We start from the raw sequence: 54,083 nt of genomic DNA on the forward strand, positions 1-54,083 counted from the left end.
TCGGCCATGGCCGAATACAGCCCGGTGATCATGTCGGTGCCGGCCGGGCCGGAGGTACCGATGCAGATCCCGATGTTGCCTGGTGCGGCGCGGGTGAACCCCTCCGCCATGTGCGAGGCACCTTCGACGTGGCGGGCCAGCACGTGGCGGATCCCGCCGTGATTGCGCATCGCCGCATAGAACGGGTTGATCGCAGCACCGGGGAGACCGAATGCGGTTGTTGCACCTTCGAGTTCGAGGATCTTCACCGCGGCATCGGCCGCGCGCATCTTGGCCATGTCAGTTGTCCTTACCCGAGAGGCGAGCGACACCGCGGTACAGTGCCGAATGGTCCAGTCCACCATCGCCGTTGGCGCGGGCGGAAGCCATCAGCTGCGCCAGCACTGCGCCCATCGGAATCACGACCCCCGCCTCGCGTGCGGCCGAGGTGACGATTCCGAGATCCTTGTGGTGCAGGTCGATGCGGAATCCGGGCTCGAACGAGCGGTCGAGCATCTTCTGGGCCTTCTGGTTCAGCACCGCCGAACCGGCGAGGCCGCCGCCGAGCACCTCCACCGACGCGGCCAGATCGACACCGTAGGCCTCGAGGAATGCGATCGCCTCGGCGAGGACCTGAATGTTGCCGGCCACGATCAGCTGGTTGGCAGCCTTGACCGTCTGACCGGAGCCGCTCGGACCCACATGCACGACGGTCTTGCCGACGACATCGAGAATCGGCTTGGCCGTGGCGAAGTCGTCCGCACTGCCCCCGACCATGATCGACAGCGTCGCGTTCTCGGCACCGGCCTGGCCACCGGAGACCGGGGCATCGAGGATGCGGAAGCCGCGCGAAGTCGCGTCGGCAGCCAACGTGGCGGTGACGTCGGGACGGATGCTCGAGAAGTCGATGATCAGCGCGTCGCGTCGAGCATTGTCGAACACACCGCCCTCACCCACCAGGACGTCCTGCACATCCGGGGAGTCGGGGACCATGATCGCGACGATGTCGGCGTCGTGGACCGCCTTGGCGATCGAGTCGGCCGCAGTGCCGCCTGCCTCGACCAGAGGACCCGTGCGATCGGGGGTCAGGTTGTAGCCGACCACCTGGTGGCCCGCCTTCGCGAGATGCACGGACATGGGGCTGCCCATGATTCCGAGGCCGATGAATGCAATGGTGCTCATATCAATCCCTACTTGGTAGTGGTGCCGGTGGAAAGAGCCTGTTCGAGGCCGGGAGTGGAGCCTGCGGAACGACCCCTATCAATCCAGTCGAACGTGTCCTCGCGGGTGGCTTTGTATTCGAGTCCGACGTACCCGTCGTACCCCCGTGCCGCGAGGCCGGCGAGCTGTCCGCCGAGGTCGAGCGATCCGGTGCCCGGTTCTCCGCGGCCCGGGGAGTCCGCGATCTGTACGTGCCCGATCAGGTCGTGGTGGGCCTCGAGCGCTGCGGGAACGTCGTCTCCGTTGACGGCCAGGTGGTAGAGGTCCGCGAGCAGACGCAGATTGTGTACGTCCTGTTCACGGGCCACGCGGCGGATGGTGGCGACGGCTCCGGCAGCGGACTTCAGCGGGTAGGCGGGTGCGCCGCTCACGGGCTCGATCAGCACGACCGCACCTATTTTCGCCGCGGCCTTCCCGGCTGCGGCCAGGTTCTCGATCGCGACCTCGTCCTGGTCGAGCGGGTCGACGCCGCCGATGCGGTTTCCGTACAGGGCATTGAAGGCCCGGGTGCCCAGCTGCTCGCCGATTCCGACGGTGACGTCGATGTTGTCGCGGAACGTCTGCACCTGCGCTGGATCGGAGAGGATCCCACGATCACCGGCGGGCATGTCGCCTGCGGCGAAGTTCAGTCCGGTGAGCTGTACGCCCGCATCGCGGATGGACGACACGAACGCGGAGACGTCGGCATCGGATGGGACCGGGTTCGAGAACGGCCACCAGAATTCGACGGCGTCGAAGCCGGCGTCTCGGGCGCGCTGTGGACGATCGAGAAGGGGAATATCAGTGAAGAGGATGGAGCAGTTGACGGTGTACTGGAGTCGAGAATCAGCAAAGAGATTCATGCACAGTGCCTTTCAGTTCTGAGGTTGCGGCAGTCCGCGGTATCGACGCCAGCTGCCTGCGTAGGTGATGTCGGTCAGCTCGTCCGGTTGCGCCTCGAGTACTCCGGGTCGCAGGCCGACGCCGAGTACGGAACGCCCGTCGTCGAGCGCGACCACGGTCAGCTCGAGCTCCGGCGGTTCGTCCGGCAGGAATGCCGTTCGGATGTCGTCGAGAGGAATGTCGTACAGCTCGCCTTCGATGGCCGCCCCGGCGGTGTGGTCGAGCAACAGTGCCGGAAACTCGTCACGCACCGAGAAGAAGCGGTAGTTCGGGGTGGTGCGCACTGTTCCCACGAACGGGTGGGACGAGACGTTGTGGTGCAGGCTGCCGCCGCGCATCGCACCACCGTTGCAGAAAAGCTCCGTCATGAAGTCGTTCCTCTCGGGCTCGAACGGACCGTACTCAAAGTCCGCATTATGGAATAACGATTCCGTTTTGTGTTTCGAGTGTGGCGTGCGCCACGTGGATCTGTCAAGACCCGGGCGCATGGACCGCATGGGTGACGTGCCCAATGCCGCAGTGCAGCAACGCTCGACGGCTCGACGCGGACAGGTCGAAATCAGCCCTTGACACTGGATGTGATCGGTGTCACGCTCGTTTGGTGGAATCATCATTTCGTATTGCGGAATTCGATACTTCGGGTGTCGTCGCCGATCTGAACACGGCCTTCGAGACCGATGCGGCACGTACGCTCTCGCTCTGCCTCGACGTGCCTCGTTGGGTCGAGGACGTTCTGAGCGCCCGACCGTTCACCGACGTGCAGGCCCTACGTCACGCCATCCATCGCGCTGCCGCACCACTGACAGCCGATGAGGTGCGTCGAGCACTCGCCGTGCATCCGCGCATCGGCGAGAGACCCGGCAATCACGATGCGAGTGCGGAGTACGCGAACGCCGAACAATCCGGCGTCGACATCTCCGACGCGAGCGTCGAACAGCGGCTACGAGCGGGAAATCTGGCCTACGAGAACCGGTTCGGGCAGGTATTTCTGATCAGGGCCGCAGGGCGAGATGCCCACGCGGTTCTCGACGCTCTGCAAAGCAGGCTCGGCAACGACCCCGAGACCGAGTCCGCCGTCGTCGAACACGAACTGCGGGAGATCGCCGAGATTCGTGCAACAGGAAGTCTCGGCGATGTCTGACCCGAGGAGCCAGGTGACCGCTCACGTGCTCGATGCGGCCAGAGGTGTTCCTGCGCAGGGTGTCTCGATCGCACTGGCCGATCACCACGGCACCCCGGTTGCCGACGCCGTCACCGATGAGCAGGGCCGGGTCGGAGCCCTCGGTCCGACCGAACTCGAACCGGGCATCTACCGCCTCACCTTCGCAACCGGCGCGTACTTCGCGGCCCAGCACACCGAATGTTTCCATCCCGAGGTCGTCGTCACCTTCGAGATCACCTCACCCGATCAGCACTATCACATCCCACTTCTTTTGAGCCCGTTCGCTTTCACCACCTATCGAGGGAGCTAGAACCCATGACCATAGTGCTCGGAGCAAACCAGTACGGCAAAGCCGAATGCAGACTCGTCCGCATCGACCGCGAGACGCCCCGCCACCGGATCACCGACGTCAGCGTCACCTCGCAGCTGCGTGGCGATCTCGAGGCCGTCCACATCGAGGGCGACAACGCTCATGTCGTCGCCACCGATACCCAGAAGAACACCGTGTACGCATTCGCCCGCGACGGCATCGGCGCGATCGAGAACTTCGCCCTCCGTCTCGGAGCCCACTTCACCGACAGCTTCGACTGGATCAGCGGCGGCCGCTGGGAGATCGAGCAGTACTCCTGGTCGCGAATCGCGAACGGGAGTGATGGTTACGACCACTCGTTCGTCAAGGCCGGCGACGAGAAGCGGAACACGATCGTCACCATCGACGGTGCCGACATTTCCATCGTCTCCGGAATCAGCGACCTCGTCGTGCTGAACTCGACGGCATCCGAGTTCTGGGGTTACCCGAAGGACCGGTACACCACGCTGAAGGAGACCACGGACCGAATCCTGGCGACGTCGGTCAGCGCCCGTTGGCGATACCTCACCACCGAACTGGACTTCGACAAGACCTTCGACGACGTCCGTTCCATCATGCTCGACGCCTTCGCGTCCACGCACTCTCTTGCGTTGCAGCAGAGCCTGTTCCAGATGGGCAAGCAGGTTCTCGAAGCACACCCGGAGATCGGCGAGATCAAATTCTCGATGCCCAACATCCACCACTTCCTCGTCGACCTGGAGCCGTTCGGACTCGACAACCCCGGTGAGGTCTTCTACGTCGCAGATCGCCCTTACGGTCTGATCGAGGCCACGGTGCAGCGCGACGACGCCCCGGACGCGGGCCGCGCCTGGGATACCGTTCCCGGATTCTGCTAGGAGCGCCGCCGTGAAACTGACGACCCCGAAGCTGACGAAACGCACTCATGCGCCACATGACCCCGCCCGTCCCGAGGACGAGCGGTTGTCTATAGGCCGGTCGTATCTCTATGGATTGCAGCACATCCTGACGATGTACGGCGGCGTCATCGCACCACCCCTCATCGTCGGCGGCGCGGCCGGGCTGACCGGCACCGAGATTGCATTGCTGGTCTCGGCCGCGTTGTTCGTCAGCGGAGCGGCCACCCTGCTGCAGACCCTTGGCCTGCCGTACTTCGGGGCCAAGCTCCCTCTGGTGCAGGGTATTTCGTTCGCGTCGGTCTCGACGATGGTGGCGATCGCAAGCGGTCCGGGTGGACTGAACTCGGTGTTCGGGGCCATCATCGCCGCCGGTGCCATCGGCATCCTCATCACCCCGTTCTTCAGCAAGATCGTGCGCTTCTTCCCACCCGTGGTGACCGGCACGATCATCACCGTCATCGGTATCTCGCTACTGCCCGTCGCGGTTCGATGGGCGATGGGCGGTGATCAGCAGGCCACCGACTGGGGCTCGATGTCCAATATCGGGCTCGCGGCGTTCAGCCTCGTGGTGGTTCTGCTCGTCAGCCGACTCGTGCAGGGGACACTCTCGCGCCTGTCGATTCTGATCGGCATCGTGGTCGGCACCGTCTTCGCCGTCCTCGTCGGCAAGGCCGACTTCTCCGGTGTGAGCGACGGTGCCATCTTCAGCTTCCCCGAGCCGTTCGCATTCGGAGCGCCGACATTCCAGGTGGCGGCGATCATGTCGATGGTCGTCGTCATCCTGGTGATCATGACCGAGACCACCGCCGACATTCTGGCCGTCGGCGAGATCGTCGGCACCGACGTCGATGCCCGACGCGTCGGCGACGGGCTGCGCGCGGACATGGTGGCCACCACCATCGCTCCCGTGTTCGGCACCTTCCCGGCCAGTGCGTTCGCCCAGAACGTCGGACTGGTGGCGGTCACCGGAATCAAGAGCCGCTACGTCGTCGCAGCCGGCGGCTCGGTGCTGTTGTTCCTCGGACTCTTTCCCATCCTCGGGCTCGTGGTGGCATCGGTGCCGCTGCCGGTGCTCGGCGGTGCGGGCATCGTGCTGTTCGGCTCGGTCGCCGCCAGCGGCATCAGGACGCTGTCCAAGGTGGAGTTCGACGGCAACCTCAACCTCGTCATCGTGGCGGTGGCCATCGGCTTCGGTGTCATCCCCATCGCGGTGCCGGGCTTCTACGCAGCGTTCCCCGACTGGGTGCACGTGGTGCTCGACTCGGGTATCAGTGCCGCGAGCATCGTCGCCGTCGTGCTGAACATTCTGTTCAACGTCGTCACGATCGGCCAGAAACCCTCGCCCTCGGTGGTCACCGCTGCACCACCGGTGGCGACGCGGCATCACCAGTAGTGTTCTATCGAGATCGGTAGAAGCTACGAGCATGCGAGGTGGGACTGTGGCGGCAGGTGGCGGGGTGCAGTCCGTGGAGCGCGCGTTCGAGCTGCTCGACATCATGGCCGCCTCGGGCGGATCCATCGGAATCAGCGAATTGGCCGAAGGTACCGATCTGCCGATGCCGACCGTGCACCGACTGATCGGGACCCTGGTGTCCCTCGGCTACGTCAGGCGCCTGCCGTCCCGTCGATATGCATTGGGTACCAAACTCATTCGCCTGGGTGACAGCGCATCCAAGCTGATCGGGGGATGGGCGAAGCCGTACCTCGCCGAACTGGTCCGGATCACGCACGAGACCTCGAACATGGCCTTCCTCGAGGACGATATGGCGGTCTACGTCGCGCAGGTGCCGTCCGAACACGCGATGCGGATGTTCAACGAGGTGGGACAGCGAGTGCTGCCGCATTCCACCGGCGTCGGCAAGGCATTGCTGTCGCAGTTGGACGACGACTCCGTCCGCGCGATAGTCGGCCGGCTCGGCATGGCCCCTCGCACCGTCAACACCATCACCACCCTCGACGCGCTGCTCGCGGACCTCGCTGTGATCCGCGAACGCGGGTACGCCATCGACGACGGTGAGCAGGAAGTGGGAGTGCGCTGCTTCGCCGTACCGGTGATCGGTGCACCGACGCTCACGGCGATGTCCATCGCCGGGCCCACCGCTCGGGTCACGCTGGAGTCGGCCGAGCAGTTCGTGCCCCTGCTGATCTCGGCCGCCGAGCGACTGGCGAAAGATCTCGCGAGCAACGTTCCCGCTCCCTAATCCTTCAATACTCTCGCGTCGCGGGCGAAGGAGTGCACTTCCTCGGTCAACCACACGTGCGCCGGAACCGCGCCGCCGAGTAGTTCACGAGCCAGTGACGGCGAATTTCCGATCGGCACGTCGCTGCCGGCGATGATGATGTTGCCGTAGCGCCTGCCCTTGAGCATCGCCGGATCGGCGACGATCGCCGTGTGCGGGAAGATACTCCGAATGGTCGACGCCTCCTGCTTCGCGAGCGAGAGATCGCGACGATCACCGCAGTTGACGACGTACATACCGCCGGGCGAGAGGACGCGTCGGACATGGGTGGTGAACTCGGCTGTGAGTAGCGGGGCCGGAGTTGTGGCTCCGGCGAACACATCTCGCACGATCAGGTCGCGACTGTTCTCGCTCAGCGTTTCGGTGACTGCTCTGGCTTCGCCGACGCGGATGCGCAGCAGCGGTGCTCGCGGCAGGTCGAACCACTCGCGTACCAGTTCCGAGAGCTTGCCGTCGAGTTCCACGACCACCTGACGCGCCCCCGGATACTCCGCGGTGAACGAGCGAGCCAGCGTGCACGCCCCGCCGCCGAGGTGCAACGCCCGCAACGGAAAGCTCGAATCCCACTGCGCCCGAACCAGTCCCGAGATCCACCGCATGTACTCGAACTCGAGCACCGTCGGATCGTTCATGTCGATGTGCGAACTGGGGACGTCGTTGACGTTGACGACCCAGCCGTCGTCGGAGAACGTGTCGCGGACCAGTTCGCAGGTGCCCGAGTCGATTTCGAAGAGACCGGGCGTCAGCCCTCCAGCGGACTCACGCTTCCTACCCATTCGAGTCCTCCAGCCGGAAGTCCTCGAAATCGAATCCCGGGGTGACGGTGCAGCTGACCAGACTCGGCTCCTCGCCCATCGGCCGCGCCCGCTGCCACACCGACGGCGGCACAATCTGCTGGGGCGAGTCCGGTCCGACCAGCAGCGAGGTCACGGTTCCCGGCTCGTCCCCGGAGCCGCCGAGGTCGAGCTGCACCGGACTACCGCGGTGATACAGCCACATCTCGGTGCCGCGGACGGTGTGCCATGCCGACTGTTGACCGGGCATGAGCAGGAACAGAATGGCCGTGCCTGCCGCGCGGGGACCGGGATAGCCGTCGGGCAGGAACTCCTGTGGGATCGTGACCTCGCTGCGCCAGGTCTCCTTGAACCAACCACCCTCCGGGTGGGGTGCCAGGTCGAGGCTCAGAGCCCAGTCGGGCAGCGACGTCATGCACCCAACCCTAGTCAGTCCGTGGAGACCTGAACCCGGAACCTGTCCCGTTCGGTGTGCAGGCTCCACAGCTGCTCGGCGAGAGCCTCGGGGCTCTTCTTCGGATCGCTGCCATCGATGGCACCACCGATGATCAACTGCGACACCTGAATTCCCTCCTCGGCCAACTCCTCGTTGAGCAGCTGTGCATAGGCTGCCTGGCCTGCGAACGCGATGGACGTGCCGGTGACGGTACGACCGGGCTTCACGGCCGAGCCGCCGTTCACGAACAGGATCGTGCCCTTGTTCTTGCCGAGGAATCGCATTCCCGGCAGGACCTGGTGGACGGCGGCGATGGGACCGTAGATGGAGAACTCGACCGGACCGACCATGTCGGCCGGGGTGGTCTCGAGTACGGGCCGCATGAAGTCCTTCTGCGGAAGCGGGCTGTACTGCAGCACCTCGATGGGGCCGAGCGTTTCGGTGACCTGCTCGAGCGCTGCGGCGATCGACGCCGGGTCACGCACGTCGGCGACGAAGCCCTTGGCCGACACTCCATCGGCGACGAGCTGATCGGCCAACGCGTCGACACGGGACCGGTTACGAGAGATCAGGCCCACCGAGTGACCCTGCGCGCCGAACTTGCGCGCCACTGCTGCTCCGAGACCTGCACCTGCTCCGACAATTGCTATGGACGTCATGTCAGATGCAAGGACCGACGATCCTCGACTATTCCGACCACCGTCTCGAGCAGGGTCTCAGCGCTCTGGTGCAGCGCACTGACATCTCCGGCCCAACCGAGCACGCGCACTGCGGCTGCGGCGATCCCGGCTGCATCGGCTGTGGGGTCGCCGCGCCCGTTCTCTCGATCGGCACGTGCATTCACCACGGTCTCCACCAGGCGAAACGGCAGGTCCTCGGTGCCCTTTCGGCACTCGGAGCCGAGCTGAACCAACGTGTCCGACGCGATAGCCGCGTACAGACTCATCAGCGTGTACCGATGGTCACGAAAAGTCTCGAAGCGCTCACTGCGCAGTTCGGGCAGTAGGTACAGCGCGCCGAGATTCCAGGTGGACGCGGCGAGCTGCTCGGCGTCGAAGTAGGCGAGCGCGTACATCTGGGTTGCGGCATCGGCCGCCGAGCCGCGGATGCGCTGCGCGACGGCCAGCGGTGCATCGACGGTGCCGCTGAGCAGCGCGTCGAGGATGTCGTCCTTGGTGGCGAAGTGGTGATACAGCGAGGCTTGACGCAGTCCGACGGCCTCGGCGATGACGCGAGTCGACGTACTGGTGAATCCGCGAGTGGTGAAGAGCTCGGCCGAGGCGTCGAGAATTTCCTCGCGAGCGGTGTCGCCCGCCCGCTTCTTCGTGCTCAGCCTGGGTCTGCCTGCGCCGGTCATGACTGCATCTTGTCAGGCCCACGTGACGGTGAGATTTCTGTCATCTGATCGAAATAGACGAAACGAGCTTGTTGCACGACGGACACCGCGCGGGAACGACGGTGCCGAAAACTATCAACTGACAGAAACCCGCCTCGGCGATGCAGCGGGCGGTCACTCACCACCCACCTCGCCCGTAGGAGACATGATGAGCTCGACAACATTGCCGGCCCCCGGCGCGGGTTCGGAACCGGTCCGCAGCTCGGACCACTCGGATCTCGCTGCCCTCGGTTACGACCAGCAGCTGCACCGGAGCCTCGGTAAGTACGCGTCCTTCGCGGCCGGCTTCTCGTTCGTCTCGATTCTGACGACCATCTTCCAACTCTTCGGACTCGGCTTCAGCTTCGGTGGCCCGGCCTTCTTCCTCACCTGGCCCCTGGTGTTTCTCGGGCAGTTCATGGTGGCGCTGAACTTCGCCGAACTCGCTGCCCGCTATCCCATCTCGGGTGCCATCTACCACTGGTCCCGGCGCATGGGTGGTGAATTGGTCGGCTGGTTCGCCGGGTGGTTCATGATCATCGCGCAGATCGTCACCGCCTCCGCCGCCGCGATCGCGTTGCAGGTGGTGTTGCCCAGCATCTGGGGCGGATTCCAGCTGATCGGCGAGGACACCGCACTCACCTCACCGAGCGGTGCCGCCAATGCCGTTGTGCTGGGCTCGATTCTGCTGGTCCTCACCACCACCATCAACTGCATCGGCGTGAACTGGATGTCGCGGATCAACAGCATCGGCGTCACCTGCGAGATCGTCGGCGTCATCGCCCTCGTACTGGTGTTCTTCACCCACGCCGAGCGTGGACCGCAGGTGGTCTTCGATACCGGAAGTGCCGGAGCCGATCCCGGCTACATCGGTGCCTGGATCGTCTCCGGCCTGATGGCCGCCTACGTCATGGTCGGATTCGGCTCGGCGGGCGAGCTCGCCGAGGAGACCCGCAATCCCCGACGCGTCGCGCCACGCACCATCCGGCTCGCTCTGTCCGCGTCGGCCCTCGGCGGCGGCCTGATGATCGTCGGCGCACTGATGGCCGCTCCCAGCCTCACCGACGGTGAGCTTGCGACGCAGGGCCTTCCGTATGTCATCGACTCCATCCTCACCTCGCCGTGGGGCAAGGTTCTGCTCGTCGACGTCGCGATTGCCGTGTTCATCTGCACCCTCGCCATCCAGACCGCGGCATCGCGCCTGATGTTCTCCATGGCCCGCGACGGACGACTGCCCGCCTCGACAGCTCTCGCGAAGGTCAACTCGCGCACCGGAACCCCGATCGCACCATCGGTTCTGATCGGTCTGGCCTGCGTGGCGATCCTGGCCGTCAACGTCGGCAACTCCGCGATCTTCACCACGCTGTCCAGTGTCTGCATCGTGCTGATCTACCTCGCGTACATGATGGTCACCGTCCCGCTGCTGATCCAGCGGCTCAAAGGCTGGCCGCACGGCGGAGTACAGAAGGACAGCGACGGCGAGAAGCTCTTCACGCTCGGACGCCTCGGCCTGCCCGTCAACATCGCCGCGGTTCTCTACGGCGGACTGATGGTGGTCAACCTGTCGTGGCCGCGCGCCGAGATCTTCGACCCCACCGGCGAATTCCCACTCCTGCGGTGGGCCGCACCACTGACCGTCCTCGCAGTGATCGTCGTGGGCATCGCCTGCCTACCCCGCGGCAAAGCCCACCCCAAGCCCGTCACGATCGGAGCCTGAACCACCATGACCACGGCAACCACCCACTCCGCCAAGGAACATGCACGATCCCAGGCGACCGTCGCGCCTGCACCCACTGCACCGGAGGGCATCTCGGAGCTCACGTGGGCAGAGTCGGTCCCCGGCGGCAGCTACACCACCAAGGTCCTCGCTCGCGGAACCCGGCTACGCCTCGTCGACGTCGACGGTGACGCCTGCGCCAATCTGCTGCTCTACCGCGCCGACGCCCCGTGGGAACGACTCAACACCGCCGACACCGTCAAGGTGCCGTGGCAGGCGTACCTGAGCTCGGGCCATCCCCTGCTCTCGGACCAGGGCCGCGTTCTGGCCACCATCGTCGACGACACCTCCGGCCGCCATGACGCCCTCTGCGGCACTACGTCCTCGGCAACCAACATCGCCAAATACGGCGTCAGCGGACCACATTCGTCGGCTCCGGCCGGGCGAGAACTGTTCACCCTGGCCGCAGCCAAGCACGGCCTCGAACCACGCGACGTCGCGCCGTCCCTGTCGTTCTTTCACGGCGTCACCGTCGCGGCCGACGGGGCCCTGATCAGCACCGGCTCGGCCGGGCCGGGACGCTCGGTGGATCTGCTGATCCATCTGCCGGTGATCGTGTTGCTCGCCAACACCGCTCACCCACTGGACCCGAGGTCCGAGTACCCCACGACAGCTCTCGACGTGCTGGCGTGGCGGGCCCCGGAGGAACTACTCGCTCTCGGCAACACGGAACCGGAATACCAGCGCGCAGTGCAGAACACCGAGGACGCATGGAAGGCAGCACAGTGAGCACAGGAACACTCGAGACCACGATCGTTCGAGACGAGATCGCCCCCGCATTCGGCCCCTGGTCCGCCGTCGTCGAGGCGGGTGACGTACTGACCATCGTCGATCTGTACGGAAATCAGGCCGTCGACACCCTGATGTACGGCGCGCACGATCACTCCATCCGGTACTCCGCCCCCGCCACCGTCACCGCGCAGCGGAACCTGTTCCTCACCACCGGAACCCTGCTGCGAAGCGATGATTCGACGCCGATCATGACGATCGTCGACGACGAGGTCGGCAACCACGACACCGTCGGCGGTGCCTGCTCCAAGGAGTCGAACACCCTCCGCTACGGCCACCACACACAGCATCAGCACGCGTGCGTCGAGAACTTCCTCATCGAAGGTTCCAAGTGGGGACTCGGCAAACGAGACCTGGTGCCCAACATCAACTTCTTCATGAACGTCCCCGTCGACGCCGACGGCACCCTCGGCATCGTCGACGGCCTCTCTGCTCCCGGCAAGAAGCTGTCGTTGCGTGCCGAGATCGACACGCTGGTGCTGGTATCCAACTGCCCGCAGATCAACAACCCCTGCAACGGATTCGACCCCACCGCGGTGCGGATGATCGTGACGCGAGAGTCGGCGGGGGCATGAACGCGACCAAGATGACCATCCAGCGGCCAGGGATGCTCACCACGGTGCAGGACTGGCCGGGCCGCATCGGGTACTGGAAGGTGGGCGTACCGCCGTCCGGACCGATGGACGACCTGTCGTTCCGGCTCGGCAATACCGCGCTCGGCAATCCCGAGGGTGCTCCGGGACTCGAATCCACCATGGCCGGGCCGGCATTGACCTTCGATGCCGACACCTACGTCTGCGTCACCGGTGCTGCGGTACCGGTGCGCGTCGACGGCCGACCGGCCCCGCAGTGGAAACCGGTCCTGGTCCCCGCCGGTGCCACCCTCGATGTCGGCACCACCACCGGGCACGGGCTACGGGTCTACGTGCTGATCCAGGGCAGCCTCGATGTCGACGACTATCTGGGCAGCGCGGCGACTTTCACGCTCGGCAAGTTCGGCGGGCATCGCGGCGGCACCCTCGGCGAGGGCAACGTCATCGGTCTGGCCGGGCGCTCGGACAACCCGGACATTCTCGGGCCGATTCCCATGGAACACCTGCCGGTGCTGACGTCGAGCTGGGACATCGCCGTCACCGAGGGCCCACACGGCGCACCGGAGTTCTTCACCCGCGCGGACATCGACACCCTCTACGCCACTCGCTACGAGGTGCACTTCAACTCCGATCGCACCGGGGTCCGGTTGATCGGGCCGAAGCCGCAATGGGCCAGAGCCGACGGCGGAGAAGCCGGGCTACACCCGTCGAACATTCACGACAACGCCTACAGCGTCGGGGCGTTGGACTTCACCGGCGACACCCCGATCCTGCTCGGACCCGACGGCCCGAGCCTCGGCGGATTCGTCTGTCCCGTCACCGTGGTCGCAGCAGAGCGGTGGAAGCTCGGCCAGCTGCGACCCGGTGACACCATCCGCTTCGTTCCCGTGAAGGCCGCGTCCACCGCGCCGCTGGGATCACTCGGTCTCGCTCGCCGCGCGTCTCTGCCCGCGGTGTTCTCCGCAGGCGGCGACGGTGACGACGGCGTCATCGCCCGACGCGACGCCGACACGTGCGTCACCTACCGCCGCTCGGGCGATGACAACGTGCTCGTCGAGTACGGCGACATGAAACTCGACCTGGCACTGCGGGCCCGGGTGCACGCCCTGCATCAGCGGGTCGAGGCTCTCGCACCCCGCGGCCTGGTGGACCTGACTCCCGGCATCCGCTCGTTGCAGGTGAAGGTGAATCCCGATGTGCTGTCGATCGATTCGTTGATGGGTCTGCTGTCCGAGGTCGAGGACGATCTTCCCGCAGCCTCGGAGCTCGTGGTTCCCAGCCGCCAGGTTCGGCTCCCGCTCTCATGGGACGACCCCTCGACCCGCGAGGCGATTCAGCGGTACATGCACGGTGTGCGCGCCGATGCCCCGTGGTGCCCCTGGAACATCGAGTTCATCCGGCGAATGAACGGACTCGATTCGGTGGCAGAAGTGTTCGACACCGTCTTCGCCGCCGACTACATGGTCCTCGGTCTCGGTGACGTGTACCTGGGCGCACCGGTGGCGACCCCGTTGGATCCGCGGCACCGACTGGTGACGACCAAGTACAACCCGGCGCGAACGTGGACGCCGGAGAACGCCGTCGGCATCGGTGGGGCGTACCTGTGCATCTACGGCATGGAGGGTCCTGGCGGATACCAGTTCGTGGGTCGAACCACGCAGGTGTGGAACCACAGTGCCGCCTACAGCGGCGGCCCGTTCGAGGAGGGCACCCCGTGGTTGCTCCGGTTCTTCGACCGAATCTCCTGGTACTCGGTCGAACCCGAGGAACTGATGGACCTACGCGCAGATCTGGCGGCCGGTCGCGGCGGCGGAGTACAGATCACCGACGGTGAGTTCTCCCTCGCCGAGCACGAGAACTTCCTGGACACCAACGCGGACTCCATCGCCGAGTTCCGCGCGACGCAAGCCGTCGCCTTCGGTGCCGAGCGCGACGCGTGGTCGGCAGCCGGAGAATTCGATACGACGAAGGGCAAGACCGATGCAGCCTGAGGTACGAGAGCGAGTTCTCCTGGCGTACAAGCGTATTGCCGAGGTGGATCGCCCCGAGGTGTGGATCACCCTGCGTGAGGAGGACGACGTGCTTGCCGAGGCCGTCGCCCTCGACGAGGCGCTCGCGGCCGGTGCGGATCTACCGCTCGCCGGTGTGCTCGTCGCAGTGAAGGACAACATCGACGTGGCGGGTCTGCCCACCACCGCGGCCTGCCCCGAATTCGCCTACACACCCACTGTCTCCGCCACCGCCGTCGAGCGACTGACGAGCCAGGGTGCACTGGTGCTGGGCAAGACCAATCTCGACCAGTTCGCCACCGGACTCGTCGGCACCCGCAGCCCCTACGGCGCGGTGCGCTGCGCCTGGGATCCGACTTTGATCTCGGGAGGCTCGAGTTCCGGTTCCGCCGTCGCGGTTGCACTGGGTGTCGTGGACATCGGAATCGGTACCGACACAGCAGGATCAGGTCGAGTACCGGCAGCGTTCCACGGAATCGTGGGCATCAAGACCTCGCTGGGTATCGTGCCGAACACCGGCCTCGTGCCCGCGTGCGCCGACTACGATTGCGTCACCGTTCTCGCGCGGGATCTCGACAGTGCCACGGCAGCAATGAAAGTCATGACCGGGCCAACCGCCACCGATCCACGCAGCCGGGCCTGGCCGGCCGACGTACGGCTCGCCGCGTCCCCGCAGCCCCGCGTCGCCGTCCCACGAGGTGAGGATCTGACGTCGATGAGCCCGGCGTACCGTCGGGCATTCGAGGAGACGGTTGCCGGCCTGGCCGACAAGGGTATTTCCCACGCCGAGGTCGACATCTCGACGCTGCTCGATGCGGCAACACTGCTGTACGACGGAGCGATTGTGGCGCAGCGCTATTCGGCCGTCGGGAAGTTTCTCGACACCGCGCCTGCCGGTGCCGATCCCACGGTGTCCGCAATCGTCCGATCGGCGGCAGGGCCGTCCGCGCACCGGTACGTGGACGATCTCGACGCGCTCGCCAGAGCCGAGACTGCGGCCCGCGCACTGCTGAGCGGCTTCGACGGCCTGCTGTTGCCCACCACCACCGAACATCCGAGCATCGCTGCGGTGCAGTCGGATCCGATGAGTATCAATCGACGCCTCGGCACGTTCACCAACTTCTGCAACCTGCTCGACATGGCCGCGGTGGCCGTCCCCGGTACCCCGACGCACGAGGGCAACCCGTTCGGCGTCATGTTCGTCGTGCCTGCATTCGAGGATCAGGTCGCGATAGACCTGGCTGCACAGTTGAGCGGCGTTGCGTCACCGTCGTTGATCGACGACGGTATCGAGGTGTTGGCCGTCGGTGCGCATCTGCGCGGCTTTCCGGTGCACCACCAGTTGACCGATCGCGGTGCGCGATTCAGCGGCGAGGTGACGACCACGAGGGACTACCGGCTGGTGGATCTGCACACCACCCCGCCCAAGCCCGGTCTGGTTCGGCGAGCAGGCGACGGCGCTCCCATCTCCGGAGAGTTGTATCGCATGTCCGCTGCCGCGCTCGGAACCTTCCTCGCGGGATTGCCCGCGCCGATGGGTCTGGGCCCGGTCGAGTTGTCCGACGGTCGCTGGGTCACCGGATTCTGCTGCGCGCACGACGCGGCCGAGGCCGGAACCGACATCACCGAATTCGGCGGCTGGCGCGCATATCGAGCTGTGTCGAATCATGCCGGGGCTCAAGCCGGGACCGGTTTGCCTCCGTCGGTGGCGACCCGCACCGCGAGCAGTCCGAGCACCGTGCCCATGACGTAGCGCTGCACCCTCAGCCACGTGGGTCGTACGGCGAGGAACTGCGCGATCGATCCGGCGAGCACCACGATCGCCAGGTTGACCATCACGGCCACAGCGATCTGTACGCCGCCGAGCGTGAATCCCTGCAGCAGAATGTGTCCGGCCGCGGGATCGACGAACTGCGGGATGACCGAGATGTACATGATCGCGATCTTCGGATTCAGCAGGTTGGTCACCAAGCCCATCGTGAACAGCCGCCTCGTCGAATCCTGGTGCAGCTCGGTCGGTTCGAAGGCCGAGACCGTGCCGCGCAAGGCCTGCAGCGCCAACCAGGCGAGGTAGGCCGCGCCGGCGAGCTTGACCGCCGTGTACAGCGCGGGCACGGCGGTGAACACCGCTGCCAGGCCGAGATTGGTGGCCGTGAGATAGACCAGGAAGCCCAGGGCGACTCCGGCCAGCGACACCAGGCCCGCCCGTCGGCCCTGCGAAATGCTGCGCGAGACAAGGTAGATCATGTTGGGCCCCGGCGTCAGAACCAACGCGAGAGCCACTGCGAACACTCCGAGAACTGCGGAATACGACACCATGCGGACAACACTTCACGCCGACACACCGACCGAGTAGAGCCAGTCGACAACTCGTGGCTATCGAGCACGCACGGCGGTGGCCACCGCATCGGCGATCGCTGCCATCCCCGCCGCCGTCGGATGCAGGGGCGCAGCAGGATTCTGCGGGACGACCCCCTCGAAGTACCGCTGGTCGGCAGCGACACACACATCGTGGCCGACACTCACAAGCTCGGTGTCGACGAATTCCGCACCGTGCTCGTTCGCCTGAGTCCGCAGAGCCTCGTTCATGGCGGTGATGCTGCCCTGGATGTAGTCGGCGTCCTCGGGCAGCATCGGCTGGGTGGGGAAACAGCCGCCGTCCGGCAGATAGGTGCCGTAACCGACAACCAGAATCCGCGCGTCGGGCGCACGTTCGGCCACCGCGTCGAGCATGGTTCCCCAGCTCGGGGCCTTCTCCGCGGTGGCGGCGGCGACGGTGTCGACGCCACCCGCAGTGAGCCGGTCCTTGCAGACGTTGGTCGCCGACGACGCAGTGAAGGTCAGGCAGCCCACGGCCGTCGAGACCAGTCCGATGTCGTTTCCGCCGATCGTGATCGTCACCAGATCGGTGTCTGCAGACAGTGCATCGAGCTGCACCGGAACCTCACCGCTGGACGTGCCCTGCGGAGTGGAGACGATGTTCTCGGTGACGGCGCCCGAGCAGGTGACGTCGACGAAGGAGCCCACTGCCAATTCCTCGGCGAGCACGTGCGGATAGTTGGCGTCGGACTGCTGACAACCCGGTGCGCCGACCTGGTCGGGGATCCGCGGACCCGATGCGGCCGAATCACCCAACGCGACGTAGTTCGCCGACGCCGGGGCTTCCGACGCCTGCGCAGGCCCTTCGGATACCGAAGAGTCCGACGAGCAGCCCGCAAGCAGACAGGCGGACACAGCAAGACCGACGAGAATTCCCTGGCTCCTCACAGCTTCGACGCTACAGCTGCCGGTAACCTCGACCGGGTTGTCCAGGACATACAGTCCATCGCATCGAACAGAGGAATTACATGATCACCGCGTTCATCAACCAGATCCTCAGTGGCTTCGGCTCCATTTCCGCTGGCAGCAGCGGCTTCGAGCTGGCACCGGGAACGCTGCCCTTCGGGCTGTAGAGACCACCGAACGCTTGCCCGCGCGGTGTCGACGATTGCTTCGGCACCGCGCGGGTACCCCGGAATCATGACTACCCACAACAGCGACTCGAAGAACAGCGACTCGAAGAACGACGACACTGCTCCCGACGCCAAGGAAGACGTGACGTCCGATCCGGCCGCTGCGGCGGAGGACAACGATTGGTCGAGTGAGGGCGGTGCCATCGAAACCGGTCCCGCGACCGACGACGAGCGAACCGACAGCAACTAACCGATCAGACGGCGGGGAGCGGCCCGCAGCGTGCGGACGTCACCGTCGGCGACGATGTGTTCCACCGTCTCACTTCGGGTGAGCATCGACTCGTCGACGGTGAAGTTCACGCGAGCATCACCGAGCCAATCGACGCCGACGACAATTCCCACGGTTCCTTTGGGGATCCCGCTACGCCATCGCACGTGACCCAGGTTGCGGACCGTGATCACGGTCTCGCCGATCTCGAAGTGCCCCATTCGCCCCCCCGGCTCGATACTTGCCGACCAGTAGACCTCGAGTGAACGCCCTGTTCAAGCGGTAGATCGGCGCTTACATCGACCATTGGCAGCCTCGGTGCCTGTCGGCACGATCACAATTCGGCGATTGGCCGAATCTGGGCGTTCAATCACGTCGTGAGGTATTTTTAGCTTCCACCATTTGCCGTTCTGGCAACTTTTCTTGCCAACATCAGGGTTGTGTCGGACACTCTCCACATGACTACAGACACCGATCGACACACTCCGGTCGACGCGATCATCGTCGGCGGCGGAGTCGCCGGGCTCAGCGCCGCCGTGGCTCTCGGCCGTTCTCGACGATCCGTCGCGATCATCGACGCGAGCGATCCCCGCAACGCTCCGGCAGCACATTCCCACAATTACCTCACCCGCGACGGGGAGTCGCCTCTCGAGCTGGTTCGACTCGGCCGAGACGAGGCGCGCCACTACGGCGCACACATCGTCGAGGGCATCGCGGCGTCCGCGAGTCGAACCGACACCGGGTTCGAGGTGACTCTCGTCGACGGTTCCGTCGTCCGCGGCCGCCGCCTCCTGGTCACCACCGGCCTCACCGATGTCCTGCCCGACATCCCCGGCCTCGCCGATCGGTGGGGGCGCGACGTATTGCATTGCCCGTATTGCCATGGCTGGGAGGTACGGGATCGCAGGATCGGCATCATCGGCAGCGCCATGCTCGGGCACCGGGCACAGATGTGGCGTCAGCTCACCGAGCACGTCACGGTGTTCGCGCACACGGCAACGGAATTGGCCGCCGAGGAACTCGAGCGACTCGCCGCACGTGGCATCGAGGTCGTCGACGAGGAGATCGCTCGGGTCGATGTCGACAGCGACGCCATCGTCGGAGTGACACTCGCGAGCGGCACACAGATCCGGCTCGACGCGCTGGTCGTAGGACCCAACTTCACCTCCCGCGCAGACGTCCTGGTGTCGCTGGGGATCGGCACGACCGAGATGGTCATGAACGACCATGTCCTCGGCACGTACGTCGAGGCCGATCCCGTCGGTGCCACATCCGTGCCCGGCGTGTGGGTTGCAGGCAACGTGTCTGCACCGATGGACACCGTGGTGGCGGCGTCCGCGGCCGGAGTCAAGGCAGGCGCTGCGATCAACGGTGACCTGATCGAGGAGGAGGTTCGCATCGCCGTCGAACGAGCGAAGGCCATCGCTTCCTAGATTCCCAGAGCCGCCGCCAGCCCGTCTTCGACGGTGTCCTTGCGGACGCCGAGCGAGGCGAGCGTGGCGTCCTCGTTCTCCAACAGTGCCAGCAGAATGTGCTCGGTGCCGATGTAGTTGTGTCCCAACCGAAGCGCCTCACGGAAGGTCAGTTCCAGCACCTTTTTGGCACCGGCATCGAACGGCACGAGATCGGGTACGGGGTCGGCCGGTTCCGGCAGGGTCGCCGTCACCGCAGAACGGATCTGCTCAGGCGTGAGGCCCTGAGCGCCCAGCAGTTTCGCCGCGAATCCCTCGGGTTCGCCGAGCAGACCGAGAATCAGGTGCCCGGTGGTGATGCAGTCGTTGGCAGTGGCCCGAGCCTCGTTCTGCGCTCCGACCACCACGTTGCGCGCCCGCGGGGTGAAGCGCGAGAAACCCTGACTGGCATCGAGATCGGCGGGATCGTCGCCGCCCTTCGCGACGAAGCGCTTCTGCACCGCCTGCTTGCTGACGCCCATGGATGCGCCGATCGCAGTCCAGGACGCCCCGGAGCGGCGGGCCCGATCGACGAAATGTCCGATCAGATGATCGGCCACCTCGCCGAGGGCATCGGCCGCGATCACCGCACCCGAGAGTTGGTCGAGCGCATCGGTGTGCACTTTCTCGATGGCGTCGATGAGATCGTCGAGACGGACGGGGTTCGTCATCTTCAGTGGTTGCGTCATGCGTCAACTCTAGGTTGACGGTGCTCGTCGTCAACCCTCGGTTGACGACACTGTGCCCTCGCAAAACTGTTGAACTTCTTCGCGCGCCAGGTCGAACTTCGGCCCCGTGTGCGCTGCGCAAAGACGTATATTCACCCATGGAGGCGTCGCGAACAGCCATGCGAACGTCACGAGCGAGAAGGAAGTAGGTCCTTCGATGAATACGAAGGTCGCTGCGCCCTTCGCCATGCACACGATCCGGACCGCCGGTCTGGTGGCAGTGGTCGTCGTCGCGAGCATCGTCTTCGTTCTCGGCGACGCCGGAGTGCGGGCCGGTGTCCTGGCCACCGTCGCTGTCGGTTCGGTTCTGGCCATCAGCGCCGCGATCCGTAGATACCGTCCCGACGACTCTCGATGCTGGTGGGCACTGTTCGGTGCCTCGGTGCTGTTCATGTTCGGGGTCTCGCTGCGCAGCGATCCCACCGCACTGAATCATTCGTTTCCGCTGCTGCCGGATCTGTTCACACTGACCGGGTACGCACTCGTCGGGTACGCACTCTCGCGGTGGATCCGAGATCGGCAGTCGATCGACGACATCACTCCACTGGTCGACGCCGGCCTGATCTTCCTCGGCACACTGTTCCTGTCGTGGTTGCTGTTCATCTCCCCGGCCCTCGAATCTCCCCGTTCGTCGGCATCGACGGTGGTCAACGGGCTGTATCCGGCGATCGACGCAGCACTGATCACCCTGACCACCTACCTGCTGTTCTCGTCCAAACCTCGCACCGCTGCGCTCCAGTGGGCCCTGATCGCACTCGTCGCGACACTCGTCGGCGACGTCTCGTACGCGTTCGCTGCCACCACCGACGACGCGCCGTCCTCGGGATTGCTCGACGGCATCTACCTGTTCGCGTATCTCTCCCTGGCGATGGCTGCCCTCGATCCGTCGATGCGCACCGTCTCGCAGCGGCAGACTCCTGCACCAGCACACAGCAGCCGACGCGTCGTGTTCGTGGTGACGCTGCTGGTCGTCTGCGCCACGGTGCCGCTGCTGGGCTCGGCCGTATCCACCGGAGATCTGATCGTCCGGTCCCTGTTGCTCGCATCGATACTGGTGGGCGCATTCCTGCGCGGCGAACGCGCGCTGACCCGAGTGCAGGTCGGCGAGGAGCACGCGAAATATCTGGCCGCTCACGATCTGTTGACCGGCCTACCGAACCGCACGATGCTCGACGAGGAATTCACTCGACTCGAGCGAACCCAGACTCCGGGACGCACGTGCGTCCTGTTCGTCGACCTCGACAACTTCAAGATGGTCAACGACTCGTACGGCCACCGCGTCGGGGACGAACTCATCGTGGCCGCAGCGCGACGCATCCGCGCCGCAGTCGGCGCCGCCGACACCGTGGTTCGGTACGCCGGTGACGAGTTCGTCGTGCTGACCCGCCGCGATCGCGGCGGAGCAGAAGCGTTGGCCCGCAGCATCATCGATCGGACGAACGAGCCGTTCCCCCTGAGCGCCGCGACGGCATACGTCACGGCCTCGGTGGGGATAGCAGACGCGGACCGATTGCACGACGCCATCCGCGAGGCCGACACCGCGATGTATCACGCCAAATCTCTCGGCGCGGCGCGCTACGCGTTCTTCGACGAGTCCCTGCGTGCCCGAGCGACGTCCGCGATCGAGACCGCGACCGCGCTGCGCGGCGCGATCAGACGCGGTGAGCTCGAGGTGTACTACCAGCCGATCATCGAGACCGCCTCGCGCGCCACCGTCGTCTACGAGGCACTCGTGCGTTGGAACTGGCAGGGGCGAGTGCGTACCCCCAACGAGTTCATCCCGATTGCCGAATCGACCAATCTCATCAAGGAAATCGGCGAATGGGTGCTGCGCACCGCGATCTCCGATCTGGTGACACTGCGTTCCAACGGGCAGAACGTCACCATGTCGGTGAACGTGTCTCCGATGCAATTGCGAGACGATTCGTTGCCGGTCATCGTCGGGCGACTGCTCGACAAGTACGGCCTCGACGGAGCAGATCTGGCACTCGAGATAACCGAGAGCGTCCTGATCGACGACATGGGCACGGCGAAAAGCGTTCTCGATCGACTCGCCGCGATGGGTGTGCTCATCGTTCTCGACGACTTCGGTATCGGCTACTCCTCGCTGAGCAGGCTGCGCGCGATGCCGATCGCACTGCTCAAGATCGACAAGTCCTTCGTCCACCAGATCGGCAGTTCGGAATCCGACACTCAGCTCATTCGCGCGATCGTCGCCATGGCGTCGGCGCTGCCGGTGGCCACGGTGGCCGAGGGTGTCGAGACCGAGGAGCAGGCTGCGATCATCGAGGCTCTCGAATGCCGCTTCGCGCAGGGCTTTCTGTTCGGCAGGCCGGCACCCATCGCGCACTGGCTGCTCGAATCTGCCGAGACCCGTGCCGGCAGGTGAGCCGGATGTTAGCGTCGGGCGGTGTCTGCAATCGGAGTGCACCGCTCGACTGTCCTTGCATGTGCCCTGCTGCTGGTGCCGCTCGCCGCGTGCAGTAGCAGCGAGAGCACCGATCCCGACTCCGCGGCCGAGAACAGCTGTGTCCTCGGTGCCAGTGGCGGCACACCGAGCAGCGGATCACCGAGCAGTGGGTCGGGCGACATCTCCACCAATCCGGAAGTGGCAACCGGGTATCGATCGGACATGACCCCCGTCGAGACGCCCTCGTACTCCGTCTCGACGGCCAACCCGGTCTCCACCGAAGCCGCGTGCGAGGTTCTGCGTGACGGCGGCACCGCGGCCGATGCGCTCATCGTCGCGCAAACGGTGCTCGGCCTCGTCGAGCCCCAGTCCTCGGGCATCGGGGGCGGGGCATTCCTGATGTACTACGACGCAGCCACCGGCGAAGTACAGAGCTACGACGGCCGTGAAACCGCCCCGATGAGCGCAACCGGGGACTACCTGCGGTACATCGACGACGTGAATCGCACTCTTCCGCAACCCGATGCCCGTTCGAGTGGTCGCTCGATCGGCGTCCCGGGGGTGCTGCGGATGCTCGAGCAGGCCCACGACGATCACGGCACCAAGCAATGGGGTGAGCTCTTCCAGCCCGCAATCGGTCTCGCCGACAACGGAATCGAGATCAGCCCACGGATGGCCTCGTCCATCGCCGACTCGGCACCGAAGCTCGCTCTCGACCCCGCGTCCAAGGACTACTTCCTGCAGCCCGACGGCACCGGCAAGCCCGCCGGGACGGTGCTGAACAACCCGGCGATGTCGAAGACGCTGTCCGCCATCGCAACCGACGGGGCCGACGCCTTCTACACCGGCGATATCGCACAGGCCATCGTCGACGCCACCGCCGACACCACCGCCGGCCGTACCCCCGGACAGATCACGCTCGAGGATCTCGCCGCGTACGAGCCCAAGACCCGCACGGCAGTGTGCACCGAGTACCGCGACCACGACATCTGCGGTATGCCCGGCCCGTCCTCGGGCGGTATCGCGGTGGCGTCGACGATGGGGATTCTGTCGAACTTCGATCTGTCGCAATACGCGCCGACGGGGATGGACGCCAACGGCGGAACCCCGACGGCCGAGGGTGTGCACCTGATCGCCGAGGCCGAGCGCCTGGCCTACGCCGATCGCGACAAATACGTCGCCGATCCGGATTTCGTTCCCCTGCCCGGTGGTTCACCCGATGCGCTGCTCGATCCCGAATACCTCAGCGAGCGAGCAGGACTGATCGACGAGGGCAAGTCGATGGGCACAGCGCAGCCCGGCGACTTCGGCCCGGTGCAGTTCGCCTCCTCCACCGATCCCGAGTACGGCACCAGCCACATCTCCGTCGTCGACAGCCAGGGCAACGCGGCCTCGATGACGACGACCGTCGAGTCGGCCTTCGGCTCGTTCCACATGGTCGACGGCTTCTTGCTCAACAATCAGCTCACCGACTTCGCAGCATCACCGGTGGCCGAGGACGGTACGCCGGTGGCCAATCGCGTCGAGCCGGGAAAGCGTCCGCGTAGCTCGATGGCTCCGACCCTGGTCTTCGACCGCTACGAAGACGGCGCACGCGGCGATCTGGTGCTCGTCGCCGGCTCTCCCGGAGGCTCGGTGATCATCCAGTTCGTCGTCAAAACGCTGGTGGGACTTCTCGATTGGGGTATGGATCCACAGCAGGCGGTGTCGATGGTCGACTTCGGTGCGGCCAACACACCGTCGACCAACTACGGCGGTGAACACCCGAACGTCTCGGGCGAGAACGATCCGGTGGTCGTGCAACTCCGAGAGATGGGCCACCAGGTGTCGGTCGCAGACCAGTCCAGTGGACTGAGCGCGCTACAGCGCACCGACGGCGGCTGGATCGGTGGAGCCGACCCCCGCCGCGAGGGTGAGGTACTGGGCGGGTAACGCTCAGGGCAGAACAGACATCAGGGTTGCAATCGCTGCGGGATAGGCATTCTCGGTCGGAGCGGCGAAGCCGACAACGAGGCCGTCATACGCGGGATCGGCCGCTGCCGGGTGCCGGAAGGTCGACAGCCCTTCGATGGCGAGTCCGATTCTCGCGGCCTCTGCCACTGCCTCGGTCTCGCATCCAGGCGGCAGAGTGACCACAGCCTGCAGCCCGGCCGCGATTCCCCTGATACCCACGCCGGATCCGGTGCCGGCCATGTTCTTCTGCAGCAGGTTTCGCCGGGCTCGATAGCGCATTCGCATCGTCCGTACGTGCCGGTCGTATCGTCCCGACACCATCATCTCCGCCAGGGTCAGCTGATCACCCGTGGCCACGGTCGACTCGCGGACCCCCTTTGCCGCAACCACTGCGTCGATCAGACGGTCCGGAACCACCATCCACCCGATGCGCACAGCAGGGGACAGGCTCTTCGATACAGAACCCACGTACATCACGCGATCGGGATCGAGCCCCTGCATCGCACCGATCGGCGACCGGTCGTACCGGAACTCACCGTCGTAGTCGTCCTCGATCACCGTCCCGTCGACGTCGCGGGCCCACTGAACTGCCGCGGTTCGGCGCTCGGACGCGAGCGCGGCGCCGGTGGGGAACTGATGACTGGGAGTGAGCACCGCAACCGATGCCGCAGTGGCACCGAGATCGTCTGCAAAACAACCCTTGTCGTCGACACCCACCGCCACCGTCGGGCGAGACTTTTCGACGATGTCCCGATGGAAGGGCAAACCGAAGGATTCGAGCGCCACGGGTCCGGCGGGCACGATGTCGTTCAGCATCGTGAGCGCCTGAGAGAAGCCCGAGCACACCACAATTCCTTGCGGATCGGTGCGCACCCCACGGGTCCGCGCAAGGTAGTCCGACAACGCCGTGCGCAGTTCGATACGCCCGCGCGGATCACCAGGGCCGAACGCATCCGACGGCGCGTCGTTGATCGCCCGTCGAGCCGAGGCCAACCAGACCGACCGCGGAAACGACGTCGGATCCGGCCGACCGGGCCGCAGATCGAAGAGCGGCCGCGGCTGCGGTGCGATCGCCGCGCTGATGACCGGCGCGGGCTGGGCCCGATGTGCCACACGGGTGGACGATCCTTGCCGAGCCGTCAGCCATCCCTCGTCCACCAGTTTCGCGTACGTCTCGGCGACGGTGTTCCTGGCTATTCCGAGGTCGAGAGCCAACGCACGGTAGGAGGGGAGAGCCACGCCCGGTTCGAGCCTGCCACCGCGGACGGCGTCGCGCAGCGCCGTGGCCAATGCCTCCCGGCGGGAGCCGGACGGGTCGAGATCGAGATGCAGATCGACCGAAGTGACCCGTTCGATTGCCATGGAAGTGAACCATAGTCGGGTTCACCTCGGATCGTACTGTGGACGACATGACGCGAATCAACCTGGCGAAAGCCGCACCGGAGACCTACAAGGCACTCGTCGCACTCGACACGGTGGTACGTGAAGGAATCGATCCCGAGCTCGCCGAACTCGTCCGGATCCGGGCATCTCAGCTCAACGGCTGCGCGTACTGCATACACAGACACACCTCGGATGCCCGCGCCGCAGGCGAGCGCGAGGAACGCCTGACGCTGGTGTCGATCTGGCACGATGCCCCGAGCTTCTTCAGCGAGGCCGAACGGGCCGTACTCGCGCTCACCGAAGCGGTCACCACCCTTCCGCACGGCGGCGTACCGGACGAGATCTACGAGCGCGTCGCGGAACATTTCGACGAGCACGCCATCGCTCAACTGATCGGACTCATCTTCACCATCAATGCCTGGAACCGCATCGGCGTCACCACGAGATTGGAGCCGCAACCGCGCGCTCAGCTCACGAATCGGTAACCCATACCGGTTTCGGTGATGAGGTGCACCGGGGAGGCCGGGTCGCGTTCGAGTTTCTGTCGCAGCTGGCCGAGATAGATTCGTAGATAATGCGTTTCGCGCTCATTGCCGGGTCCCCAGACGGTGCGCAGTATGTCCTTCTGCGACACCAGCTTGCCCTCGTTGCGCACCAGTAGTTCGAGTACACCCCACTCGGTGCGGGTCAGATGTACGCTTTCACCGTCGCGCACAACGGTTTTCGTAGCGAGGTCGACGGTGAAGTCCTCGGTGACGACAACGGGGTCGGCGACGGAGTGCGGTCCGCGGCGTAGTGCGGCGCGCAATCGGGCCAGCAGCTCGTCCATGCCGAAGGGCTTGGTGACGAAGTCGTCGGCACCGGCGTCGAGTGCTTCGACGGTATCGGCCGAATCGGTACGCGCCGAGAGCACCAGGATCGGCACGTCGGTCCACCCCCGCAAGCCCGCAATGACGTCGATGCCGTCGATATCGGGTAGGCCGAGATCGAGAATCACGATGTCCGGGTGGAAGTTCGCGGCCACCCGCAGCGCCTCCCCGCCGCTCGCCGCGCTGACCACCTCGAACCCACGGACGTTGAGATTGATCCGCAACGCTCGGACGATCTGCGGCTCGTCGTCGACGACGAGCACCCGCACCTTCACCTGCTCGCCGCCTTCAACTCGACCGTCATCGTCAGCCCTCCGCCGACAGTGTTCGATGCCGTGACGGTACCGCCCATCGCACGCACGAATCCCCGCACCACCGACAATCCGAGCCCGACACCCACCGAGTTGTCCCGATCACCGAGGCGTTGGAACGCGTCGAACATGGTCTCCTCGGCACCCTCGGCGATGCCGGGGCCGTGGTCGGCGACGGAAATACTCGCCCACTCACCGTGCGCGGCGGCACTGACGGTGATGTCGCCGACGGGGGCGTACCGGGCACTGTTGTTCACGAGATTCGCGAGCACCCGTTCGAGCAGGCCCGGGTCGGCCAGTACCTCGACATCGCCCACCTCGACACGCACTCGGTCGTCCGCTCCGACCAGCGCGCCACGGAGCACGTCGTCGACGAAAACAGGCCGCAGACTCGGTTGCACCACACCGGCTTGCAACCGCGACGAGTCGAGCAGATTGCTCACCAGAGCGGTCAGCTGATCGGCCGATTCGTCGATGGTCGCCAGCAACTCGTCGGTGTCCTCGGGCGAGAACTGAACATCGGTACTGCGCAGAGACGAGGATGCCGCCTTGACCGCAGACAACGGCGTCCGCAGATCGTGGCTGACGGCCGAAAGCAATGCTCGACGCAACGCGTCGGCCTCGGCGAGAGCGTTGGCTCGGCTGGCTTCCTCGGCGAGACGCGTCTGACGGACCATGCCCGCGGCCTGGTTGGCCACTGCCGCGAGTACCCGCCGATCGTGCGCGCGTGTGCGTTCGCCGACGAGCAGCAACGTGAAGTCGCCTGCGTCGACCTCGGTGTCCGCCCCGGCTCGATCGACAGGAACCTGTGTGCCGGCGCTACCCACGATGGACCCGGACTGGTTGTCCCACAGCGCTACCCCGCTCTGCCGGTACGTTTCGCGGGCGCGTTCGAGCAGTGCCGTCAGGTCGGCTCCGCGCAACACGGAGCCGGCGAACAGCGTCAACAGTTCGGCTTCCTGAGTCGCCCGCCGTGCCTGACGCGTCCGCCGCGCAGCAGCGTCGACGAGGGCTGCGACGGCGACGGCAACGAGGAGCAGTACGACGGTGACGACGAAGTTTTCGGGCTCGGCGATGGTGAGGCTGTATCTGGGGGTGGTGAAGAAGTAGTTCAGCAGGAAGCCCGCGATCAACGCCGAGAGTGCTGCCGGCGCAACCCCTCCCAGCAGCGCGACGCACAGCACCACCATGAAGAACAGGGCGCTCTCGCCGCTCGAGTCGAAGTCCGGCCCGATCGTGCTCAACACTGCCGCGGCCAGGCAGGGCACCAGTACAGCGGCGACCCACGCAAGAATGCGGCGCCGTCCCGAGTCGACCTGCACTCCCCATCGCCGAGCCTGCTCGTCGTGGGTGACCATGTGCACGTCGATCTTTCCCGAGTTCTGCACCACTGCCGCGCCGATTCCCTCGTCCAGGATTCGCGCGGCACGGGACCTTCTCGAGGTGCCGATCACCAGCTGGGTCGCGTTCACGCCGCGGGCGAAGTCGAGCAGGGTCGACGGTACGTCGTCGCCGACGACGCTGTGCACGCTGGCACCGAGGCCGGCGGCGAGCGTGCGCACCGAGCCCATCTGCGGTGCCGAGACGCCCATCAGCCCGTCACCGCGGACGATGTGCAGCACCATCAGCTCTGCACTGGACTTCGAGGCGATGCGACTCGCGCGGCGGAGCAGGGTATCCGATTCCGGGCCGCCGGTCACTGCCACCACCACGCGCTCGCGGGCCTCCCACGTGTCGGTGATGCGATTGTCCTTGCGGTACTTCACCAGTGCCGCGTCGACCTGATCGGCGATCCACAGCAGTGCGAGCTCGCGCAGGGCGGTGAGGTTGCCGCCGCGAAAGTAGTTGCTCAGTGCCGCGTCGACCTTCTCGGCAGCGTAGACGTTGCCGTGCCGCAACCTGCTGCGTAGCGCCTCGGGGGTGATATCGACCAACTCGACCTCGTCTGCGGCCCGAACGACGCTGTCGGGCACTGTCTCCCGTTGCGGCACTCCGGTGATCTGCTGCACCACGTCGTTGAGCGATTCGAGGTGCTGGACGTTGAGGGTCGAAATGACGTCGATGCCTGCGTCGAGCAGCACTTCGACGTCCTGCCACCGCTTGCCGTGCACGCTCCCCGGGGTGTTGGTGTGCGCCAATTCGTCGACGAGCACCACCTGCGGCTTTCGGGCCAGGACGGCGTCGAGATCGAGTTCCTGAGCCGAGGACCCGCGATAGTCCACGGCCGCCATCGCCAGCACTTCGATGCCGTCGAGTGCCTCGATCGTCCGCGCTCGGCCGTGTGTCTCGACCACCGCGGCCACGACGTCGCAGCCCCGGCTACGCAATCGGTGAGCCTCGCCGAGCATGGCGAAAGTCTTGCCGACGCCGGGTGCAGCACCGAGGTAGATCCGCAGCTCACCCCTATCCGCCACAGTCTGTCTCCTCACCCGTCCCGTACAGCTAGCGCTCCTCGATGTCGTCGACGCGCACTTCCACGACATCACGATCGAGGGTGGCACCCAGCAGATCCTCCACGACATCGATCGCGATACTCGCGAGCTCGTCTCCCGCAGCCTGCAGGTCGTCGCCGTACACCCCGATCACCGCGATGAACAGACCGACGCAGGCGTTATCGTCGAGGTGGAGGTCGATCTCGGTGGGCTGTGCGCCGTGAACGCCCGCGAGGGCGCGCCGAAGCGTCGTCTTGACGATGTGGTCGCTGATCTTCAGTGAGTCCTGCGGACCGGCGTCGGAGCCGGTAGGGAAGGCGCTGTCGATGGGCCACGTACGCCGAGTGGTGTTGCGTACCTTCGCGATGATGGACGAGCTGATGTCCACCCAATTCGGTTCCTGCGGTGCGTCCCGAAGTTCGGTGGCAGCACGCGCGAGAACCGAATCCGGCTCTACCGGGTTCGCCATGTTGCCAACCTTTCGCTCAATGTTGCTCGTGCTCTGGTCAATTGACCACGTACTGCTCCGGCGGACAAGGTCATGATCGCGCCGATCTCGGGGTGCGTCAGGCCTTCGACCTCGCGGAGCAGCCAGCAGGCTCGCTGGCGATAGGGCAGTTCGGCCAGCGCGACTCCGAGTTCGGTCATGAAGCTGTCGGCCTCGACATCGGCCCCCGGATCGCTGCCCGCGCCGGTGCTCTTTCGCTCGAATACCCAATCTTCTGCGGGAGGAACGCTGCGACGTCGTCGATGATCGATCACTTTGTGCGAGACCAGCGAGAACAGCCACGTCCTCAACGCCGAGTCCCCTCGGAAGTTGTCCAGCCCCTTCCACGCTGCCACGAATGCGTCCTGCACCACCTCCTCGGCGGCACCTTGATCGGACAACATGTTGCGCGCGTACCGGAACATCTCCGGGCCGTAGCGCCGGACGATCTCCTCGAACGCATCGGTCTCGCCGAGCGCAGCAGCGCCGACGAGAACGCGATCCGACGCGTCAACCCACTCCATCTAGCCCCCAAACGTAATCTATGACGTAGGTCACTTTATTTGTACGTGCGTTTCACCGATCGAGCTACGACCAACTCCTGACACACACTCTGCACGAGACAAACGACGAAGAGAGGCATTCAATGAGCTCCACGACGGACAACAAGGCAACCGTATCGGCAGCAGGCGAAGGCAAGACCGACATCACCACCAAGTCGGACTCCGTACTCGTCAGCTCGCAGGGTCGCACCACCATTGCCGATACCGTCGTCTCCAAGATCGCCGGCATCGCCACCCGTGAGGTTCAGGGAGTGCACGCAGTCGGTGGCGGAGCAAGCCGCGCGATCGGTGCCCTCCGCGAGCGCATCCCCGGCGCCCGCGTCAACCAGTCGCAGGGCGTCTCGGTGGAGGTCGGCGAGCGTCAGGCAGCCGTCGACATCGACATCGTAGCCGACTACGGAGTGTCGATCGCAGACCTTGCTGCAGGCATCCGTCGCAACGTCATCAATGCCGTCGAGCGCATGACCGGGCTCGAGGTCACCGAGGTCAACATCGTCGTCCACGACATCTTCCTCGACGACGGCTCGGAAGACGAAGAGACCACCGAGGCCACCTCCACCCGAGTGCAGTGACCGATCCGCACATGACGGAGCGTGACAGGTCCGAGGACATCGCCGACGCCGTTCTGGCGATCGACGGTGTCGTCGGGCTGCACGGCGGCATGTTCGGCGAAGCCGCTACGTACTTGCCAGGACGCCGGATCGCGGGCATCCGAATCGGGGAGGACGGAACCGAGGTTCACGTCACACTCGAATTCGGGGTTGCGGTACGCGAGACCGCCGATGCCGTGCGTCGCACAGTTGCGGCGATGGTCGACGGGCCCGTGCACGTCACCGTCGAGGACATTGTGCGAGTCTGACCAGGTGAACGAGCATGCAGCGCACGACCGAGCCGCCGCGTACAAGGCGGCTCGGCGCGCTGTGGCACGCGAACACCACCCCGATATCGGTGGAGATCCGGCCCGGTACATGGCCGAACTCGCCGCTGTCGACCGAAGATTCGCTGTACTGCCCTCGACCCCTGTCAACGCAGCGAGCGCACCGACGGCATTTCGCGCGTCCTCGATTCCGTCCCCCTTACGCACACTTCCCAAGCGGATCGCTCGCATCCGCAAACGCGTCACCAGGCGCAACTACTTCGAACTCTGAGTGGAGATCAAGACCATGACCACTGCAACCATCGGTTTGTTCGTGGGACTTCTGCTGGCCATCGCCGCAGCGGCAGGCGGCTTCACCGGCTTCCTCATCGCCATCGTTCTCGGCGGCCTCGGATTCTTCGTCGGCCGCTACATCGACGGCGAGCTGGACCTGAACTCGATCATGCGTGGTCGCGGTCGTGACTGAGACAGTTACCGACCCCGGCGAACGCGGATCGCTGGAGATCAAGCACAAGGCCGTCGAGCGACTCGCCGTCCTCGCTGCCCGCAGCACCGACGCGGTCGCCGGACCTCAGCCGGGACTACGCGTCCTCGGTGGGCGTGACCTACCCAAGGCCGACGTGACGATCAGCGGCTCCCGCGTTCGCGCACAGGTCGCGGTAGCGGTCACCTGGCCCTCGCCGTTGGCGACGGTGGCCGCGAACGTTCGCGCCGCTGTGGCACGAGATCTGTCCGAGCTGGGCATCTACACCGTCGACCGAGTCGATGTCACCGTCCAATGCGTACCCGCCGAGGCCAACCGTGAAGAAGGGAGAGTGCAATGATCGAGAAGGCAAGCAAGAAGCCGGTAGCGAACCCCACCGCAGCCGTACCCGCAATCCTGTTCGCACTCGTCCTCATCGGTGCCGGAGTGGTCCTCGGCCGCGAGGCGCTGCTGAACCTGGGTGCCATCGACGGCCCCGAATGGGTCGGCCCCGCCGCCACGAGCGTGGACGGACTCACCGCGCAGTCGTGGATGCTGCCGGGAGGAATCGCCGCAGCCGTCGTCGGGTTCATTCTCGTCTTCGTCGCGATTCGTCCACGCCGACGCACCCACCGCGCCCTCTCCGAGCAGGACGTCTGGCTCCGCAAGGGCGACGTCGCAGCCGTTGCCCGCACTGCCGCTCTCGACAGCGTCGGCGTCGATTCCGCGACCGCCAAGGCCGGCAACAAGAAGGTCACCGTCGCCGTGTCCACCGTCGCCGGCACGGACACCTCGGAGACGAAGTCCTCCGTCGTCACCTCCGTGGACGACGCCCTCCGCCCACTCGCGTCGGCTCCGAAGGTCCGCACCCGAGTGCGAACGACAGGACAAGCATCGTGAAACGCGCAACCGCTTCGGTCGACCGAACCAGCACCGCCGTCGTCGGCCTTGCCCTGATCGCGCTCGGCGGCGGAGCAATCGCCTGGGAGCGCGGAAAGTTCCCCGGCCGCGAACGTCTCGACGCGGCCTTCGTCGACACCGCCATCGACGCAGGCTGGTGGCCCTGGGCTCTCGGAGCAGCCGCCATCGTCCTCGTTCTGCTCGGTCTGTGGTGGCTCCTCGCGCACCTACCGCGCCGTTCGGTCGGCACCGTCGCCTTCGCGTCCACCGCGGATGCAGATGTCGACGGCCGGCTCAGTGTCGACCTGGGCACCGCTGCCCGAAGCGCCGCGAAGTCCCTGGCCGCTCACGAAGGTGTCGTATCGGCAACCGGCCGTTCGGTGTCCGACCGCGGTCAGAGAGTCGTCGAGATCACCGCGACGCTGGACCCCGCAGTGACCTCGCTCGACAAGGTGGCAGGCGCGGCAGCACAGACGCGCAACGACATCGTGACTTCCCTCGACGGAACACCGGCAGCCGTGCGAATCCTGCTGCAGTGTGGCAAGTCTCGAAAGCAGGTCGTTCGCGTCAGCTGACGCTTGCGGAGAACTCGATCTCCCCGATCAGCCCGTGGTGGTCCGATCCGGGGAGATCGATTCGTTCCAAAGACCGAGCATGACCGGTGTTGGTGAGGATGTGGTCGATCCCGACGACGGCGGGTGTCCCCTTGTCCGTGGGATACGTGGGGATCAGTCCCTTCCCCAATTGCGCTGCGGCATCGGAATATCCGGCATCGAGCAGGTTGCGGAACTTCTTGTGCGAATACGTCGTGTTGAAGTCGCCGCTGACGATCACCGGCCCGCCGACCGACACCGCCTCCAAATCGTTTCGGAGCGTGTCCAATTCGGCGGTCCAGATGTCGGCCGGGGTGATGTAGGCGGGACCGGGATGCACGGCCAGCAGTGTGACCGGCTCGGAACCGGGGACCTCGACCTCGGTGGCGAGATTCACCGGGCCGTATCCGTCGAGCTCGCGGTTGCCGGACATCGGGAATCGGCTGTAGATTCCGGCTCCGCCGCCGCCTGTCACGTGCGGCTGGAGGTAGCTGTAGGGGAAGAGTTCCTCGATGCCTGAGTCGCGGAGGCCGACCACCGACGCGACGGTCAGTTCCTGGATCGTGACGATATCGACGGCGCTGTCGCGGGCCTGACCGACCACGACAGTCGGATCGGCCAGCCCGATCATCAGGTTCGCCTGCATCACGCGCAACCGCACGCCCTCGCTGCCCGTCGCGTCCTCGGGTGCCGCGTCTGCCACGTAGAGCGGTGCGTAGGCGAATGCGCCTGCCGCGAGCACCAGCGCGGAGACTCCCGCCAGAACCCAGCGTCGACCGATCAACGCCACCAGGGCACCGACCACGACGGCGACGAACATCAACGGAACGAACGACGCGAGCGCGATCAGGACATTGACCCGGGTGTCGGTGTAGTAGACGCACATCGCCACGAGCCCGGTGACGATGCCCAGAATGGCGATCGTGCCGGTGAGTATTCGTATCCAGGTTCGTCGCATCGGTCCGAGGGTAGCTACGCCCGGACGCCGACGACCAACGCTCTGATGGTTGTCCAGGTCAGCGATATCAATCCGCGCACCGCCGAGAAGGAGAACGCTGTGGACCACACCGTTCGCGTCGACGGTTCTTCGACCGGCAGTCCGGCGAATCGATCGGCCAGCCAGTCCAATGTCAGCGGCGCACTGAGCGGGTGCAGCGACAGGTGTTCGCTCAGCCGGTCCCGTAGATAGGTCACGTGAGCACCTGCCTCGATGTACCGATCCACCTGCCCGTCCACGTCGTCGACGGCGATGATCTGATCGTGCACCGATTGAACGACCAGCAGCGGTGCCGTCGGAGCCGTTCGTCCCGGCTGAATGTCCTGGAACACCTGCACGATTTCGGGCAGAGCCAGCAAGTCTGCCAATGGGACGTCGATGTAGCGATCCAGATCGTGGCGCGCCAGGCGGGTGACAGCGCGGACGGTCGTCATGTTCTCGACCGAATCGAGGATGCGCATCCCGTCTTCGTTGACGTACTGGCGAATGACCCGGTCCAGCTCGGGATAGGTGCGCCGCAGACCCGCAACCACCAGCGTCGGCAGCGCCGAATGGAACGTTGCGTTCAACCTGGTGAACGCCGAGCCCGGATCTCCGACGGGTGAGCCGAGGGCGGCACCGACCACCTCGATCTCCGGTGCGTACTCCGGTGCCATCTCCGCCGCCCACGACGTCGCGAGCCCGCCGCCCGAGTAGCCCCACAGCGCTACCGGCGTGCTCGTAGGCAGGTCCAGCGGCTCGAACGACAACGCCGCGCGAACGGCGTCGAGCGTGCAGAACCCGGGTTCCTGCGGCGAACCCCAATGACCGTCGGGACCCTCGTGATCCGGGATCGAGATGGTCCACCCACGGCGCAGAGCATGCAGTACCAGCAGGAACTCGAACTGCGGAACCGCACCGAACGCCCGTGAGCCACGCCGAAGCGCGTAGGACGGGAAGCACGAGGATGCGACGCCGTCGATCGCGCACTGATACGACAGCAGTACCGGCTCGGCGTCCCGCGGGCGCAGCACCGTCGTGACGCTGGCCTGGGGGAAACCACCGAGATCAGCGGTGCGATAGAGCAGCTGCCACGCGTCGACTCGCTGGCGCACACGCCCGAACATCGCGACCTCGACCGGCCGCACCTTGAGAATCGTCCCGGGTAGAGCTGCTTCGTACCCCTCGGGCGCGGCGTAGAAAGGGTCGTCCTCGGGCCTGGTCGCGTCGCTCCGGCTCGGTGCTCGTTCCACCGGCCAGGGCTGTTCGTCCCCCATTGATCTGTCGACGCTCATGTTCCACCGCTTCTTGTCCGAGTCTCGCCGTCACACTAACTTGCCCTCAACGACCCCATTTCATGCAGCCTGCTGCCAATTGGTGATCAGGACATCGGTCGCGTAGCTGAGGTCGAGGCCTTCACCACCCCAGTTCGGGACGATGGCGTCGGGTGCGATCCCGTCGTATCGTCGCCGAAGTTCGTCCGCGTCACCGGCCATCGCCGGAGCGTGAATCATCGCGATTCCCGAAGGATGGCGAAACGAGAAGCGTTGATCGCCAGGGGCTTCGATGAAAAAATACCCGTCGTGCAGCGCTCGATGGTGTTCGCCGCACAGCAGGACCAGGTTGTCGAGTGACGTCGCACCTCCCCGTGAGCGGTAGGTGACGTGATGAGCATGCAGAAATCGGGTGCGCCCGCACCCGGGCACCGTGCAGTATCGATCTCGAATGATCAGCTGACGCAACTGGGTTCGGCTCGGGGCTTTCGCAGTGACACTCCAACGCACGGTCTTGCCGAGGCGGCCGTGGCCGACAGTCCGCATGACCGCATTACACAGCACCTGGGCGAGAGTCTCGTCGTCGAGACCAGGCCCGTCGTCGAAATGAGCATGATCGCATCCGGCTTCGGTGCTGTTGCCGAGATGGACCAACACTTCCGCTTCCGGTGAGACGACTGGCGAATCCACTGCAGCGCAGATCATCTCGGCCATGGGAACCATCGCCGGCACCGGGTCGGGCGGTGCCGGGGCCGCCCGGTCACCCTCGGATTCGCCCTCGATTCGGGTGCGCTCGTACTCCGCCCTGGTCAATGCAGCGAGAAACCGCTTGCCGTCCTCGGGCCGAAAGCGTGCCGTCAGCACGAGCGAGCCATCGTCCTCGTCCCAGCGCCACCGCCCCACGCACGGATCGAGGTCGACGCCGTTGCCCCTGGTCGGACGCATCGCCTTCTTCAGACCACGGCAGAGACGTTCGATGTGCGCAGCGGGTGCGTCGAGCGCCTTTTGCAGCAGCGACGCCTCGTTCTCGGCCGTCGCAACCCGAGTCATCGCGCGTACCTTCGAGTACGAGATTGTGCCGCTCAGGTACGCCGAGGTGATCAGCGGCAACTCGCGCATCGCTTTGGCCACCCGCACCTGCTCACGAGCCGTGTGCAGATCGACTCCGGCACGCCAGGACAACCAGTGCGCACAGGACCGCACTTCCCAGGCGGCCCATCCGCGTCGAGCATCGAACTCACCCACCAGAATCAGATACTGCGCCGACGCCGCAGCAATCTGACCGGCCAGAGCGCAGATCTCGGTCTCGATTTCCTTCATCTCGATCCGCCCCGCCTCGGATCCTGTGTCGGCCATGTCGATCATGAATGCCCCCATTCATCGAATGCATGTTCGAGAAATGTACGACGAGGTACCGACAGGAAGTTCTCGCGAGTCCTACGCGTCCCCGCGGGGACGCATTCGGGCTTGCTTTCTCGCCGTTTGGCCCGATACTGACACCAGATGCTGGTTCCGACCGAAGGGTGGTGCAGCCGTGGGGAATACCGACACCTGGGGGATTGCCGGCGCGGAGTTCCTGCAGTGGTATCTGCTTGCGGCCGTTCTCGCAGTCGCTGCGACGCTGGTGGGCAACTGGCTCGCTGCACACCGGTCCGTTCCGGCCTCATCGGCCACTCGGGTTCTCACACCACCCGAGGTGGGGGTACTCACCAGCGACATGCAGGCGGTGATGGCATCGCTCGCCATCCTGCGCGGTGCCGATGTGATCGATTCTCGGGGCGGTAGGTGCCGCACCCTGACCGATGCCGAGCGCATGCAGCTCGATGCGTTCACCCTTACGGTTCTCCAACGACTCGGCGGCGGAAAGGCCCCCCTGGTTCGTTCCAGGCTGGTGACGAATATGTCCGCTTCGTGTGCGCAACTGCGCAACGCGCTGGTCGACGAAGGCCTGATGCACGGCGCAGGCGAACGTCCCACGCTCGCCCGGGCCGTCTCCATCCTCTTCGTCGCGGCCGTCGGCATCGCACGCATCGCTGCAGGCATCGCGAACGGTAAGCCGGTGGGCTTCCTCGTCGGCATTGTCGTCGTGCTGCTCGTGGCACTTCCGTTCGCAGTTCGCCGGCCCCGTCGTACCGCCCTCGGAGACGCCGAGCTCCGACGCCTTCGCGCCGAAAACGACTACCTCTCCCCACGCTTTCGTCCGTCCTTCACCGCGTACGGTCCGTCGCGCGCCGGTATGTCGGCTGCCATCTTCGGAACGACTGCGCTGATGCTGCTCGACCCAGCGATGGCAGGTGCAATGAGTTACGAGGCCGCGCGAATAGGCGCAGCTGGATCGTTCGGCTTCGGCGGTGACAGTGGTGGCAGCGGCGGAGGAGGAGTGGGTGGCAGCGACGGAGGGGGTGGCGGCGGTGGCTGCGGCGGCGGCGGAGGGTGCGGCGGGTGACCGTGGCCGCCCTGCCCGCCGGGCTCGGAATCGGCTGGCGCTCCGAAATTTCGGGAATCATCTCGCAATTGCCGGGCCTCGCGTTCTGCGAGGTGATCGCCGAATCGATCGGTGATGATGTGCCCAGCCGCCTCACCGAGTTGGAAGTCCCCGTCGTCACGCACGGTATCGCCCTGTCGCTCGGCGGTGCCGAGCCGGTCGAGCCGCGCCGAATTGCGCACCTGGAACGTGTGTCGTCGATGCTCGGCTCACCGATCGTCAGCGAGCACATCGCCTTCGTCCGCGCCGACGGAATCGAGGCCGGGCACTTGCTTCCGGTGCCGCGGACACGCGAAGCCCTGACGGTGCTGGCTCGGAACATCACGCGGACCCAGGACGGTCTCTCCGTCCCGCTGGCCGTGGAAAACATTGCGGCACTGTTCGACTGGCCGGACGACGAGCTCACCGAGAGCGAGTTTCTCACCGAACTGGTCGAATGCACCGGCGTCACCCTGGTGCTGGATATCGCCAACGTCTACGCCAACGCACGAAACCGCAGGCGTGATCCCTGGACCGAACTGACTCGGCTGCCCCTTGATCGAATTGCTTACTGCCACATCGCCGGTGGCACCGTTCGCGACGGTCTGTACCACGACACGCACACTGCTTCCGTACCGGAGGAAGTGCTCGAGCTGCTGCGCACGTTCACCGCGGCAGGGCACCGCCCGCCGTTGATGCTCGAACGCGACGGTCGTTACCCGCCCGAGCACGAGCTGTTCGACGAACTCGATGTGATCTCCGAATCCGCAGGCCTGAAACGAATCACCCCGAACAGGCTGCTGGGTCGGACCACGTGAGCGAGAACCTGGCTCGACGACAGAAGGAGCTGATCCGCGCACTCGTCGCGGGAGACCCGCTGCCCCCGGGTTTCGATTCGGCCACCATCGACGCCACACGAACAGCTCTGCTGCGCAAGCGGGCAGCCGAGATCGCGGCTCGGTACCCGGCGGTGCCGTCGGCGCTGGGGGAGAAGTACGACGAGCTGTTTCACCGATGGGCGTCCGACCGGCCCAAGACATCCGCCGCCGCAGATGCGGAGGCCTTCTACGAGGCGATGCGTCGGGCAGGGGAGTTGGACGCGACACATCCGGCACTGCCTGGGCAGCGAATGCCCTACATGGCCGACGCCCGCAACTCACTCGTGCGCTTTCGCAGTCCGCTGCGCGGGACGTGGTTGACGTCGCTGTTCGGTGCGGCACTGCTCGTTGCGCTGCCGATCATCACGGTGACGGGGTTGCTCTCGTACAGCGCCTACGGGCCGCAGTTCGGGCAGGCCAAACCCGGTGCCGTGGGGTGGTTGCGGTTGCCGTACTTGGACTGGCCCACCGATCCTGCCTGGCTGTATCAGCTCACGCAGGGCCTGCACGTCGGGCTCGGCCTGATCATCGTGCCGCTCGTCATCGCCAAACTGTGGTCGGTGATGCCCAAACTCGTCGAACTACCACCGGTGCGATCGCCGGCGCATGCGCTCGAACGACTGTCACTGTTGGCACTGGTCGGTGGCTTGCTGTTCGAGATCGTCACCGGTGTTCTCAACATCCAGTACGACTACGTGTTCGGTTTCGACTTCTACGCCGCTCACTACTTCGGTGCCTGGGTGTTCATCTCCGGATTTCTCGTACACCTCGGTCTCAAGGTTCCGCTGATGTGGCGCACCCTGAGGGCCGAGTCGCTGATGGACGTGTTGCGCGCCAGGAACGAAGCTGCGGATCAACCGACCGACGACAACCCTCCGGCGACGATGAGTCGACGCGGCGCCATCGGATTGGTCGCTGCCGGAATGGGTTTCATTGCCGTGTTGACGGTCGGACAGACGCTCGGGGGAGTGCTGCGCAAGGCCGCGATTCTGCTGCCCCGCGGACGCTCGTACGGCGACGGCCCCAACGACTTCCAGATCAATCGAACGGCCGAAGCTGCGGGGATCACCGAGGCGCAGACCGGGACCGACTGGCAACTGACGATCAGCAGCGCAGCCGAGGACGCCGTCCCGATCGTGTTGTCCCGAGGCAGGCTGCTGTCGATGCCGCAGCGCACTGCCGAACTTCCGATCGCGTGCGTCGAAGGATGGTCAACCACACAGACGTGGACCGGTGTCCCGTTGGCCGAACTCGCTGCGCTGGCAGGCGTGCCGGCACCGCGATCGGCCGAGGTGAGCTCTCTGGAGCAGAACGGAGCCTTCACCCGTGCGGTGCTGCAGGGAAATCAAGCGGCACATCCGAACTCGTTGCTGGCCCTGAAAGTCAACGGTGTCGATCTCTCGCTCGATCACGGATTTCCCGCGCGTGTGATCGTTCCTGCCCTTCCGGGCGTCCACAACACCAAATGGGTTGCTCGCATCGTCTTCCGTTCCTGACTTTCCAAAACTGCGTGAATGGTAAACAATCTTTCATCGGTGGCCCGTGGGGTTGCCGACGAGGGCGCGTTCCCTCGCCTGGATGAGTTGCGAAGGTTTGCCACCATGCTTGCTTTGTCCAGAGGTCTCTTCGCCGCAAGTGCGGCTCTCACGCTGCTGTTCGCCGCAGGCTGTTCGTCGTCCGACGCGGGCAACGCCGTCGCCGCCGACACCACCACAGCCACCTCCGCGTCGACGTCCGCCGCTCCCAGCACCACCGACGACGTCTCGGGCCAAGAAGGCATCGACGCCGGCGGCTCGACCGACATCGATGTCGAGATCGGTCAGTGCGTCCAACTCGGCGGGACGATGACTGCCGCCACCATCGAGAACGCCGAATGCGGCAGCATGGAATCGAACTACAAGGTCATCGCCAAGGCCGAGCAGAACGAGCAGTGCCCCATCGACATCAATCAGACCTACTACGAGACGCTCGACGGAGTCGAGCAGGGCGCACTGTGCCTCGACGTCGACTGGGTTGTCGACGGCTGCATGAGCGTCCCCACCGTGGGTATGGACGAGCCCTCACGAGTCGACTGCGGCGACCCCAGCGCGACCGACGTCGAACAGGTCACCGAAATCAAGACCGGTACCGCCGATCCCAACGAATGCCCCGAAGGTGGATTTGCCTACGAATCAAGGCAATTCGTCGTCTGCACCACAACGATTTCCTAGTCGAGCTGCGCAGACTTGCCAGGGACCCTGCGTTTCATGGAGAGTGAGACAGGTCACTGAGCAGCCCCGGCGCCCGAGGAGAATCGATGACCGAGACCACTGCACCTCCGAAATGGAAGGTGGTCGGCCCCGGACTGGTGGTCGCCGCAACCGGTATCGGGGCCGCCGACCTCGTCGCAACGTTGGTGGCCGGCTCGCGCTACGGCTACGCATTGCTCTGGGTCATCATCGTCGGTGTCGTCATGAAAGTCGTTCTGGTGGAAGGTGCCGGCCGCTACACGTTGGCGTCGGGCAACACGATCTTCCAGGGCTGGCGTTCGCTGGGTAAATGGACGACGGTGTATTTCGCGCCCTACATCGTGATCTGGGGATTCGTCTACGGCGCTGCGGCAATGTCGTCGAGCGCGCTGCCGATCGTCGCGTTGTTCCCCGCGTTGGATCTCAAGGTCGTCGCCATCGCGTCCGGACTCCTCGGGTTCGCGTTGATCTGGCTGGGTAGCTACGGGTTCTTCGAAAAGATCATCACCGTCTTCGTCGGCATCATGTTCGTGACCGTGATCGGCGCTGCGGTAGTGGCGGTTCCGAACGTTCCCGCGATCGTCAAGGGCATCGTCCCCACCATTCCCGACGGCTCGATCGTGTACGTCCTCGGCCTGGCAGGTGGCGTCGGTGGCACCATCACGCTCGCCGCATACGGCTACTGGCTGCGCGAGAAAGGCTGGATCACACCGAAATTCATGCGCGTCATGCGCATCGACAATTCGATGGCCTACGTCATCTCCGGTATCTTCGTCCTCGCGATGCTCATCGTCGGCGCCGAGTTGCTGTACTCCTCGCAGATCGCGATCTCCACCGGCGATCAAGGCTTGATCCAACTCTCCGACGTGCTCGCCGACCGCTACGGCACGCTGTTCGGCTACGTGTTCCTCATCGGATTCTGGTCGGCGTCGTTCTCGTCGCTGATCGGGGTGTGGAACGGAGTGAGCCTGATGTTCGCGGACTTCGTCGGCAATCTGAAGGGCCTCGAACAGGGTCACCCGGAAACGCGAGTGGGGGGCAAGTACTTCCGCTGGTATGTCGCGTGGCTGACGTTCCCGCCCATGGCGCTGCTGTGGCTCGACCAACCGATCGGGCTCGTGCTCACGTACGGCGTGCTCGGGGCCGTGTTCATGCCGTTTCTTGCGGTGACACTGCTGATTCTGCTCAACAGCGATCGAGTGCCGAAGCAGTGGCGCAACGGCTGGTTCACCAACCTCACGCTGGGCGTCTGTGCATTCCTGTTCGCGTGGCTCGCCGTCGACCAGGTCTTGGATGCCCTCGACAAGTACGTGTACTAGTCGGTCGCTTCCAGCCGTGCCCGCAGCGTCGACTCCGTGTGCTTGATCGCCTGACCCACAACGGGTTCGACCACGGCTCCGAGCACCTTGCCTGCGATTCCGCCGGGCAGGCTGTAGCGGAACACCACATCCAGACGGGTACCGCCGTCTGCCGTGTCGGAGAACGACCACGTGGACGAGTTGGACAGGCCCTCCACCGATTCGAGCGTGAGCCTCTCGTTGTGGACCCATTCGGTGACGTGCACAACGGAGGTGAGGGCCTTCGGACCGATTTGCATCGTCGCGTCGTACGTGGCCCCGAGACCGGACAAGATGTCGCTCGTCGGCTCGAAACGGCTGATGCCGAACATCCACTGCGGGACGTTCCTGAAGTCGTCCATGTAGGCGAACGCCGCGTCGCGACTGGTCGATGCCACGGCCGAACGATTGATTTCACGCACTCGTGCACCCTAGTACACGCTACGAGGTGTTACGCATACTTTGACGGTCCGTTTCAGCGGCGTACGTACCCAGCCTGTTTGTCCACCACGTTGACCAGCACCGATCCTCTGACATAGCGCCGCAGGTTGTCCTCGAACAGCTCCCACAGACGCTCGGCGAAGTCGTCGGCGTCGCCCGCCAGATGCGCGGTGAGGATGAGGTTGTCCAAACCCCACAGCGGGCTCGTGTCCGGCAGCGGCTCTACCTCGAACACGTCGAGCACGGCCCACCCGATGACGCCGGCAGCGAGGGCGTCGCACAGGGCCTGTTCGTCGACGACAGGTCCGCGGGCGATGTTGACCAGGCCTGCATCGGAACGCATCGCCGAAAGAACCTCTGCGTCGACGAGGCCGCGCGTGGCGTCGGTCAACGGTGCCGCCAGCACGATCACGTCGTATTCGCCTGCATACGAGGACAGTTGTCGGACGTTTCGGATCCGCGAGAACTCCGAATCGCCCGGCCGCTCGGACGTTGCGGCGGCGTCGACGCGCATACCGAGCGCGCCGAGCACCCGGGCGATTTCGCGTCCGATGGAACCGGGTCCGACGACGAGAGCGGCGCGACCGTGAATACCGGTGGTACCTCTGTGCTCCCAGACCCGCTCGCGCTGTCGAGCGAGCGCTCGGGGCAGCTTCTTGACCGACGCCAGAATGCCGGCTGCGACGTACTCGGCGATCGCTCGGTCGAGGATTCCACCGGAGTTCGTCAGAATCCACGGGCCCTCGCGCAGAACTGGATCCAGCAGTCGATCGACGCCGGCACTCGACGCGTGGATCCAGCGAAGGTTCTCGGCATCGGGCCACACGGCCCGCAGATCGGCGGTCTCGAAGGTCCGAAACAACAGCACCTCGGCCCACGACACCGCGTCGGCGAGTTCATCCATCGAGCAGCGTCGGAAGTCGACTCCATCGATCGTGGGAAAGGACCTTCGGTCCGAACCACTCTCGACCACAAGCACGTTCACCACAAGACTCGCCACCTCCGTACCATGGCACCGTGCTCACCGTAGAACCCGCAACTGCCGCCGACGCAGCAACGATACTCGGACTCCGGCACGCAGCCGAGGACTGGCTGTTCGCTCGCGGCATCGATCAGTGGACGCCACGTGAGGTGCCCCTCGCCACTGTCGACGCGCAGATCGAGGCAGGAGAGTTCTACGTCGCCCGACGCGAGCCCGGCGGCCCGATTGTCGGGGCGCTGCGGTTGATCTGGGCCGATCCGGACATCTGGCCGGGCGACGGCCAGCTCGCCGGCTACGTACACGGATTGGTGATCGACAGAAGCGAGGCGGGCACCGGACTGGGCACTCAGCTGCTCGAATGGGCTGCGGGGCGGACCCGACGGGAGGGCAGATCCTTACTACGGCTGGACTGCGCCGAGACCAATGCGGAGCTGCGTGGCTACTACCTGCGACAGCGCTTCCGAGAAGTCGGCCGCCGCGAGTTCGCCGACGGCAGTTCGTGGTTCAGCGTGGCCCTGTTCGAGAAGTCGACCGATCGGTAGTGTCTCGCCCATGGGCGAAAACCGGGATCGCATGCTGCGCGGAGAGCTGTACCGAGACAACGATCCCGACCTGGTGGCGTCTCGGGTGGCGTGTGGGAAGCTGCTCGACCGATTCAACGCAACCGACGCGGACCAGGACGAACAACGACGCGAGATTCTCGGCGAGTTGCTCGGATCCTTCGGAGACGATTCGTGGATCATGCCGAGGTTCCAATGCGATTACGGCACATACATTTCCATCGGATCGAACAGTTTCCTCAACTACGACGCAATCCTGTTGGACTGCGCACCCATCACCATCGGTGACGATGTGTCGATCGGCCCACGGGCACAACTACTGACGGCGCTGCACCCCATGGAGGATCATGAGGCGCGCCGAACACGGTGGGAGAGTGCTCTTCCCATCACCATAGGGAACAACGTGTGGCTGGGCGGCGGGGTCATCGTCTGTCCGGGAGTCACGATCGGCGACAACTCGGTGATCGGTGCCGGCAGCGTCGTCACCCGCGACGTGCCGTCGCGCACCTTCGCTGCCGGCAACCCGTGTCGGGCAATCCGCGCCCTACCGTGAGATCACCGCGTGCAAGATCTTGTCGGAGTCACCGACGAGCGTGTCGACGGCCATCCTCGCACCCCACCACGTCCCCAGCCAGCCGATCGCCGCGGCCACGGGAACGGACAGGTACGCGAAGGCACCGGGGAGGAGAAATGCCAGGAGCAGACCGGGCACTACCGACAGCGCGAGTACGACCGTCGACAGCAAGATCAAGGCGAACGACCCTCCGTTGAACGACCCTCGGGTGTTCAGCGAGAAGGCCTTGGTGGGTTCGGGGACCGGGTAGGCGGCACGGACCGAGACCACGACGATGAGCCCTGCGCTGACGCCGAGCATCGACAACGTCACCGAGATGGGGACTGCCAGCCGGTGGAGTCCGAGGTCGCCGAACACTCGGACGACCGCTGTGGACACGATCGCAAAGGGTGCGGCGACTATCAGCCAGGCGATCTGTCGGCCACGGACGTCGTCACGCAGAGCCTGCGGAATCATCACCAGGTGCCACATCGAACCTCCGTCGAGGCCGTACAGGTTCGATCCCGCGCCCATCGCCATGAAGATCACCATCCAGGCACCCCATGCGGCACTGAACGGAATCGAGTCGGTCACCAACGGACCGACGCCTCCGAGCACCGCGAAGATCAGGACCGACAGCAGCTGACTTCGACGACGCATATCGCCGCGCCACAGGGCCAGCTCACGCGTCACCACCGCGCCGACACGGGTTGCACGCCAGCCGGTATCGCCGTTGCGGCCGTTCGCTGCCATCTGCTTGCGCGACGCGCCGTACGAGGCGGACACCCGTCCCTCGAAGAGCCGCAGCACAAGTCGCTGCCACGACCACACCAAGACGACGTCGAGCAGCAGCAGTCCCGCCACGACGCCGATCGCCGGCAGCCAGTTGCCGTCGAGCGCAGCATCCACCCCGGTGATTCCCCAGCTGAAGGGAATCGAATGTGCCAGCGTCAGAGGCCATGTCACTTCTCCGGTCAGCACCCGAGAGAAGTTCTGCGTGATGGGGAACTGCAGGAAGTACAGGCCGCCGAAGACCGCTCCGAACGCCAGCAGAGCGAACTCTCGACTGCGCCGACTCTTCAGTAGCTGAGACATCGCCACGGCGACCACCCTGGACGGCGTCACGAAGAGCACGACGGTCGCAGGCCATGCCACCAGGGCAAGCGGAAGAGTTGCGAGAGAACGCGACACGGCATAGATCGGGATCGACGCAGTCGCGATGGCCGTCAACGGCACCACCATGCCGAACGCCGACGTGGCCAACAACGCCCGCGCCAGGCGTGCGGGTTCCACCGACAGCATCTGGAAGTGGCGGGGCTGGATGTTGTCGTCCGAGATCCCCGAGAGTACCGGGAACAGCACCCAGCTCAGGCCCATCAGTGTCAGCCCGAGGCTCGCGGTGCCGCCGACCAATACCTGCGAGGCTCCACTGCGCGCAGACAACACACATGCCACGACCGCGACGACCAGTCCCAACAACCCGAACACGCTTTTCACCACTGCTTGCCCGCCCTTGAACTGTCTGCGGTAGAGCGTGATTCGCATCTGCAGGACGGTGCGACCGAGGGACGTCACGAGCGCATCCAGGACAGACCGTCGGGATTCTGCTCGCGAGTACCGACCAGACGAACGAAGGCGTCGTCCAGGCTTCCGCCGGCGCGGACCTCGTCCACCGTTCCCACCGCCACGACGCGGCCGCCGGTGATGACGCCGACGTGGGTGCAGAGTTGCTCGACGAGCGCCATCACGTGGCTCGACAGAATCACCGACCCGCCGGACCGGACGAACTGGACCAGAATGTTGCGGATCGTTGTGGAGGAGATGGGGTCGACCGCCTCGAAGGGCTCGTCCAGCACGAGCAGCCGAGGGCCGTGCAGCAGCGCCGAGGCCAGTCCGATCTTCTTGGTCATGCCCGCGGAGTAGTCGGCGATGACAGTTCCCCCGGCGTCGGCAAGATCCAGCGCGTCCAGCAGCTCGTCTCGACGCCGCGCGATCACGTCCTCCGGCATCGCGCGCAGTCGTCCGAAGTACGTCAGAAGCTCGTGGCCGGTGAACTGGGACGGCAGAGCCAGCCCGTCGGGCAGTACTCCGAGTAGCTCTTTCGCGGCGATGGGATCGGCCCAGACGTCTTGTCCGAACACCAGACTTCGGCCGTAGTGTGGCCTGAGCAGACCGACCGCCATGGACAGACACGTGGTCTTGCCTGCGCCGTTCGGCCCGACGAGGCCGAACATGGAACCGGGTGGAACCATCAGTGACAGGTCGTCGACTGCAACTTTGGAGCCGAAGGCCATACAGAGGTGCTCGATCAGCAGGGCAGCAGAATTCGTTTGCACAGGTAACAGACTAACCGGTATGGGCCGGTTCGTCATGCGGTACGAATCGACGACACCGGTACCATCTGGGCATGAATCGCACGGCAGTGGTCACCGGAGCTTCGTCGGGTATCGGACGCGCGGTTGCGCAGGCGCTCGTCGCCCGGGGATACCGAGTGATCGGCACCTCCCGCAAGCCGGCTTCGATGACCGACGCACAACGGGCCACCGGCGTCGAGTATCGCGCTCTCGACCTCACCGATCCCGATTCGATCCGCACCTTCGTCGCCGACCTCGGTGACGTCGACGTCCTGGTCAACAACGCCGGTGAGAGTCAGTCCGGGCCGTTCGAGGAACTGCCGACCGATGCCATCGAGCGACTCTTCCAGTTGAACGTCTTCGGCGCAGTGACGCTGTCGCAGGGCGTCATTCCCGGTATGCGCGAGCGTGGATACGGCCGCATCGTGATGGTCGGATCGATGCTGGCCAGCTTCCCGCTGGCCTATCGCTCGTCCTACGCCTCGACGAAAGCTGCCATCAAGGGCTTCTCCGATGCGGCGCGTCTGGAACTCTCGCCCTTCGGCGTGTGGATGACCACCGTCGAGCCGGGGTCGATCAACACCGGGATCAGTGAGCGACGAACCAAGTACATCGCACCGGATTCGGTCCACCGAGACGACTTCCACACCGCGATCTCATCCCTGGATCGCAAGGAAGGAACCGGCATCTCCGCCGAGGAAGTCGCTGAGGTGGTGTTGAAGGCCATCGAGGCGGACAAGCCGAAACCGTTGTACGCCAGGGGAAGCAACGCGCCGGTCGTATTTCTGGCGCGGCGGTTGCTGCCGGCGACCTTCATGGAGAAGACGATCGCGAAGATGTTCGGCCTCAAGCGGTAGCCGACCTCACCCGGCGATCGCGGCGTGCATCTCCCACACGATCACTTCGGCTCCGGTGACGGTGCTCAGCTTCTGCCCGCCGCCTCCGGAGATCCGCACGGCGTCGCCCTCGGCCAGTAGGCCGACACCCTCGAGCATCGCTTCGCCCTCGGCGACGAAGATGTGCACGAACGGCGCGTCGGGAATATCGACTGCGGGCTGTCCGGGCTGCAGACGTGCAGCATGCATGGCGGCGTACTTGTTCTTGATACGGATCGCCGCGTGGTCGGCGTGATGAGCCATCCCTGACGCCACGGGAACCAAACCACCACTGAGCAATTCACCGTCGATCTCGAGTTGTTCGTAACCCGGCGTGATGCCCTGCTCATCGGGCACAACCCACATCTGGACGAACCGAACGGGATCTCCGTGCTTGCCCGAGTACGTGCCCGCGGTCTCACCGAGTCGCCACGAGTCGTTCTTCTCCGAGTGCAGGATTCCCGTGCCTGCGCTCATGCGCTGCGCGAGACCGGGGTAGATGACGCCGGAGTGGCCCATCGAATCCTGGTGCACCAGCGAACCCTGCAGAACCCAGGTCACGATCTCCATGTCGCGGTGTGGGTGGGTGTCGAATCCCTGACCGGGAGTGACGATGTCGTCGTTGTTGACCATCAGCACGCCGTGGTGGGTGTTGCCGCGATCGAAGTGGTTGCCGAAGGAGAAGGAGTGCTTGGAATCGAGCCAGCCGATCCGCGTCTTGAAACGGTCGTCGGCCCGTCGGACGTCGAGTTGTGCTGCTGCAGCGGTCATTACGTGTGCCCTCGAATCTTCGAGTGGGTGGATGACTACAGGACGTGCGAGCCGTACATTTCACCGAGTGGATCGGCGATCAGTTCGAGGCGCGCACCGTCGGGGTCGCGGAAGTACAGCGAGACCTCGCTGTGTTCGATCAGTTCGACTCCGGCGTCGATCAGCTTGGTACGCAGGTGCTCCCACCTGGTGGGCTCGACACTGATCGCCACGTGGTGGAGGCCGCCGAGCACCTCTGCATACGGACCGACGTCGAGTCCGGGAAAGTCGAAGAATGCCAACAGGTTGCTGTTGCCGATATCGAAGAAGAAGTGGGAAGAGCCTGGGTAGTCACGGTTCTCGATGAGCTCGGTGAGCGGGAACTCGAGCACATCCTGATAGAAGCGCACTGTTGCCTCGACATCGCTGCTGACCAACGCGGTGTGATGGAGGCCGCGAGCCGACGACGCCGGCCGTTCGCCTGCCGGCTTCAGGTGCTGCCCACGAATGCGTTCCCGCTGCTCTTCGTGTTCCTGCGCGCGGCGGGTCTCTTCGGCAGTCAGTTCGTTCGTCATCGCTCCAGCCTCCGGGTCAAGTAGTTGCTTCGTCAACTACTGAGAACAGTACACCCAGTAGTTGCGTTGTCAACTACTATGGGGTCATGGACTCCCCACGGTGGCTCAGCCAGGACGAACAGCTGGCCTGGCGCGCATACCTCGACGCGACGCGGCTGCTGCTTCGCGATCTCGACAATCAGCTCACACGCGACTCCGGGATCTCGTTCACCGACTTCGAGCTGCTGGTGGTCCTCTCCGAAGCGCCCGATCGCCGACGCCGCATGAGCGAACTCGCCGACGCCGTCACCACCACTCGCAGCGGTGTCACCAGGGCCATCACCCGGCTGGTCGACTGCGGTTGGGTCCGACGCGTCAAATGCGACGACGACAAGCGAGGCATGTCAGCCGAAATCACCGAGGCCGGGCTCGGCACACTCGCCGAAGCCAGCCCCAGGCACGTCGCAGCGGTGCGCGAGAACATGTTCGACCTCGTGAACCCCAACGACCTGGACGCACTCACCCGGACGTTCTCGGCAATGCGAAACCACGCGTCGTGACGCTCACCCACATTCCCGGCGATCAACGGCATCACTGGTGGAACGAATGGCTCGATTCCAAGCAGTCCTTCCCCGCCACCGGCAACTACGATCTGGCGGCGAACGCACACGGGCTGCTGATGGTGCACAACGAGGACACCGTCTTTCCCGGTGAAGGATTCGACTCGCACGAGCACCGGAACATGGAGATCCTCACCTGGGTACTCGAGGGCACGCTCGAACACACGGACTCCGAGGGCCACAGCGGGTCGATCCGCCCCGGGCTGATTCAACGCATGAGTGCAGGGACCGGCATCCGCCACACCGAACGAAATGCGTCGAGCCTGACCAGCCGCGACAAGCTACGCGTCGTGCAGATGTGGATCCCACCCGATGCCGACGGCCGGGCGCCCTCGTACGACGAGCTCGATGTGCGCGACGAGTTGGCATCCGGCGAGCTGGTCTGCGTGGCGTCGGGAATGCCGGACACAAGCGGAATACGCATCGGCAATCGCTTTGCGGCACTGCATGTTGCGCGACTCCAGCCAGGACAGTCGATCACCGTTCCCGACGCGCCGTTCGGTCACGTCTTCGTCGCCGACGGTTCAGTGGTGTTCGAGAACATCGGCGACCTCGCCCACGGTGACGCGGTGCGACTGACCTCCACCGGCGGACACCGTGTGACAGCATCGACGGCGAGCGAAATCATGATCTGGGAAATGCACGCCACCTTCGCCTGAGGGAGTTTCGACCATGCCGACCGTCATCACCGACGATGCCGTCACCCTGAACTACCTCGACGAGGACACGGCGCCTCGGAGGCACCGACACACGGGGCGTCCATGGAGCGGCACGGACGCGATGTGGCGAACTTCCTCGCGGCCGTGGGCGTCACAGACGTCGTCCTGATCGGCGGTTCGATGGGGGCGAGCACGTGCGAGCCATCGTGTCGGTCGACCAGACGCCGAAGATGGTGAACAGTGACGACTGGTCCAGCAGATTCTACGGTCGCACCGAGGACTACCGAACGACGTTCTTCGACAATGGAATACCTGATACCGGACACGGCCTGCCCACGTGGAAGTCCGTGCCGTCGCTGCTGAAGCTCGTGCTCGCCCTACGTGCGATGCCGAAGATGGCGTCGCCCGACACTCCACCGATGAAGGCTCTGCTCGCCGATCATGCTGCGCAGGACTGGCGCTCGACCATCGCGGACACCGACAAGCCGTACCTGATGGTCGCCGGGCGTGAGAGTCAGTTCTGGCCTGCCACACACGCTTCCGAGAGCGTCGAAGGCAATTCACACGGTCGATCGGTAGTGCTGGAAAAGTGCGGTCACGCCGCGAACATGGACCGGCCGAACGAATTCAATGCGGCGATGCTGGAGTTCCTCGTTTCGATGAAGTGAGGTCAAGAGCGCCGGTGCCCGTCCAACGCCTCTGCGCACGCAACTAGATTGCGGTGCAGCACTTCTCGCTCCTGAACTGAGAGCGATGCGATCATGTCACGTTCGACGTCGGCGACGGCGGACGACGCTTGCCGTAGGCGTTCGATTCCCAGTGCCGTCACGTGCAGGCGTTGATCTCGACCGCTGCCCTCGATCTCCACCAAGCCGTCTCGAGTGAGCCCTGCCAGCAGCTGATGGGTGGCCTGCCGGCTGACGAACACCGCGCGAGCGAGCTCGGCATTGGACAGTCCCGGCTTGTGCGCGAGGAGTTCGAGGGTGGAGTACTGCGAGACGGTGATGTCGAGTTCGCGTAGACAATCGTCCATCGCCGAACGCAGGGCGGATGTGGCTCGCTTGAGGGCGTAGCCGATCGAGGTGTCGAGGTCCACTTGACTCATGTCAACATCTTGACATACATTTCTCTCGTCAAGTTCTTGACAAACCATCGAAAGGATCCGACATGACCATCTCGACCGTTTCCGGACCGAGCTTCCTCTCCCTGCAAGTTCGCGACCTCACCGCCAGTGCAGACTTCTACGAGAGCCGGCTCGGCCTTGTCCGCGCGCCCCAGGCACCCCCCGGCGCGGTGGTGTTCACAACCTCGCCCATCCCGTTCGCCGTCCGAACCCCAGCTCCCGGAACCGATCTCGACAGCGGACAGGCGGGACTCGGAGTCGCGCTGTGGCTCTCCTGCAACGACGCCGAGGCGTTGCACGAGTCACTGGTCGCCGCCGACGTACCCATCCTGGCGGCACCCTTCGACGGCCCCTTCGGAAAGACCTTCGTCCTGCAAGACCCCGACGGATACGCCGTGACCGTGCACAGCGGCTAGTACCTTCGATTCCATGCTGAACCGCCTGATCGACCGCCTGATCGAGGCAGCCAACGCGCCTCGACAAGCTGCGAAGCCGCCCGGTCCGATCCTCCTCGCGTTCACAACGATCGCCGTCGTCGCGTTGGTATGCATAGCCAGGAATTGGTGGCCGTCGCCCTACGGCGCGTTCGGATGGCTCGATCCGCTGCTCGTCGGTGCGGTAGCGGTCGTGGTGCTGCTGACCGTGGGGCTGCTCTGGGCCATTCGCGTTCTCCACGTCGTCGGTCAGGATCGACGGTGGTCGTGGTGGATCCTGCCCGCTCCGATCGTGGTTGGCCTCGGAGCGCTGCTGATCGTGGTGCTACCCGACCAGGCGATGACCGACTCCTGGCTCGACTTCGCGGTCGAGTGGAAGGACTGAGCACCCCAGCGCAGATCCGAAATAACTATTGCGCAATATTTCTTTCGGGTTATGGTTGTTGCATGAGCCCACCGCCTCCCGACAGGACGCCCCGGAAGCTGACGGACATGTCCGAGCTCAAGGCGCTGACGCATCCCATTCGACTGCGGCTGCTCTACGCGTTGCGCGCCAACAAGTCGATGACGGCGACCCAGCTCGGCGATCTGGTGGACGAGTCACCCGCCTCGATGAGCTATCACCTGCGCAAACTCGCCGAGCACGGCTTTGTCAAAGAGGTCGAGAACGGATCGGACAAGCGTCAGCGCTGGTGGTCGGAGGCCAACGAGAACGGGTTCAGCTGGTCCGAGAACGACTTCTCCGATTCGCCCGAGTCCCTGTCGATTGCCAAGGCGTCCAAGGACTCCTGGCTGACGCACCAGTGGTCTCGACTGCGTGACTTCGACCGGACGTCCGAGTCCTGGGGGCCGGAGTGGGTATCGGGTGCCTTCAGCACCGACAACGTCCTCCGCCTGACAGCAAGCGAAACTGCCGAGATGGACGCGGAACTACGTGCTGTCGTGGACAAGTGGCGTCGACACGGCGAGAACGCCACCTCGGGGGAGCGCGAGCACGTCATGGTCCTGATGCACGGATTCCCCACGACACCATAGGAGTTGGCATGTATCCATTCGATCCACACACGTACCTCTTCATGGCCGAGCAGGATCGCGATCGGCATATGCTTCTGGTCGAGCGCCGCAGACTCGCTGCTGCGCAGAAGCGCCTCCGCCGAGATGAACTCCGCGTTCAGAGGGCATGGGACGAGTTGACGGCATCGCTCGCCGATGTCTCCATGTCAGAGCGACGAGTACTCGAGCTTGCTCGACGGTGACGAAAGCCGCTTAGAAAAGCTGCTTTTCGAGCCACACCTCAGCGTAGGGTTCGCTGTTGAATGCAGGGACGTCGACATAGCCGAGCCGCGAGTACAAGCGGCGGGCCTCGACCAGATCGGCTCGGGTATCGAGTCGGATTC

The 54,083-nt window shown here is 65.1% G+C and carries 66 protein-coding genes (1 of these 66 running past the window's edge); 38 read left to right on the forward strand and 28 right to left on the reverse strand.

Annotated features, from left to right (window positions below):
• The 4 genes from R4P57_RS04770 to R4P57_RS04785 all read right to left on the reverse strand — a co-directional run.
• The coding region (locus R4P57_RS04770; protein ID WP_317801726.1) for a thiamine pyrophosphate-binding protein at nt 1-278 on the reverse strand (278 nt) is incomplete at its 3' end.
• 1 nt (nt 279) lies between these two features.
• Nucleotides 280-1,167 (reverse strand): 2-hydroxy-3-oxopropionate reductase, encoded by an 888-nt coding sequence (locus R4P57_RS04775; RefSeq protein WP_317802299.1) that lies wholly within the window; start codon nt 1,165-1,167, stop codon nt 280-282.
• Between the two features lie 2 nt (nt 1,168-1,169).
• Entirely contained in the window at nt 1,170-2,042 is an 873-nt protein-coding gene (locus tag R4P57_RS04780; RefSeq protein ID WP_317801727.1) for a hydroxypyruvate isomerase family protein, read from the reverse strand.
• A gap of 12 nt (nt 2,043-2,054) precedes the next feature.
• Nucleotides 2,055-2,450 (reverse strand): gamma-glutamylcyclotransferase, encoded by a 396-nt coding sequence (locus R4P57_RS04785; RefSeq protein WP_317801728.1) that lies wholly within the window; start codon nt 2,448-2,450, stop codon nt 2,055-2,057.
• Between the two features lie 233 nt (nt 2,451-2,683).
• On the opposite strand from R4P57_RS04785, the gene uraD reads away from it, so the two are divergent.
• From uraD to R4P57_RS04810, 5 genes are read left to right on the forward strand one after another with little or no spacing between them, the layout of a single operon-like run.
• Complete coding sequence (uraD, locus tag R4P57_RS04790) at nt 2,684-3,223, forward strand: 2-oxo-4-hydroxy-4-carboxy-5-ureidoimidazoline decarboxylase (RefSeq protein WP_317801729.1); 540 nt, start codon at nt 2,684-2,686, stop codon at nt 3,221-3,223.
• Nucleotides 3,216-3,554: a hydroxyisourate hydrolase gene (uraH, locus tag R4P57_RS04795; RefSeq protein WP_317801730.1), complete on the forward strand. Its 339-nt coding sequence runs from the start codon at nt 3,216-3,218 to the stop codon at nt 3,552-3,554. Before uraD ends, uraH begins: the two co-directional genes overlap by 8 nt.
• A 5-nt stretch (nt 3,555-3,559) precedes the next feature.
• Complete coding sequence (pucL, locus tag R4P57_RS04800; RefSeq protein WP_317801731.1) at nt 3,560-4,450, forward strand: factor-independent urate hydroxylase; 891 nt, start codon at nt 3,560-3,562, stop codon at nt 4,448-4,450.
• Nucleotides 4,451-4,460: 10 nt separating this feature from the next.
• Nucleotides 4,461-5,864, forward strand: coding sequence for a nucleobase:cation symporter-2 family protein (locus R4P57_RS04805; RefSeq protein WP_317801732.1), 1,404 nt, complete (start codon nt 4,461-4,463; stop codon nt 5,862-5,864).
• A 31-nt stretch (nt 5,865-5,895) separates the two neighbouring features.
• Nucleotides 5,896-6,672, forward strand: a complete 777-nt coding sequence (locus R4P57_RS04810) for an IclR family transcriptional regulator (RefSeq protein ID WP_317801733.1) — start codon at nt 5,896-5,898, stop codon at nt 6,670-6,672.
• On the opposite strand, the gene R4P57_RS04815 is transcribed toward R4P57_RS04810, so the two are convergent.
• The 4 genes from R4P57_RS04815 to R4P57_RS04830 are packed head-to-tail and all read right to left on the reverse strand — an operon-like array spanning nt 6,669 to nt 9,298.
• Nucleotides 6,669-7,487 (reverse strand): fused MFS/spermidine synthase, encoded by an 819-nt coding sequence (locus R4P57_RS04815; RefSeq protein ID WP_317801734.1) that lies wholly within the window; start codon nt 7,485-7,487, stop codon nt 6,669-6,671. The two genes, R4P57_RS04810 and R4P57_RS04815, sit on opposite strands and share 4 nt — an antisense overlap.
• A complete protein-coding gene (locus R4P57_RS04820; RefSeq protein WP_317801735.1) occupies nt 7,480-7,920 on the reverse strand; it encodes a cupin domain-containing protein in 441 nt (146 codons plus the stop codon). The genes R4P57_RS04815 and R4P57_RS04820 overlap by 8 nt, the downstream gene beginning before the upstream one ends.
• A gap of 14 nt (nt 7,921-7,934) precedes the next feature.
• Nucleotides 7,935-8,600: an SDR family NAD(P)-dependent oxidoreductase gene (locus R4P57_RS04825; protein ID WP_317801736.1), complete on the reverse strand. Its 666-nt coding sequence runs from the start codon at nt 8,598-8,600 to the stop codon at nt 7,935-7,937.
• Nucleotides 8,597-9,298 (reverse strand): TetR/AcrR family transcriptional regulator, encoded by a 702-nt coding sequence (locus tag R4P57_RS04830; protein WP_317801737.1) that lies wholly within the window; start codon nt 9,296-9,298, stop codon nt 8,597-8,599. Before R4P57_RS04830 ends, R4P57_RS04825 begins: the two co-directional genes overlap by 4 nt.
• Nucleotides 9,299-9,485: 187 nt before the next feature.
• On the opposite strand from R4P57_RS04830, the gene R4P57_RS04835 reads away from it, so the two are divergent.
• From R4P57_RS04835 to atzF, 5 genes are read left to right on the forward strand one after another with little or no spacing between them, the layout of a single operon-like run.
• A complete protein-coding gene (locus tag R4P57_RS04835) occupies nt 9,486-11,033 on the forward strand; it encodes an amino acid permease (RefSeq protein ID WP_317801738.1) in 1,548 nt (515 codons plus the stop codon).
• Between the two features lie 6 nt (nt 11,034-11,039).
• Complete coding sequence (locus R4P57_RS04840) at nt 11,040-11,822, forward strand: urea amidolyase associated protein UAAP1 (protein WP_317801739.1); 783 nt, start codon at nt 11,040-11,042, stop codon at nt 11,820-11,822.
• The gene (locus R4P57_RS04845; RefSeq protein WP_317801740.1) at nt 11,819-12,457 is read left to right on the forward strand and encodes an urea amidolyase associated protein UAAP2; all 639 of its coding nucleotides are present in this window, start codon (nt 11,819-11,821) and stop codon (nt 12,455-12,457) included. Before R4P57_RS04840 ends, R4P57_RS04845 begins: the two co-directional genes overlap by 4 nt.
• Nucleotides 12,454-14,466 (forward strand): 5-oxoprolinase/urea amidolyase family protein, encoded by a 2,013-nt coding sequence (locus tag R4P57_RS04850; RefSeq protein ID WP_317801741.1) that lies wholly within the window; start codon nt 12,454-12,456, stop codon nt 14,464-14,466. Before R4P57_RS04845 ends, R4P57_RS04850 begins: the two co-directional genes overlap by 4 nt.
• Nucleotides 14,456-16,237, forward strand: a complete 1,782-nt coding sequence (gene atzF / locus R4P57_RS04855) for an allophanate hydrolase (protein ID WP_317801742.1) — start codon at nt 14,456-14,458, stop codon at nt 16,235-16,237. The genes R4P57_RS04850 and atzF overlap by 11 nt, the downstream gene beginning before the upstream one ends.
• Here atzF and R4P57_RS04860 read toward each other — a convergent pair.
• Together R4P57_RS04860 and R4P57_RS04865 are read right to left on the reverse strand one after the other, a co-directional pair.
• On the reverse strand, nt 16,162-16,803 hold the full coding sequence (locus R4P57_RS04860; protein ID WP_317801743.1) for a LysE family translocator: 642 nt from the start codon (nt 16,801-16,803) through the stop codon (nt 16,162-16,164). The two genes, atzF and R4P57_RS04860, sit on opposite strands and share 76 nt — an antisense overlap.
• A gap of 57 nt (nt 16,804-16,860) precedes the next feature.
• Complete coding sequence (locus tag R4P57_RS04865) at nt 16,861-17,751, reverse strand: SGNH/GDSL hydrolase family protein (protein ID WP_317801744.1); 891 nt, start codon at nt 17,749-17,751, stop codon at nt 16,861-16,863.
• A 252-nt stretch (nt 17,752-18,003) separates the two neighbouring features.
• Between R4P57_RS04865 and R4P57_RS04870 the strand changes: the two genes are divergently transcribed.
• A complete protein-coding gene (locus R4P57_RS04870) occupies nt 18,004-18,186 on the forward strand; it encodes a hypothetical protein (protein WP_317801745.1) in 183 nt (60 codons plus the stop codon).
• Here R4P57_RS04870 and R4P57_RS04875 read toward each other — a convergent pair.
• Complete coding sequence (locus tag R4P57_RS04875) at nt 18,183-18,425, reverse strand: hypothetical protein (RefSeq protein ID WP_317801746.1); 243 nt, start codon at nt 18,423-18,425, stop codon at nt 18,183-18,185. The genes R4P57_RS04870 and R4P57_RS04875 overlap by 4 nt on opposite strands.
• 237 nt (nt 18,426-18,662) lie before the next feature.
• On the opposite strand from R4P57_RS04875, the gene R4P57_RS04880 reads away from it, so the two are divergent.
• Entirely contained in the window at nt 18,663-19,637 is a 975-nt protein-coding gene (locus R4P57_RS04880) for an NAD(P)/FAD-dependent oxidoreductase (RefSeq protein ID WP_317801747.1), read from the forward strand.
• On the opposite strand, the gene R4P57_RS04885 is transcribed toward R4P57_RS04880, so the two are convergent.
• The gene (locus R4P57_RS04885) at nt 19,634-20,344 is read right to left on the reverse strand and encodes a Clp protease N-terminal domain-containing protein (RefSeq protein ID WP_317801748.1); all 711 of its coding nucleotides are present in this window, start codon (nt 20,342-20,344) and stop codon (nt 19,634-19,636) included. The genes R4P57_RS04880 and R4P57_RS04885 overlap by 4 nt on opposite strands.
• Nucleotides 20,345-20,540: 196 nt before the next feature.
• Between R4P57_RS04885 and R4P57_RS04890 the strand changes: the two genes are divergently transcribed.
• Both R4P57_RS04890 and ggt read left to right on the forward strand, forming a co-directional pair.
• The gene (locus R4P57_RS04890) at nt 20,541-22,772 is read left to right on the forward strand and encodes a putative bifunctional diguanylate cyclase/phosphodiesterase (protein ID WP_317801749.1); all 2,232 of its coding nucleotides are present in this window, start codon (nt 20,541-20,543) and stop codon (nt 22,770-22,772) included.
• 30 nt (nt 22,773-22,802) lie between these two features.
• Entirely contained in the window at nt 22,803-24,725 is a 1,923-nt protein-coding gene (ggt, locus tag R4P57_RS04895; protein WP_411742319.1) for a gamma-glutamyltransferase, read from the forward strand.
• A gap of 3 nt (nt 24,726-24,728) precedes the next feature.
• Here the strand turns inward: ggt and R4P57_RS04900 are convergent, their stop codons facing one another.
• Nucleotides 24,729-26,108: a PLP-dependent aminotransferase family protein gene (locus R4P57_RS04900; RefSeq protein ID WP_317801751.1), complete on the reverse strand. Its 1,380-nt coding sequence runs from the start codon at nt 26,106-26,108 to the stop codon at nt 24,729-24,731.
• Nucleotides 26,109-26,155: 47 nt separating this feature from the next.
• Between R4P57_RS04900 and R4P57_RS04905 the strand changes: the two genes are divergently transcribed.
• On the forward strand, nt 26,156-26,614 hold the full coding sequence (locus R4P57_RS04905; protein WP_317801752.1) for a carboxymuconolactone decarboxylase family protein: 459 nt from the start codon (nt 26,156-26,158) through the stop codon (nt 26,612-26,614).
• Here R4P57_RS04905 and R4P57_RS04910 read toward each other — a convergent pair.
• From R4P57_RS04910 to R4P57_RS04925, 4 genes are read right to left on the reverse strand one after another with little or no spacing between them, the layout of a single operon-like run.
• The gene (locus tag R4P57_RS04910) at nt 26,596-27,273 is read right to left on the reverse strand and encodes a response regulator (protein WP_317801753.1); all 678 of its coding nucleotides are present in this window, start codon (nt 27,271-27,273) and stop codon (nt 26,596-26,598) included. The two genes, R4P57_RS04905 and R4P57_RS04910, sit on opposite strands and share 19 nt — an antisense overlap.
• Nucleotides 27,270-29,792: a DUF4118 domain-containing protein gene (locus R4P57_RS04915; RefSeq protein WP_411742320.1), complete on the reverse strand. Its 2,523-nt coding sequence runs from the start codon at nt 29,790-29,792 to the stop codon at nt 27,270-27,272. The genes R4P57_RS04910 and R4P57_RS04915 overlap by 4 nt, the downstream gene beginning before the upstream one ends.
• Nucleotides 29,752-30,210, reverse strand: coding sequence for a hypothetical protein (locus R4P57_RS04920; protein ID WP_317801755.1), 459 nt, complete (start codon nt 30,208-30,210; stop codon nt 29,752-29,754). Before R4P57_RS04920 ends, R4P57_RS04915 begins: the two co-directional genes overlap by 41 nt.
• The gene (locus R4P57_RS04925) at nt 30,195-30,752 is read right to left on the reverse strand and encodes an RNA polymerase sigma factor (RefSeq protein WP_317801756.1); all 558 of its coding nucleotides are present in this window, start codon (nt 30,750-30,752) and stop codon (nt 30,195-30,197) included. Before R4P57_RS04925 ends, R4P57_RS04920 begins: the two co-directional genes overlap by 16 nt.
• A gap of 122 nt (nt 30,753-30,874) precedes the next feature.
• Between R4P57_RS04925 and R4P57_RS04930 the strand changes: the two genes are divergently transcribed.
• The 7 genes from R4P57_RS04930 to R4P57_RS04960 are packed head-to-tail and all read left to right on the forward strand — an operon-like array spanning nt 30,875 to nt 33,606.
• Nucleotides 30,875-31,363 (forward strand): Asp23/Gls24 family envelope stress response protein, encoded by a 489-nt coding sequence (locus R4P57_RS04930; RefSeq protein ID WP_317801757.1) that lies wholly within the window; start codon nt 30,875-30,877, stop codon nt 31,361-31,363.
• Between the two features lie 11 nt (nt 31,364-31,374).
• Entirely contained in the window at nt 31,375-31,650 is a 276-nt protein-coding gene (locus R4P57_RS04935) for an Asp23/Gls24 family envelope stress response protein (RefSeq protein WP_317801758.1), read from the forward strand.
• A gap of 4 nt (nt 31,651-31,654) precedes the next feature.
• Complete coding sequence (locus R4P57_RS04940; RefSeq protein WP_128646075.1) at nt 31,655-31,939, forward strand: hypothetical protein; 285 nt, start codon at nt 31,655-31,657, stop codon at nt 31,937-31,939.
• A gap of 15 nt (nt 31,940-31,954) precedes the next feature.
• On the forward strand, nt 31,955-32,134 hold the full coding sequence (locus R4P57_RS04945) for a hypothetical protein (protein ID WP_027495126.1): 180 nt from the start codon (nt 31,955-31,957) through the stop codon (nt 32,132-32,134).
• Nucleotides 32,127-32,492, forward strand: a complete 366-nt coding sequence (locus R4P57_RS04950; protein WP_317801759.1) for an Asp23/Gls24 family envelope stress response protein — start codon at nt 32,127-32,129, stop codon at nt 32,490-32,492. Before R4P57_RS04945 ends, R4P57_RS04950 begins: the two co-directional genes overlap by 8 nt.
• The gene (locus tag R4P57_RS04955) at nt 32,489-33,031 is read left to right on the forward strand and encodes a DUF6286 domain-containing protein (protein ID WP_317801760.1); all 543 of its coding nucleotides are present in this window, start codon (nt 32,489-32,491) and stop codon (nt 33,029-33,031) included. The genes R4P57_RS04950 and R4P57_RS04955 overlap by 4 nt, the downstream gene beginning before the upstream one ends.
• Complete coding sequence (locus R4P57_RS04960; RefSeq protein WP_317801761.1) at nt 33,028-33,606, forward strand: hypothetical protein; 579 nt, start codon at nt 33,028-33,030, stop codon at nt 33,604-33,606. The genes R4P57_RS04955 and R4P57_RS04960 overlap by 4 nt, the downstream gene beginning before the upstream one ends.
• Here the strand turns inward: R4P57_RS04960 and R4P57_RS04965 are convergent.
• The 3 genes from R4P57_RS04965 to R4P57_RS04975 are packed head-to-tail and all read right to left on the reverse strand — an operon-like array spanning nt 33,599 to nt 37,230.
• Entirely contained in the window at nt 33,599-34,582 is a 984-nt protein-coding gene (locus tag R4P57_RS04965) for an endonuclease/exonuclease/phosphatase family protein (protein WP_317801762.1), read from the reverse strand. The two genes, R4P57_RS04960 and R4P57_RS04965, sit on opposite strands and share 8 nt — an antisense overlap.
• Before the next feature lie 14 nt (nt 34,583-34,596).
• Nucleotides 34,597-35,895 carry a lipase family protein gene (locus R4P57_RS04970; RefSeq protein ID WP_317801763.1) on the reverse strand — a complete coding sequence of 433 codons (1,299 nt, stop codon included), beginning with the start codon at nt 35,893-35,895 and terminating at the stop codon, nt 34,597-34,599.
• A gap of 60 nt (nt 35,896-35,955) precedes the next feature.
• The gene (locus tag R4P57_RS04975) at nt 35,956-37,230 is read right to left on the reverse strand and encodes an HNH endonuclease signature motif containing protein (protein WP_317801764.1); all 1,275 of its coding nucleotides are present in this window, start codon (nt 37,228-37,230) and stop codon (nt 35,956-35,958) included.
• Between the two features lie 178 nt (nt 37,231-37,408).
• Between R4P57_RS04975 and R4P57_RS04980 the strand changes: the two genes are divergently transcribed.
• The 5 genes from R4P57_RS04980 (at nt 37,409) to R4P57_RS05000 (ending at nt 42,763) form a co-directional block, all read left to right on the forward strand.
• On the forward strand, nt 37,409-38,320 hold the full coding sequence (locus R4P57_RS04980) for a TIGR04222 domain-containing membrane protein (RefSeq protein WP_317801765.1): 912 nt from the start codon (nt 37,409-37,411) through the stop codon (nt 38,318-38,320).
• Nucleotides 38,308-39,156, forward strand: coding sequence for a DUF692 domain-containing protein (locus R4P57_RS04985; protein WP_411742302.1), 849 nt, complete (start codon nt 38,308-38,310; stop codon nt 39,154-39,156). Before R4P57_RS04980 ends, R4P57_RS04985 begins: the two co-directional genes overlap by 13 nt.
• Nucleotides 39,157-39,467: 311 nt before the next feature.
• Nucleotides 39,468-40,712, forward strand: coding sequence for a molybdopterin-dependent oxidoreductase (locus R4P57_RS04990; RefSeq protein ID WP_317802300.1), 1,245 nt, complete (start codon nt 39,468-39,470; stop codon nt 40,710-40,712).
• Nucleotides 40,713-40,817: 105 nt separating this feature from the next.
• Nucleotides 40,818-41,426, forward strand: a complete 609-nt coding sequence (locus tag R4P57_RS04995) for a hypothetical protein (protein ID WP_317801767.1) — start codon at nt 40,818-40,820, stop codon at nt 41,424-41,426.
• An 86-nt stretch (nt 41,427-41,512) separates the two neighbouring features.
• Nucleotides 41,513-42,763, forward strand: coding sequence for an Nramp family divalent metal transporter (locus R4P57_RS05000; RefSeq protein WP_317801768.1), 1,251 nt, complete (start codon nt 41,513-41,515; stop codon nt 42,761-42,763).
• Here the strand turns inward: R4P57_RS05000 and R4P57_RS05005 are convergent.
• Nucleotides 42,760-43,203: an SRPBCC family protein gene (locus R4P57_RS05005; protein WP_317801769.1), complete on the reverse strand. Its 444-nt coding sequence runs from the start codon at nt 43,201-43,203 to the stop codon at nt 42,760-42,762. The two genes, R4P57_RS05000 and R4P57_RS05005, sit on opposite strands and share 4 nt — an antisense overlap.
• Nucleotides 43,204-43,256: 53 nt before the next feature.
• Nucleotides 43,257-44,126 (reverse strand): D-2-hydroxyacid dehydrogenase, encoded by an 870-nt coding sequence (locus R4P57_RS05010; RefSeq protein ID WP_317801770.1) that lies wholly within the window; start codon nt 44,124-44,126, stop codon nt 43,257-43,259.
• A gap of 113 nt (nt 44,127-44,239) precedes the next feature.
• Between R4P57_RS05010 and R4P57_RS05015 the strand changes: the two genes are divergently transcribed.
• Nucleotides 44,240-44,746, forward strand: a complete 507-nt coding sequence (locus R4P57_RS05015; RefSeq protein WP_317801771.1) for a GNAT family N-acetyltransferase — start codon at nt 44,240-44,242, stop codon at nt 44,744-44,746.
• Nucleotides 44,747-44,756: 10 nt separating this feature from the next.
• Nucleotides 44,757-45,317: a sugar O-acetyltransferase gene (locus R4P57_RS05020; RefSeq protein ID WP_317801772.1), complete on the forward strand. Its 561-nt coding sequence runs from the start codon at nt 44,757-44,759 to the stop codon at nt 45,315-45,317.
• On the opposite strand, the gene R4P57_RS05025 is transcribed toward R4P57_RS05020, so the two are convergent.
• Nucleotides 45,309-46,892, reverse strand: a complete 1,584-nt coding sequence (locus R4P57_RS05025; RefSeq protein ID WP_317801773.1) for an ABC transporter permease — start codon at nt 46,890-46,892, stop codon at nt 45,309-45,311. The two genes, R4P57_RS05020 and R4P57_RS05025, sit on opposite strands and share 9 nt — an antisense overlap.
• A complete protein-coding gene (locus R4P57_RS05030) occupies nt 46,889-47,689 on the reverse strand; it encodes an ABC transporter ATP-binding protein (RefSeq protein ID WP_411742303.1) in 801 nt (266 codons plus the stop codon). The genes R4P57_RS05025 and R4P57_RS05030 overlap by 4 nt, the downstream gene beginning before the upstream one ends.
• 35 nt (nt 47,690-47,724) lie before the next feature.
• On the opposite strand from R4P57_RS05030, the gene R4P57_RS05035 reads away from it, so the two are divergent.
• Entirely contained in the window at nt 47,725-48,528 is an 804-nt protein-coding gene (locus tag R4P57_RS05035; protein WP_317801774.1) for an SDR family oxidoreductase, read from the forward strand.
• 6 nt (nt 48,529-48,534) lie between these two features.
• Here the strand turns inward: R4P57_RS05035 and R4P57_RS05040 are convergent, their stop codons facing one another.
• Nucleotides 48,535-49,317, reverse strand: a complete 783-nt coding sequence (locus tag R4P57_RS05040) for a pirin family protein (protein ID WP_317801775.1) — start codon at nt 49,315-49,317, stop codon at nt 48,535-48,537.
• A 35-nt stretch (nt 49,318-49,352) separates the two neighbouring features.
• Complete coding sequence (locus tag R4P57_RS05045) at nt 49,353-49,871, reverse strand: VOC family protein (protein ID WP_317801776.1); 519 nt, start codon at nt 49,869-49,871, stop codon at nt 49,353-49,355.
• An 86-nt stretch (nt 49,872-49,957) separates the two neighbouring features.
• On the opposite strand from R4P57_RS05045, the gene R4P57_RS05050 reads away from it, so the two are divergent.
• The 4 genes from R4P57_RS05050 to R4P57_RS05060 all read left to right on the forward strand — a co-directional run bounded on the left by R4P57_RS05050 (nt 49,958) and on the right by R4P57_RS05060 (nt 51,797).
• Nucleotides 49,958-50,410 (forward strand): MarR family winged helix-turn-helix transcriptional regulator, encoded by a 453-nt coding sequence (locus tag R4P57_RS05050; protein WP_317801777.1) that lies wholly within the window; start codon nt 49,958-49,960, stop codon nt 50,408-50,410.
• On the forward strand, nt 50,407-51,129 hold the full coding sequence (locus R4P57_RS05055; RefSeq protein ID WP_317801778.1) for a pirin family protein: 723 nt from the start codon (nt 50,407-50,409) through the stop codon (nt 51,127-51,129). Before R4P57_RS05050 ends, R4P57_RS05055 begins: the two co-directional genes overlap by 4 nt.
• 102 nt (nt 51,130-51,231) lie before the next feature.
• Nucleotides 51,232-51,366: an alpha/beta fold hydrolase gene (locus R4P57_RS26785; RefSeq protein WP_411742304.1), complete on the forward strand. Its 135-nt coding sequence runs from the start codon at nt 51,232-51,234 to the stop codon at nt 51,364-51,366.
• The gene (locus tag R4P57_RS05060) at nt 51,324-51,797 is read left to right on the forward strand and encodes an alpha/beta hydrolase (protein ID WP_317801779.1); all 474 of its coding nucleotides are present in this window, start codon (nt 51,324-51,326) and stop codon (nt 51,795-51,797) included. The genes R4P57_RS26785 and R4P57_RS05060 overlap by 43 nt, the downstream gene beginning before the upstream one ends.
• A gap of 2 nt (nt 51,798-51,799) precedes the next feature.
• On the opposite strand, the gene R4P57_RS05065 is transcribed toward R4P57_RS05060, so the two are convergent.
• Complete coding sequence (locus R4P57_RS05065; RefSeq protein ID WP_317801780.1) at nt 51,800-52,234, reverse strand: MarR family winged helix-turn-helix transcriptional regulator; 435 nt, start codon at nt 52,232-52,234, stop codon at nt 51,800-51,802.
• 62 nt (nt 52,235-52,296) lie between these two features.
• On the opposite strand from R4P57_RS05065, the gene R4P57_RS05070 reads away from it, so the two are divergent.
• From R4P57_RS05070 to R4P57_RS05085, 4 genes are all read left to right on the forward strand, one after another.
• Nucleotides 52,297-52,668, forward strand: coding sequence for a VOC family protein (locus tag R4P57_RS05070; protein WP_317801781.1), 372 nt, complete (start codon nt 52,297-52,299; stop codon nt 52,666-52,668).
• Nucleotides 52,669-52,681: 13 nt separating this feature from the next.
• Nucleotides 52,682-53,071: a hypothetical protein gene (locus tag R4P57_RS05075; RefSeq protein WP_317801782.1), complete on the forward strand. Its 390-nt coding sequence runs from the start codon at nt 52,682-52,684 to the stop codon at nt 53,069-53,071.
• A 62-nt stretch (nt 53,072-53,133) separates the two neighbouring features.
• Complete coding sequence (locus R4P57_RS05080; RefSeq protein ID WP_317801783.1) at nt 53,134-53,721, forward strand: helix-turn-helix domain-containing protein; 588 nt, start codon at nt 53,134-53,136, stop codon at nt 53,719-53,721.
• Nucleotides 53,722-53,729: 8 nt separating this feature from the next.
• Entirely contained in the window at nt 53,730-53,942 is a 213-nt protein-coding gene (locus R4P57_RS05085; RefSeq protein ID WP_317801784.1) for a hypothetical protein, read from the forward strand.
• A gap of 10 nt (nt 53,943-53,952) precedes the next feature.
• On the opposite strand, the gene R4P57_RS05090 is transcribed toward R4P57_RS05085, so the two are convergent.
• Nucleotides 53,953-54,083, reverse strand: the 3' end of a protein-coding gene (locus tag R4P57_RS05090; protein WP_317801785.1) for a GNAT family N-acetyltransferase. 355 nt of this gene lie beyond the right edge of the window; the window shows 131 of its 486 coding nt (coding positions 356-486); its start codon lies off the right edge, out of view; its stop codon occupies nt 53,953-53,955.

This window comes from Rhodococcus sp. IEGM 1330 (genome assembly GCF_033142445.1).
Taxonomy (GTDB): domain Bacteria; phylum Actinomycetota; class Actinomycetes; order Mycobacteriales; family Mycobacteriaceae; genus Rhodococcoides.

Excerpts from the sequence above, each read along its gene's own strand:
- R4P57_RS04970 (WP_317801763.1), bottom strand. The coding sequence starts at position 35,895 with ATGAGCGTCGACAGATCAATGGGGGACGAACAGCCCTGGCCGGTGGAA.
- R4P57_RS04875 (WP_317801746.1), bottom strand. The coding sequence starts at position 18,425 with ATGGGGCACTTCGAGATCGGCGAGACCGTGATCACGGTCCGCAACCTG.
- atzF (WP_317801742.1), top strand. The coding sequence starts at position 14,456 with ATGCAGCCTGAGGTACGAGAGCGAGTTCTCCTGGCGTACAAGCGTATT.
- pucL (WP_317801731.1), top strand. The coding sequence starts at position 3,560 with ATGACCATAGTGCTCGGAGCAAACCAGTACGGCAAAGCCGAATGCAGA.
- R4P57_RS05035 (WP_317801774.1), top strand. The coding sequence starts at position 47,725 with ATGAATCGCACGGCAGTGGTCACCGGAGCTTCGTCGGGTATCGGACGC.
- R4P57_RS04785 (WP_317801728.1), bottom strand. The coding sequence starts at position 2,450 with ATGACGGAGCTTTTCTGCAACGGTGGTGCGATGCGCGGCGGCAGCCTG.
- R4P57_RS05030 (WP_411742303.1), bottom strand. The coding sequence starts at position 47,689 with ATGACGAACCGGCCCATACCGGTTAGTCTGTTACCTGTGCAAACGAAT.
- R4P57_RS04920 (WP_317801755.1), bottom strand. The coding sequence starts at position 30,210 with ATGGCGAACCCGGTAGAGCCGGATTCGGTTCTCGCGCGTGCTGCCACC.
- R4P57_RS04870 (WP_317801745.1), top strand. The coding sequence starts at position 18,004 with ATGACTACCCACAACAGCGACTCGAAGAACAGCGACTCGAAGAACGAC.
- R4P57_RS04945 (WP_027495126.1), top strand. The coding sequence starts at position 31,955 with ATGACCACTGCAACCATCGGTTTGTTCGTGGGACTTCTGCTGGCCATC.
- R4P57_RS04825 (WP_317801736.1), bottom strand. The coding sequence starts at position 8,600 with ATGACGTCCATAGCAATTGTCGGAGCAGGTGCAGGTCTCGGAGCAGCA.
- R4P57_RS05070 (WP_317801781.1), top strand. The coding sequence starts at position 52,297 with ATGACCATCTCGACCGTTTCCGGACCGAGCTTCCTCTCCCTGCAAGTT.
- R4P57_RS04930 (WP_317801757.1), top strand. The coding sequence starts at position 30,875 with ATGAGCTCCACGACGGACAACAAGGCAACCGTATCGGCAGCAGGCGAA.
- R4P57_RS05000 (WP_317801768.1), top strand. The coding sequence starts at position 41,513 with ATGACCGAGACCACTGCACCTCCGAAATGGAAGGTGGTCGGCCCCGGA.
- R4P57_RS04915 (WP_411742320.1), bottom strand. The coding sequence starts at position 29,792 with ATGTCGTGGAAGTGCGCGTCGACGACATCGAGGAGCGCTAGCTGTACG.
- R4P57_RS04885 (WP_317801748.1), bottom strand. The coding sequence starts at position 20,344 with ATGACGCAACCACTGAAGATGACGAACCCCGTCCGTCTCGACGATCTC.
- R4P57_RS04955 (WP_317801760.1), top strand. The coding sequence starts at position 32,489 with ATGATCGAGAAGGCAAGCAAGAAGCCGGTAGCGAACCCCACCGCAGCC.
- uraH (WP_317801730.1), top strand. The coding sequence starts at position 3,216 with ATGTCTGACCCGAGGAGCCAGGTGACCGCTCACGTGCTCGATGCGGCC.
- R4P57_RS26785 (WP_411742304.1), top strand. The coding sequence starts at position 51,232 with ATGGAGCGGCACGGACGCGATGTGGCGAACTTCCTCGCGGCCGTGGGC.
- R4P57_RS04995 (WP_317801767.1), top strand. The coding sequence starts at position 40,818 with ATGCTTGCTTTGTCCAGAGGTCTCTTCGCCGCAAGTGCGGCTCTCACG.
- R4P57_RS05065 (WP_317801780.1), bottom strand. The coding sequence starts at position 52,234 with ATGAGTCAAGTGGACCTCGACACCTCGATCGGCTACGCCCTCAAGCGA.
- R4P57_RS05050 (WP_317801777.1), top strand. The coding sequence starts at position 49,958 with ATGGACTCCCCACGGTGGCTCAGCCAGGACGAACAGCTGGCCTGGCGC.
- R4P57_RS04975 (WP_317801764.1), bottom strand. The coding sequence starts at position 37,230 with ATGGCCGACACAGGATCCGAGGCGGGGCGGATCGAGATGAAGGAAATC.
- R4P57_RS04850 (WP_317801741.1), top strand. The coding sequence starts at position 12,454 with ATGAACGCGACCAAGATGACCATCCAGCGGCCAGGGATGCTCACCACG.
- R4P57_RS05080 (WP_317801783.1), top strand. The coding sequence starts at position 53,134 with ATGAGCCCACCGCCTCCCGACAGGACGCCCCGGAAGCTGACGGACATG.
- R4P57_RS04840 (WP_317801739.1), top strand. The coding sequence starts at position 11,040 with ATGACCACGGCAACCACCCACTCCGCCAAGGAACATGCACGATCCCAG.
- R4P57_RS05010 (WP_317801770.1), bottom strand. The coding sequence starts at position 44,126 with ATGGATGAACTCGCCGACGCGGTGTCGTGGGCCGAGGTGCTGTTGTTT.
- R4P57_RS04990 (WP_317802300.1), top strand. The coding sequence starts at position 39,468 with ATGCCCTACATGGCCGACGCCCGCAACTCACTCGTGCGCTTTCGCAGT.
- R4P57_RS04820 (WP_317801735.1), bottom strand. The coding sequence starts at position 7,920 with ATGACGTCGCTGCCCGACTGGGCTCTGAGCCTCGACCTGGCACCCCAC.
- R4P57_RS04935 (WP_317801758.1), top strand. The coding sequence starts at position 31,375 with ATGACGGAGCGTGACAGGTCCGAGGACATCGCCGACGCCGTTCTGGCG.
- R4P57_RS04965 (WP_317801762.1), bottom strand. The coding sequence starts at position 34,582 with ATGCGACGAACCTGGATACGAATACTCACCGGCACGATCGCCATTCTG.
- R4P57_RS05075 (WP_317801782.1), top strand. The coding sequence starts at position 52,682 with ATGCTGAACCGCCTGATCGACCGCCTGATCGAGGCAGCCAACGCGCCT.
- R4P57_RS04810 (WP_317801733.1), top strand. The coding sequence starts at position 5,896 with ATGCGAGGTGGGACTGTGGCGGCAGGTGGCGGGGTGCAGTCCGTGGAG.
- R4P57_RS04815 (WP_317801734.1), bottom strand. The coding sequence starts at position 7,487 with ATGGGTAGGAAGCGTGAGTCCGCTGGAGGGCTGACGCCCGGTCTCTTC.
- R4P57_RS04835 (WP_317801738.1), top strand. The coding sequence starts at position 9,486 with ATGAGCTCGACAACATTGCCGGCCCCCGGCGCGGGTTCGGAACCGGTC.
- R4P57_RS05020 (WP_317801772.1), top strand. The coding sequence starts at position 44,757 with ATGGGCGAAAACCGGGATCGCATGCTGCGCGGAGAGCTGTACCGAGAC.
- R4P57_RS05085 (WP_317801784.1), top strand. The coding sequence starts at position 53,730 with ATGTATCCATTCGATCCACACACGTACCTCTTCATGGCCGAGCAGGAT.
- R4P57_RS04900 (WP_317801751.1), bottom strand. The coding sequence starts at position 26,108 with ATGGCAATCGAACGGGTCACTTCGGTCGATCTGCATCTCGATCTCGAC.
- R4P57_RS04860 (WP_317801743.1), bottom strand. The coding sequence starts at position 16,803 with ATGGTGTCGTATTCCGCAGTTCTCGGAGTGTTCGCAGTGGCTCTCGCG.
- R4P57_RS04925 (WP_317801756.1), bottom strand. The coding sequence starts at position 30,752 with ATGGAGTGGGTTGACGCGTCGGATCGCGTTCTCGTCGGCGCTGCTGCG.
- R4P57_RS04890 (WP_317801749.1), top strand. The coding sequence starts at position 20,541 with ATGAATACGAAGGTCGCTGCGCCCTTCGCCATGCACACGATCCGGACC.
- R4P57_RS05045 (WP_317801776.1), bottom strand. The coding sequence starts at position 49,871 with ATGACGAACGAACTGACTGCCGAAGAGACCCGCCGCGCGCAGGAACAC.
- R4P57_RS04780 (WP_317801727.1), bottom strand. The coding sequence starts at position 2,042 with ATGAATCTCTTTGCTGATTCTCGACTCCAGTACACCGTCAACTGCTCC.
- R4P57_RS04880 (WP_317801747.1), top strand. The coding sequence starts at position 18,663 with ATGACTACAGACACCGATCGACACACTCCGGTCGACGCGATCATCGTC.
- R4P57_RS04830 (WP_317801737.1), bottom strand. The coding sequence starts at position 9,298 with ATGACCGGCGCAGGCAGACCCAGGCTGAGCACGAAGAAGCGGGCGGGC.
- R4P57_RS04905 (WP_317801752.1), top strand. The coding sequence starts at position 26,156 with ATGACGCGAATCAACCTGGCGAAAGCCGCACCGGAGACCTACAAGGCA.
- R4P57_RS05040 (WP_317801775.1), bottom strand. The coding sequence starts at position 49,317 with ATGACCGCTGCAGCAGCACAACTCGACGTCCGACGGGCCGACGACCGT.